The 57,671-nt window shown below is 65.8% G+C and carries 44 protein-coding genes (2 of these 44 cut by a window edge); 17 read left to right on the forward strand and 27 right to left on the reverse strand.

Annotated features, from left to right (window positions below):
- Positions 1–1,186, forward strand: the 3' portion of a protein-coding gene (locus MA09_RS11250; RefSeq protein ID WP_036248280.1) for an MBL fold metallo-hydrolase. Its footprint begins 185 nt before the window's first position; the window shows 1,186 of its 1,371 coding nt (coding positions 186–1,371); its start codon lies off the left edge, out of view; its stop codon occupies positions 1,184–1,186.
- 157 nt (positions 1,187–1,343) lie between these two features.
- Here MA09_RS11250 and MA09_RS11255 read toward each other — a convergent pair whose 3' ends face one another.
- Positions 1,344–2,711: an enolase C-terminal domain-like protein gene (locus MA09_RS11255; protein ID WP_036248283.1), complete on the reverse strand. Its 1,368-nt coding sequence runs from the start codon at positions 2,709–2,711 to the stop codon at positions 1,344–1,346.
- A 105-nt stretch (positions 2,712–2,816) separates the two neighbouring features.
- On the opposite strand from MA09_RS11255, the gene MA09_RS11260 reads away from it, so the two are divergent.
- On the forward strand, positions 2,817–4,067 hold the full coding sequence (locus MA09_RS11260) for an SGNH/GDSL hydrolase family protein (RefSeq protein WP_036248286.1): 1,251 nt from the start codon (positions 2,817–2,819) through the stop codon (positions 4,065–4,067).
- Positions 4,068–4,177: 110 nt separating this feature from the next.
- Here the strand turns inward: MA09_RS11260 and MA09_RS11265 are convergent, their stop codons facing one another.
- Complete coding sequence (locus tag MA09_RS11265; RefSeq protein WP_051933374.1) at positions 4,178–6,400, reverse strand: alpha-glucuronidase family glycosyl hydrolase; 2,223 nt, start codon at positions 6,398–6,400, stop codon at positions 4,178–4,180.
- A gap of 258 nt (positions 6,401–6,658) precedes the next feature.
- Between MA09_RS11265 and MA09_RS11270 the strand changes: the two genes are divergently transcribed.
- On the forward strand, positions 6,659–9,610 hold the full coding sequence (locus MA09_RS11270) for a TonB-dependent receptor (protein WP_051933375.1): 2,952 nt from the start codon (positions 6,659–6,661) through the stop codon (positions 9,608–9,610).
- A 133-nt stretch (positions 9,611–9,743) separates the two neighbouring features.
- On the opposite strand, the gene MA09_RS11275 is transcribed toward MA09_RS11270, so the two are convergent.
- The 14 genes from MA09_RS11275 to MA09_RS11340 form a co-directional block, all read right to left on the reverse strand.
- The gene (locus MA09_RS11275; protein WP_036248290.1) at positions 9,744–10,865 is read right to left on the reverse strand and encodes an SMP-30/gluconolactonase/LRE family protein; all 1,122 of its coding nucleotides are present in this window, start codon (positions 10,863–10,865) and stop codon (positions 9,744–9,746) included.
- A 273-nt stretch (positions 10,866–11,138) separates the two neighbouring features.
- Positions 11,139–12,467 (reverse strand): GntP family permease, encoded by a 1,329-nt coding sequence (locus tag MA09_RS11280; RefSeq protein WP_036248576.1) that lies wholly within the window; start codon positions 12,465–12,467, stop codon positions 11,139–11,141.
- 143 nt (positions 12,468–12,610) lie between these two features.
- Positions 12,611–13,630 carry a glycoside hydrolase family 43 protein gene (locus tag MA09_RS11285; RefSeq protein WP_036248292.1) on the reverse strand — a complete coding sequence of 340 codons (1,020 nt, stop codon included), beginning with the start codon at positions 13,628–13,630 and terminating at the stop codon, positions 12,611–12,613.
- Between the two features lie 34 nt (positions 13,631–13,664).
- On the reverse strand, positions 13,665–15,149 hold the full coding sequence (locus MA09_RS11290; RefSeq protein WP_036248295.1) for an MFS transporter: 1,485 nt from the start codon (positions 15,147–15,149) through the stop codon (positions 13,665–13,667).
- A 203-nt stretch (positions 15,150–15,352) separates the two neighbouring features.
- Positions 15,353–15,631: a monovalent cation/H(+) antiporter subunit G gene (locus MA09_RS11295; RefSeq protein WP_051933376.1), complete on the reverse strand. Its 279-nt coding sequence runs from the start codon at positions 15,629–15,631 to the stop codon at positions 15,353–15,355.
- Positions 15,628–15,894, reverse strand: a complete 267-nt coding sequence (locus tag MA09_RS11300; RefSeq protein WP_036248297.1) for a monovalent cation/H+ antiporter complex subunit F — start codon at positions 15,892–15,894, stop codon at positions 15,628–15,630. The genes MA09_RS11295 and MA09_RS11300 overlap by 4 nt, the downstream gene beginning before the upstream one ends.
- The gene (locus tag MA09_RS23685) at positions 15,891–16,232 is read right to left on the reverse strand and encodes a Na+/H+ antiporter subunit E (RefSeq protein WP_051933377.1); all 342 of its coding nucleotides are present in this window, start codon (positions 16,230–16,232) and stop codon (positions 15,891–15,893) included. Before MA09_RS23685 ends, MA09_RS11300 begins: the two co-directional genes overlap by 4 nt.
- A complete protein-coding gene (locus MA09_RS11310) occupies positions 16,229–17,713 on the reverse strand; it encodes a complex I subunit 5 family protein (RefSeq protein WP_036248300.1) in 1,485 nt (494 codons plus the stop codon). The genes MA09_RS23685 and MA09_RS11310 overlap by 4 nt, the downstream gene beginning before the upstream one ends.
- Positions 17,710–18,096: a sodium:proton antiporter gene (locus tag MA09_RS11315; protein ID WP_051933378.1), complete on the reverse strand. Its 387-nt coding sequence runs from the start codon at positions 18,094–18,096 to the stop codon at positions 17,710–17,712. The genes MA09_RS11310 and MA09_RS11315 overlap by 4 nt, the downstream gene beginning before the upstream one ends.
- Positions 18,093–18,518 carry an MnhB domain-containing protein gene (locus MA09_RS11320; protein ID WP_036248303.1) on the reverse strand — a complete coding sequence of 142 codons (426 nt, stop codon included), beginning with the start codon at positions 18,516–18,518 and terminating at the stop codon, positions 18,093–18,095. The genes MA09_RS11315 and MA09_RS11320 overlap by 4 nt, the downstream gene beginning before the upstream one ends.
- The gene (gene mbhE, locus MA09_RS11325; protein ID WP_051933379.1) at positions 18,515–20,773 is read right to left on the reverse strand and encodes a hydrogen gas-evolving membrane-bound hydrogenase subunit E; all 2,259 of its coding nucleotides are present in this window, start codon (positions 20,771–20,773) and stop codon (positions 18,515–18,517) included. Before mbhE ends, MA09_RS11320 begins: the two co-directional genes overlap by 4 nt.
- Positions 20,774–20,785: 12 nt before the next feature.
- Positions 20,786–21,880 carry a calcium/sodium antiporter gene (locus MA09_RS11330; protein WP_036248306.1) on the reverse strand — a complete coding sequence of 365 codons (1,095 nt, stop codon included), beginning with the start codon at positions 21,878–21,880 and terminating at the stop codon, positions 20,786–20,788.
- Between the two features lie 129 nt (positions 21,881–22,009).
- Entirely contained in the window at positions 22,010–22,993 is a 984-nt protein-coding gene (locus MA09_RS11335) for a TerC family protein (RefSeq protein WP_036248309.1), read from the reverse strand.
- A gap of 35 nt (positions 22,994–23,028) precedes the next feature.
- The gene (locus MA09_RS11340; RefSeq protein ID WP_036248311.1) at positions 23,029–23,457 is read right to left on the reverse strand and encodes a TerB family tellurite resistance protein; all 429 of its coding nucleotides are present in this window, start codon (positions 23,455–23,457) and stop codon (positions 23,029–23,031) included.
- Between the two features lie 105 nt (positions 23,458–23,562).
- Here MA09_RS11340 and MA09_RS11345 point away from each other — a divergent pair, with 105 nt between their 5' ends.
- The 4 genes from MA09_RS11345 (at position 23,563) to MA09_RS24580 (ending at position 28,277) form a co-directional block, all read left to right on the forward strand.
- A complete protein-coding gene (locus MA09_RS11345; RefSeq protein ID WP_036248313.1) occupies positions 23,563–24,459 on the forward strand; it encodes a LysR family transcriptional regulator in 897 nt (298 codons plus the stop codon).
- Positions 24,460–24,624: 165 nt separating this feature from the next.
- Positions 24,625–26,181: a methyl-accepting chemotaxis protein gene (locus tag MA09_RS11350; protein WP_051933380.1), complete on the forward strand. Its 1,557-nt coding sequence runs from the start codon at positions 24,625–24,627 to the stop codon at positions 26,179–26,181.
- Between the two features lie 269 nt (positions 26,182–26,450).
- Positions 26,451–27,908, forward strand: coding sequence for a serine hydrolase (locus tag MA09_RS11355; protein ID WP_051933381.1), 1,458 nt, complete (start codon positions 26,451–26,453; stop codon positions 27,906–27,908).
- 105 nt (positions 27,909–28,013) lie between these two features.
- Entirely contained in the window at positions 28,014–28,277 is a 264-nt protein-coding gene (locus MA09_RS24580; protein WP_152594626.1) for a hypothetical protein, read from the forward strand.
- 77 nt (positions 28,278–28,354) lie between these two features.
- On the opposite strand, the gene MA09_RS11360 is transcribed toward MA09_RS24580, so the two are convergent.
- From MA09_RS11360 to uraH, 5 genes are all read right to left on the reverse strand, one after another.
- Positions 28,355–29,590 (reverse strand): type II secretion system F family protein, encoded by a 1,236-nt coding sequence (locus MA09_RS11360; RefSeq protein ID WP_036248315.1) that lies wholly within the window; start codon positions 29,588–29,590, stop codon positions 28,355–28,357.
- 14 nt (positions 29,591–29,604) lie between these two features.
- Positions 29,605–31,332: a type IV-A pilus assembly ATPase PilB gene (gene pilB, locus MA09_RS11365; protein WP_036248318.1), complete on the reverse strand. Its 1,728-nt coding sequence runs from the start codon at positions 31,330–31,332 to the stop codon at positions 29,605–29,607.
- A gap of 260 nt (positions 31,333–31,592) precedes the next feature.
- Positions 31,593–32,150, reverse strand: coding sequence for an ATP-dependent Clp protease proteolytic subunit (locus MA09_RS11370; RefSeq protein ID WP_036248320.1), 558 nt, complete (start codon positions 32,148–32,150; stop codon positions 31,593–31,595).
- Between the two features lie 36 nt (positions 32,151–32,186).
- Positions 32,187–34,016, reverse strand: a complete 1,830-nt coding sequence (locus tag MA09_RS11375) for a DUF4153 domain-containing protein (RefSeq protein WP_036248322.1) — start codon at positions 34,014–34,016, stop codon at positions 32,187–32,189.
- A 69-nt stretch (positions 34,017–34,085) separates the two neighbouring features.
- Positions 34,086–34,439: a hydroxyisourate hydrolase gene (uraH, locus tag MA09_RS11380; protein WP_036248326.1), complete on the reverse strand. Its 354-nt coding sequence runs from the start codon at positions 34,437–34,439 to the stop codon at positions 34,086–34,088.
- A gap of 105 nt (positions 34,440–34,544) precedes the next feature.
- Between uraH and puuE the strand changes: the two genes are divergently transcribed.
- The 10 genes from puuE to MA09_RS11430 all read left to right on the forward strand — a co-directional run bounded on the left by puuE (position 34,545) and on the right by MA09_RS11430 (position 51,420).
- Positions 34,545–35,486 carry an allantoinase PuuE gene (gene puuE, locus MA09_RS11385; RefSeq protein WP_036248329.1) on the forward strand — a complete coding sequence of 314 codons (942 nt, stop codon included), beginning with the start codon at positions 34,545–34,547 and terminating at the stop codon, positions 35,484–35,486.
- A gap of 132 nt (positions 35,487–35,618) precedes the next feature.
- A complete protein-coding gene (gene xdhA, locus MA09_RS11390; protein ID WP_036248331.1) occupies positions 35,619–37,085 on the forward strand; it encodes a xanthine dehydrogenase small subunit in 1,467 nt (488 codons plus the stop codon).
- Between the two features lie 12 nt (positions 37,086–37,097).
- Complete coding sequence (gene xdhB / locus MA09_RS11395; RefSeq protein ID WP_036248334.1) at positions 37,098–39,428, forward strand: xanthine dehydrogenase molybdopterin binding subunit; 2,331 nt, start codon at positions 37,098–37,100, stop codon at positions 39,426–39,428.
- Positions 39,428–40,552 (forward strand): xanthine dehydrogenase accessory protein XdhC, encoded by a 1,125-nt coding sequence (xdhC, locus tag MA09_RS11400; protein WP_036248337.1) that lies wholly within the window; start codon positions 39,428–39,430, stop codon positions 40,550–40,552. Before xdhB ends, xdhC begins: the two co-directional genes overlap by 1 nt.
- The gene (gene guaD / locus MA09_RS11405) at positions 40,536–41,843 is read left to right on the forward strand and encodes a guanine deaminase (RefSeq protein ID WP_036248339.1); all 1,308 of its coding nucleotides are present in this window, start codon (positions 40,536–40,538) and stop codon (positions 41,841–41,843) included. Before xdhC ends, guaD begins: the two co-directional genes overlap by 17 nt.
- Positions 41,844–42,059: 216 nt before the next feature.
- A complete protein-coding gene (locus tag MA09_RS11410; protein WP_036248341.1) occupies positions 42,060–43,565 on the forward strand; it encodes a hypothetical protein in 1,506 nt (501 codons plus the stop codon).
- A 538-nt stretch (positions 43,566–44,103) separates the two neighbouring features.
- Positions 44,104–47,514: a TonB-dependent receptor gene (locus MA09_RS11415; protein ID WP_036248343.1), complete on the forward strand. Its 3,411-nt coding sequence runs from the start codon at positions 44,104–44,106 to the stop codon at positions 47,512–47,514.
- Between the two features lie 183 nt (positions 47,515–47,697).
- Positions 47,698–49,392, forward strand: a complete 1,695-nt coding sequence (locus MA09_RS11420) for a bifunctional UDP-sugar hydrolase/5'-nucleotidase (RefSeq protein WP_036248346.1) — start codon at positions 47,698–47,700, stop codon at positions 49,390–49,392.
- Positions 49,393–49,418: 26 nt separating this feature from the next.
- Positions 49,419–50,480: a S1/P1 nuclease gene (locus MA09_RS11425; protein WP_036248592.1), complete on the forward strand. Its 1,062-nt coding sequence runs from the start codon at positions 49,419–49,421 to the stop codon at positions 50,478–50,480.
- Between the two features lie 79 nt (positions 50,481–50,559).
- Positions 50,560–51,420 (forward strand): MipA/OmpV family protein, encoded by an 861-nt coding sequence (locus MA09_RS11430; protein ID WP_036248349.1) that lies wholly within the window; start codon positions 50,560–50,562, stop codon positions 51,418–51,420.
- Between the two features lie 86 nt (positions 51,421–51,506).
- Here MA09_RS11430 and MA09_RS11435 read toward each other — a convergent pair whose 3' ends face one another.
- The 6 genes from MA09_RS11435 to MA09_RS11460 form a co-directional block, all read right to left on the reverse strand.
- Positions 51,507–51,830: a hypothetical protein gene (locus tag MA09_RS11435; protein ID WP_036248351.1), complete on the reverse strand. Its 324-nt coding sequence runs from the start codon at positions 51,828–51,830 to the stop codon at positions 51,507–51,509.
- Positions 51,831–52,043: 213 nt separating this feature from the next.
- Positions 52,044–53,009 (reverse strand): ABC transporter permease, encoded by a 966-nt coding sequence (locus MA09_RS11440; protein ID WP_036248353.1) that lies wholly within the window; start codon positions 53,007–53,009, stop codon positions 52,044–52,046.
- Between the two features lie 6 nt (positions 53,010–53,015).
- Entirely contained in the window at positions 53,016–54,110 is a 1,095-nt protein-coding gene (locus tag MA09_RS11445; protein ID WP_036248355.1) for an ABC transporter permease, read from the reverse strand.
- Between the two features lie 13 nt (positions 54,111–54,123).
- Positions 54,124–55,653, reverse strand: a complete 1,530-nt coding sequence (locus MA09_RS11450) for an ABC transporter ATP-binding protein (RefSeq protein WP_036248358.1) — start codon at positions 55,651–55,653, stop codon at positions 54,124–54,126.
- Positions 55,654–55,749: 96 nt separating this feature from the next.
- Complete coding sequence (locus tag MA09_RS11455) at positions 55,750–56,745, reverse strand: BMP family protein (protein ID WP_036248361.1); 996 nt, start codon at positions 56,743–56,745, stop codon at positions 55,750–55,752.
- A 397-nt stretch (positions 56,746–57,142) separates the two neighbouring features.
- Positions 57,143–57,671: the 3' portion of an alpha/beta hydrolase gene (locus MA09_RS11460; protein ID WP_152594627.1), read on the reverse strand. The gene runs 455 nt beyond the window's last position; the window shows 529 of its 984 coding nt (coding positions 456–984); its start codon lies off the right edge, out of view; its stop codon occupies positions 57,143–57,145.

Genomic DNA, 57,671 nt, shown 5'->3' on the forward strand with positions numbered 1-57,671 from the left:
TATATGGTGCTCGCGTGCCCAGCCGGACCGTTTCTCCCTGCCTTTCCTGCGGCGTTTCCAGTCCGAATTCCGCGGCATCGCGACCTTCCTTTACCGTCCCGGGCGCGACATGCGCATCGGGGAGGAATTGCGACGCCAGCGCCTGCCGGTGGCCGAGTGCCCGGACGGCGTCACCGTGACGCTGGCCGGCGACCTGCACCTGACCGCGCTCGCCAACGGCGACGGCGACTCCTCCTGCCTGCTCAGCTGCGGTGGGCGCACCATCCTCAACCTGGGCGACCGCGCACTGGCTACCGAGGCCGCCTGCCACGCCGCCGCGCCGCGCATCGGCCGGGCCGCTTCGCGCATCGACCTGCTGCTCACCGGCTTCGGCAGCATGGGCTGGTGCGGCAATCCGGAACAGTTCGCGGTGCGTGAGCTGGCCGCCAAGGCGGCGGTGGAGCGCCTGGCGCTGCAGGTCGAGCGTTTCCGGCCCCGGCTGGTGGTGCCGATCGCTTCGTTCGCGCGCTTTGCGCGGGCCGACAATGTGTGGCTCAACGGCGGCAGGCTGGCGCCGGCCGAGCTGCTCGAATTGTCGCGGCTGGAGGAGGTGCGGAATGTGATCCGCTTCCTGACGCCGGGGACCACCATCGACCTGCAGCGCGACACCCCTGGCACGCTGGCCTCCGTGCACGAGCGGGCACTGGAGCACTGGTCCGAGTGCTGGCGCAAGCGCCCGCCGCCGCTGCCGCGCCCGCCGCAGGCTTCACTGGGGGAATTGAAAGCGGCGTTTGCGCGCTATCGCGAGCGCGTCACGGCCGGGATGCACGTGCTGCCCCGCCTGCTGGAGACGGTGGGGCCGTTGCGGCCCTTGCTGGTGCACCTGCCCGACCTGCGCCAGACCGTCGAGCTGTCCTACCGGCATGGCTTCCACCTGAAACCGAGGGAGACGGCCGCGCACGTGGCGATGTTTTCGGGAACGGCGCTGCAACTGCTGCGCGCGGAGGACGGTTTCGACACCGTTTATGCCGGCGGCTGCTTCTGGACGCTGCGGCGCAGCGGGCTGTCGACCTTCGGGCGCTTCTTCCTGCCGCAGCGCATGGCGCGGCGCGGCGCCGACCGGCACCGGCCGCTCAGGATGGGCGGCTACCTGTGGCGGGCGCTGCTGGGCAAGATGGCACGGCAGTTGCAGGCGGCGCTGCGCTGAGCGCCGCCATGCTGGCTCGTCGGGCTCGTAGGGTGTTCGGCTGTGCCGAACGCGCGTTCAAGGTAGCGATGCGTTGTGGCAGAGCATGGGGGAATTGAACGCGCGGCCGGGAAACCCGGCCACCCTACATGATTGACCGCATCGGTAACAAAGCGCTTCAGCGCGCGTAGCTCGGGCGCTTCGGATCGTAGGTCCAGTCCGGGAACAGGTAGCGCATCGCCATGGCGTCGTCGCGCGCGCCCGCCGCCACCCGCTTGTACAGGGCATGTGCCTGTTCGATGCGCGCCATGTCCGGTTCGATGCCCAGGCCTGGGCGCTCCGGCACCGCCACCTGGCCGCCGACGATCTGCAAGGGCTCGACCGTGAGCCGCTCTTGGCCTTCCTGCCAGATCCAGTGGGTGTCGATGGCGGTGATGTTGCCCGGCGCGGCCGCGGCGCAGTGCGTGAACATGGCCAGCGACACGTCGAAGTGGTTGTTCGAGTGCGAGCCCCAGGTCAGGCCCCAGTCGTGGCACAGCTGGGCCAGGCGCACCGAACCCTGCATGGTCCAGAAGTGCGGATCGGCCAGCGGGATGTCGACCGCGCCCAGCAGGTGCGAATGGCCCATCTGGCGCCAGTCGGTGGCGATCATGTTGGTGGCGGTCGGGATGCCGGTGGCGCGCTTGAATTCGGCCATGATCTCGCGTCCCGAATAGCCGCCTTCCGGCCCGCACGGGTCTTCGGCATAGGCCAGCACATGCCCCTGGCCGCGGCAGGCGGCGATCGCCTCGCCCAGCGACCAGGCGCCGTTCGGATCCAGCGTCGCGCGTGCGTCCGGGAAGCGGCGCTTGATGGCCGCCACCGCCGCGATCTCTTCTTCCGGACGCATCACGCCGCCCTTGAGCTTGAAGTCGCGGAAGCCGTACCTGTCGACGCTGGCCTCGGCCAGCCTGGCGATGCTCTCCGGCGTGAGCGCTTCCTCGGTGCGCAGGCCGTACCAGTCGTCCGCCCCGTTGCCGGCCAGGTAGGGCAGGTCGGTGCGCCTGCGGTCGCCGATGTAGAACAGGTAGGCCAGCATCGGCACATGGCTGCGCTGCTGGCCGTTGCCCAGCAGTTCGCAGACCGGCACGCCCAGGTGCTGGCCGAGCAGGTCGAGCAGGGCGGCTTCGACCGCGGTGATCACGTTCTCCAGGCGCAGGTTGATCTCGTGCGGCTGTTTCAGCACGGCCGCTTCCGCGTTTGAAGTGACCTGGTGGTTGGGGCCCGCGATGGCGCCGCGCAGCGTCTTCAAGGTCTGGTTGTAGCGGGCGATCGGGGTGCCGGTGACCAGCGGCACGAGGCGCTCCAGCGCCCGCAGGATGCCGCTCGACCCGGGCACTTCACCCATGCCGGTGTTGCCGGCACTGTCCTTCAGCAGCACCAGGATGCGGGTGAAATAGGGCGCGTGGGCGCCGCACAGGTTGAGCAGCATGCTGTCCATGCCGGCCACCGGAATCACCCGCATCTCGGTGACGGTCGGGCTGGCGTGTCGCTGGATCGGATTCATGGGGTCTCCTTGCAAGCAAGGATTGAATTTACTTGTACCATTGCTCGTAACATTATTAATAACCTAAAATGGTTGCGCTAACATAACCAGTGTGAAGGAATTGCGATGTCGCGTCAATCGATTCTGGCAGCCGCGCTGGCTGCCGCGCTGCTGGGCGGATGTGCCGCTCACGGCGGTCCGTCCAAGCCTGGCAGACAATGGGTCGCGTCCTGGGGAACGGCACAGATGGTGCCCGGTGCCGAGCACGAGCTGGCGCCCTCCCAATGGCGCGACGCCACCCTGCGCCAGGTGGTGCGGGTGTCGCTGGGCGGCGAGCGCCTGCGCGTCAGGTTGAGCAATGTCTTCGGCACCGAGCCGCTGGTGCTGGAGGGCGCCAGCGTGGCGCGGTCCAGCGGTCCGGGCCGCTCGTCGATCGACCCGGCCAGCAGCCGGCCCCTGCGTTTCGGCGGCGCCGCGTCGGTCACGATCCCGGCCGGCGCCGAGTACCTGAGCGACCCGGTCGACCTGCCCCACGCGGCCGGGAGCGACCTGGCGGTCTCGATCCACTACCCGGACGCCCCAAGCCGCCAGACCAGCCATCCGGGCGCCCGCGCCACCAGTTTCATCGCGCCGGGACAGCACCTGGCGGCTGCCGAGCTGCCGCGGGCGTCCGGCTTTACGCGCTGGTACCAGCTGGCCGGCATCGAGGTCGAGGCCGCGCCCGGCGTGCATACTGTGGTGGCGATCGGCGATTCGATCACCGACGGCTACGGCGTCGCGCCCGACACCAACCTGCGCTGGACAGATAGCCTGGCGGCCAGGCTGCGCCAGGCCGGCATGACGGGGGTAGGGGTGGTCAATGCGGGGATCGGCGGCGGCCGCCTGCTGCGCGACGGCCTCGGCCCCAACCTGGCGTCGCGCTTCGAGCGCGACGTGCTGGACCGGCCCGGCGTGCGCCATGCGATCGTACTGATCGGGGTGAACGACCTTGGTAACCTGCACCGCAGCGCCGGCGACAGCGCGGCCGCACGCGCGCAGATGCTGGACGACATGAAAGAGGCGTTGCGCCAGTCGGTGGCGCGCGCCCATGCCCGCGGCGTGTGCGTGATCGGCGCCACCATCACTCCTTACGCCGGCAGCGAGTACTACCACCCGAAGGCGCCCAACGAGCAGGACCGCCAGGCCTACAACGACTGGATCCGCCGCTCCGGCGTGTTCGACGGGGTGATCGACTTCGATGCGGCGCTGCGCGATCCGGCGCGGCCGGACCACCTTCTCAAGGCATATGACAACGATGGGCTGCATCCGAACATGGACGGTTACCGGGCCATGGCGGAGGCGGTGCCGCTGGAGTTGCTCAAGGACTGCCGCCGTTGATCGGGTAGGGTGGTAGGCTTTGCCGACCGCGCGTTCAACTCACGGACGCATGTTGGTGACGCATCCGATAGTCGAACGCGCGTACGGCGAAGCCGTACACCCTACAACAACTAGCCGTTACCCGGCGCATATGGGAAGCGCTGCGCGCGGTAGTACTCGAGCGACTGCGCCGGCGCCTTTGCACCGGCCGGCAGCGCCCGTCCCGAGACGTGCATGAAATACGCCAGGCAGGCGTCGCGCCACCATTGTGCCTCGACGCGCTGCTGCGCCAGGCGCTGGGCCGTGTCGTTCCAGCGCTGGGCGTCCACCACCTGGCGCAGGCCGCCCCAAAGTTCCTGCATGCGTCCCACTTCCGCCACGCCGCGGTCGTAGCGCGCCACCAGCTCTTCCCACAGCGTGCGGCCGGACGGCATGCGGTAGTCCCAGGGCAGGTGGTGGAACCACAGCAGCAGTTCGGGCGGCGTGGTGGCGGGGTTGGAGAAGCGGCGCGCCACTTCCGGCGCGTACTGGGCCACGGCATTGCTGCCGCGCGCCGTGCGGTCGAAGCCGATGCCGTCGCGACCGGCGCGGTGGTAGTAAACCGGATTCCAGTCCGGGCGCTCCAGGTCGTCCACCCAGGGGCCCGGGCCGTGGTGGTGGCCGGTGTCCATCAGGTGGTGCAGGCCGAGCGGCGTCATGTAATCGACCACCGCCTCGCGCGAAGCCATCATCATGGCGACGACCGGATCAGCTACCCTCGGGTTGGGCGAGAAGGTCTGGGCCGCCCATTCGCGCGCGACGGCGCCGGCGTCCAGCATCGGGTCCCAGGCCATGCGCCCGAACACGTACCAATTGGCCTGGTCGAAGACCGAGCCGCTCCAGCTGCGGCTGCTGCCGATGTTGGCCACGCCGGCGATGCCGCCAACGCGTCCCTTCTGTGCGCCCTGCAGCACCTGGGTCACGGTGAGGGATCGGTTGCTGGTGGGGGGACCTGCGCGGGTATCGGCGCGCAGGGTTTCCTGGAACATCGGGCCGAGGTAGGCCAGGTGGGTGGCGAAGCCCAGGTACTCCTTGGTGATCTGGAATTCCATCATCATACGGGTGTCCGGCATGGCGCCGAACAGCGGGTGAAAAGGCTCGCGCGGCTGGAAGTCGATGGCGCCGTTCTTCACCTGCACCAGCACATTGGCGTCGAACTTGCCGTCCAGCGGCTGGAACTGCTCGTAGGCGTGGGCGGCGCGGTCGTGCTTCGGATCGTCTCCCAGGCCCTTGCGCTTGCGTGCCTCCGGCGGCTCGTAGACAAAGGCGCGCCACATCACGGTGCCGCCATGCGGCGCCAGTGCGCGTGCCAGCATGTTGGCGCCATCCACGTGGTTGCGGCCGTAGTCCTGCGGACCGGGCTGGCCTTCGGAGTTCGCTTTCACCAGGAAGCCGCCGAAGTCCGGGATAGTACGGTAGATCTCCTCCGTCTTGCGCCGCCACCAGCTTGCTACCGCAGGGTCGAGCGGGTCGGCGCTGGCCGTCTCTTTCAGGTCCAGCGGTGTCGACCAGCGCACCGAGAGGAATACCCGGATGCCGTAGGGGCGCAGGACATTGGCGATGGCAGCGGCCTTGGCGATGAAGGCCGGACCGAGCACCTCGGCCTTGGCATTGACGTTGTTCAGCACCGTGCCGTTGATGCCGAGCGAAGCGTTGGCGCGCGCATAGTCGAGGTAGCGCGGATCGACGATGGCAGGCAATTCCCACCAGTTCCAGATCGATTGTCCCGCGTAACCACGTTCCACGCTGCGGTCCAGGTTGTCCCAGTGGTTCAGCACGCGCAGCGGCAGGGCAGGGTTCGAGGCCAGCGGACTGCGCACCAGGGAGGCGGCGCTGCCGTCCTGCAGGGCGCGCAGCCAGGCGAAGCTGCCGTACAGCAGGCCGATGTCGGACTTCGCCGTGATCAGGGTGAAGTCCTGGCCGTTCAAGCGGGTACGGGCGAGCAGGTAGCCCTCGGGGCCGACGCGCTCCACGGACCTGCCCAGCTCAGCTGGCAGTCCGGCGGGAAGCTTGTCGGTACGCGCCAGCACCACGCTGCCGGCACGGATGGCAGTGGCAGATGGCGGGACCCTTCCCAGCATGCTCCCGAGGGCCCGCTGCAGTTCGGCGCGCGCGGCAAGCACGGTCGGGGTCTCGGGACCCAAGGTGACGATTGCGGCGGCCGGCACTGCGGCTGCCTGGGCGGGGGGCAGGGGGCGGTAGCGCAGCCAGAGCTGGTAGCCGTCTTCGTCGGCGCGGGCAGTGGTTGCGAACATGGCACCCAGCAGCAAGGCTGCCAGGGCGCGAACCAGCACGAATGCAAGGGATCGCTGCAAGATTGTCTCCTTCGTTTTATGGCCGGCCGGACATGCGCCGACAGTGTGCGATGCCGGGATGTTAGCGCAAACTTTATCAAATGCGAAACGATTTCTGCTGTATGCGGCCGCTTTTCATGCGGCTTCGCGCCGAGCAAATATATTAGTTGACAAGTATAAAAGTTGAAGTTTAGACTAAAATGATTGCGATAACATTCGTGTTGTCGGAGTGTTGGAAGCGATACCGCAAAGTGACATAAAAATACACAGGAGATCAGCATGCACCAGCAGCGAGGCAGTACGTTCCTGCGCCCCGGACATTCCGGCGGCCGCATTCTTCAACTGACGGTCCTCGCCGGGCTGGTCTCGGCAGCGTACGCGCAGGAGGCGACGCCACCGGTCGGACAGGGTTCGATCCAGACCGTGCAGGTGACCGGCTACCGTGGCAGCCTGGAAACCTCGGCCCGTGACAAGCGCGAAGCCACCGGCTTCCAGGATTCGATCTTCGCAGAAGACCTCGGCAAATTCCCCGACACGAACATCGCCGAATCGCTGAACCGCATCCCGGGCGTGCAGGTGTCGCGCGAGATCACGGGTGAGGGCGTCAACATCCAGATCCGCGGCCTCGGCACCAGCTTCACCAAGGTCCTGCTGAACGGCGCCCCGATCGCCGTGGCCTCCACCGGCAGCACCGACAGCCAGAACACCAACCGCGAGGTCGACCTTGACCTGCTGCCGACCGACCTGTTCACCAAGCTCACCGTCAGCAAGAGCCCGTCGGCCTCGCTGCTCGAAGGCGGCGCCGCCGGGGTGGTCGATATGCGCAGCGCGCGCCCCTTCGACCGCAAGGGCAGCTATGTCTCCGCCAACCTGGGCGGCACCCGCAACCAGGTCGCCGGCAAGTGGGGCAACCGCGGCTCGGTCCTGGCCAGCAAGACCTTCGACAATACCTGGGGCATCCTGGGCGGCGTCGCCTGGAACAAGTCGAAGGTGCATGCCACCGGCTACGAGACCATCGGCCTGACCAACCCGAACCTGACCGCGGCCCAGAGCAGCAGCCCGACCCGCAACAATACCGGCGGCGGCAACTGGACCATCCCGGCCACCGTCCCGAGCAATGCCGGCAACGGCCTGACCCCGGGCGCCGCCATTGACCAGGCCTTCCTGTTGCAGCGCAATCCGGGCCTGAGCATCCAGCAGATCGACAATGCCCTGATCCCGCGCCTGGGCCGCCAGATGGCGCAGTACGGCGACAAGGACAAGGTCACCGCGATCCTGTCGGGGGAGTTCCGTCCGAGCGCCGGCCTGCACTTCTACATCGATACGATGTACAGCGAGAAGGACAACGACCTGCAGCGCATCGACACCAACTGGATCGGGCGCAACGGCGCCATCATCCCGCTGAACATGAAGGTCGACCGCACCGACTGCGCCAGCGGCTGCGTGGTCGAAAGCGGCACCTTCGCGAATGCCCAGTTCTTCGCCGAATACCGCCCCTACATGGAGAAGGTGCGCCTGAAGGGCATCAACCCGGGCATGGAGTGGGACATCGGCGAGCGCCTCAAGCTCAACGCCCAGCTGAACTATACGAAGTCGGAATTCTCGCGCGAGTCGCCGACCGTACTGCCGGTCACGGCGGTCAACGCCGGTAATACGGTGACCTTCACCAACGGCCCGGTGCCGAGCATCGCCAGCTCGATGGACATCAGCAACCCGGCCAACTACCGGCTCGACACCGCCAACGGCGCACGCGTCAACCTGCAGCAGGAACTGCGCGAGACCAGCACCAGGGGCTTGCGCACCGACCTCACCTGGGGCGACCGCGAGTTCAGCCTGAAGGGCGGCTTCGCCTACGACGACATCCTGCGCCGCATCACCGCGCGCGATAACTCGACCGCGTGGCAGAACCTGATCTGCGGCGGCGTGGCCGGGTGCCAGGGCGCAGGCACGATCGGCTCGCGCGTCGGCGAGTACCTGCGCCGCGGTCCGAACGGCCTGATCGAAGTCGACTGGCAGCGCTTCGCTGGCGACACCAACTACCAGCAGTTGCTGGACCAGGCGCCGATCACCGGCGCGGCCAATACCGGCGCCGCCACCGGCTTCATCCAGGAGAAGACCAAGGGCGTGTTCCTGCAGACCGACGGCATCGCCCAGCTGGCCGGCTTCCAGCTGCGCTACAACGCCGGCGTGCGCTACGTGCGCACCGAGCAGAGCGTCGGCGCCTACAACTCGGTGGCCGATCCGCGCAATGCCAGCTTGCCGGCCGGCGCCACCCCGTTCCCGAACATGAACCAGTGGGTCTACGTCGACAAGGAATACAGCAACACGCTGCCGTCTGCCAGCGCCGCGCTCGACCTGGCGAAGAACGTGGTGCTGCGTGCCTCGGCCTCGCGTTCGATGACCCGCGCCAACCCGGAAGCCCTGCGCCCGGGCGTCAACTTCTCGAACCCGTCGGCCGACATCGGCAGCCTGGGGGCGCCGAACCTCGCCCCGTACATCTCGGATAACCTGGACTTCGGCGTCGAGTGGTACACCGGCCGCGAAGGCTATGTGTCGGCGACGGTGTTCCAGAAAAAGCTGAACGGCTTCACGGTGAACCAGAACAACACCTTGCCCTTCGGCGCCCTGGCGCAGTACGGCGTCACCTACGACAGCCTGACCCCGACCCAGCAGCAGGCGCTCGATGCCCGCGGCGGCCCCGGTAGCGCCAACGTGGTCATGACCTCGCAGCGCAACGCCGGCGGCGAACTGAAGATCAAGGGCCTGGAGCTGGGCTGGGTCCAGCCGCTCGACAAGCTGCTGCCGTGGCGCGGCTTCGGCTTCTCCGAAACCCTGACCCTGATCGACCAGAAGGCGACCGGCGAGGGCACCCAGGGCTTCGTCGCGCTGGGCGTGCCGAAGAAGAGCAACAACTTCCAGGTCTATTACGAGAACCGGGGCTTCATGGCGCGCCTGTCGCACACCTACTCGCAAGGCAGCCAGGTCTCGGGCCTGAACCAGAACGGCATCGCGGCGGCCGCCCTGTACAGCGACGACTTCAAGCAGCTGGACTTCTCGTCCCAGCTCGACCTGGAGAAGGTGCTGGACCGCGACGGCCTGCCGACCGTGACCTTCGACGTGGTGAACGCGACCGATACCGTGCGCCGCACCTACTTCCAGTTCTCGAACGCGACCTTCACCAGCTACAAGCCGGGCCGTACCTTCTCGGTGGGCCTGCGCATGAAGTTCTGATGTGCGCGGCCTCCATCACCCGATGGAGGCCGCAACACCGCCGGCAGCCAATGCAACCCGATCAGCAAGCGATCAGGCAAGGCTGCCGGGCCGCATGGCAGTCTTTGCTTGCGCAACGAGGCGACCTCGTTAGCTAAGGCTTCAAGCCGGCTTCGAAACGCCGGCGTGGCAACCAGTCCAGACGCTTGCCATCGACGTTATGGATGTACAAACGATCGGCTGTTTCGGTAGCGCCGGTGGTGGTCGGTGACTGGCCTGTTGGGTCCTGCAGATCAGCCACCACTGTGCCATCCTCGGTGAACGCAAGGACATGTCCGAATGGTTTAGGCATCGACCACATGAAGCGTGGGATTCGAAGAATCATCCGGCGCAGGAAGGGACGGTCAGCCATCTGGTCCAGTACATTACGCTGTCCGGCCAGACCCAGCCAAATCCGCCCATTCAAGCCACGTGAAAGATTGTCCGGATAGGCCGGAAGATTATCCAGCAGCACACGTGCCGACTCGGACGGCTTGGACAGGTCGAGCCGATCGGCAGACGCCGCGATCTGCCATATCCGATACCGACCACTCTCGCTCACCAGCAACTGCGTCTCGTCACCGCTGAGTACAATGCCGTTCGGGAGGCTCAAGCTGTCCGCGACAACGCGGACGTGCTTTGTCCGCGGATCGTATTCCATCACCCGGCCACTTGCCGACTGCTCGAAAACCTCAAGCATTGCGGCGTCGTTTGTCGAGCCCCAATGCGCGGCGGGAAAGCGCCTGGACGAATCGGTGATATAAATTTTGCCACTCGTGCCCACGGTGACTGAATTCGGAAACGAGATTTCTGCATCGGCGCCGGCGCGGAGCAACATAGTCTGCTTGCCGTCGGGTGCAATGGACAATAATCCTTTGAAGGCATCTGCGACGATCAGGTTTCCTTGCGCGTCCACGGCCAGCCCTAATGGCCTGCCTCCGGTGTTCACGAAGGTTTCCGGAGTGCCGCCAAGCGCTGCAAACCGCAGGATGTTGCCACCAAGGAGGCCCATGTAGAGCTTGCCGTCAGGTGCCAACGTCACACTCTCCGGGCCGACCCCACCGTCCAGATCAATAGTCGCCGGGTTTGCCAATTTGCTGTTCTCGGCATAGGCGCCAGTCAAGCCATCGGATTTAGGTGCCTGCCAGGCCACTGGCTGAATTGGCACCGGCCAAAAGGCAAGATAAGCTGTAAGCGCGAGCACAAGAACCATAGGTATCCAAAAGACCTTTTTCATGAATTGTCATGTTGCGTTTGGGTTGCCCGGTCGTGCTGCCGGTTCGAAGTGATGTGTTCGGCTACTGTCGCATTGCGTGCCACCCTGCGCAGAACACGAGCGATACCACATACGCGGCCGTCAGTGCTGGCACACCCCGCGGAGAGAAACGCTGCCGCTCGCCCGAGCATAGCTGGTTGCCCAGGCCGAAAAATCACCTAATGTCACGACAGGCGGCACTCGACCATGATGAGCGCGTTGACTGGAGCCCAGACCTCGGGCGGCGCCAGGAAGTCAGATGAACACCGACAGAATCATCACGAACAGCAGGCCGAACAGCCCGACCAGGGTCTCCATCAGGGTCCAGGACCTGAAGGTGTCCTTGAGCGACAGGCCCATGTACTCCTTGAACATCCAGAAGCCGGAGTCGTTGACGTGGCTGCACATCAGGCTTCCCGCGCCGACCGCCAGCACCATCAGGCCGGCGTCGGTCCCGGTGGACGCCACCAGCGGCGCGACGATGCCCGCCGCCGTCAGCCCTGCCACGGTGGCCGATCCCAGGCAGATGCGCAGGATCAGCGCAATCAGCCAGCCCAGGACCAGGGGGGGAACGGGCAGCGTCGACAGGCTGCGTCCCAGCTCGGCGCTCACGCCGCTCTCGACCAGCACCTGCTTGAGCGCGCCGGCGCCGGCAATGACCAGCAGGATGGGCGCGACGTCGCGCAGCGCCTCGCCGGCGCCGCCCATCACCGACGACAGCTTGTGGCCGCGGCCTAGGCCCAGGGTCAGCACTGCCAGCGCATAGGCCACCAGCATGATGATCAGCGGATTGGCGAAAAAGTTGACGATGGTGTTGAGGTCCTGGTTCGCGCTCGGGTACAGCAGCAAGACGGTGAAGCCGCCCAGGAGCCAGACCGGCAGCAGCGCGGTGATGAAGCTGTTGAAGGCGCCCGGCAGCTCGCTCTCGGGCTTGAGCTCCGGCTTGAACAGGGCGCCGGGCCGGCTCTTGATGTTCCTGAGCGTGCGGGCGAACAGCGGCCCGGCGATGACCAGGGTCGGGATCGCCACCACCATGCCCAGCAGCAGGGTGCGGCCGATATCGGCGCCGAACTGCCCGGCCAGGGCGGTGGGCGACGGGTGCGGCGGCAGGAAGCCGTGCGCGACCGACAGGCCGCACACCAGCGGGATGGCCAGCGCGACGGCCGGACGGCCGGTCTGGTATACCAGCGAGAACACCAGCGGGATCAACAGCACGAAACCGACGTTGTAGTACAGCGGGATGCCGGCCACGAAACCGGTGATCATCAAGGCGATCGCCATGCGCCGTTCGCCGAACACGCCGATCAGGTAGCCGGCGATGCGTTGCGCGGCCCCGCTTTCGGCGATCAGCTTGCCGAACACGGCGCCGATGCAGATGATGATGGTCAGTGAGCCCAGCAGGTCCCCGATGCCTTTCTCGATGGCCTTCGGGATTGTCGCGATCGGCATCCCGAGCAGGAAGGCTGCCAGCAGCGAAGTGAGGACGAAAGCGATCAGGGGCTGCACCTTGCCCCAGGCGATGATGACGGTCAGGAAGACGACCGAAACGAAAACGGCCAGCATGGCCCATGCGACCGGGGACATGCCGAACAACGCCGACAATGGACTGGCAAGACTCATATTCACCCCTGAAAAGCGATCCCGGAAACGACGCACTGCCGGCAAGACCGCGGCACCGGCCTGCGCCGGTACGACGGTCTGGCGGTTTGAGGGAGAAACGAAGCCGGCTAGCGTTCGCCGTAGGGCGAGATCGTGAGGATATTCCCCTGGTCGTCGTAGTGCAGCTCGGTGACCTTCACGCTGCGCAGGTGGGTCACGCCCTCCGACAGGCTGCTGTCGTGGTAGAACAGGTAGCTGCGGCCCTCGAATTCGCAGATCGAGTGGTGCGTGGTCCAGCCGATCACCGGGGTCATGATTTTCCCGCGGTAGGTAAAGGGACCGTAGGGACTGTCGCCCACCGCATAGCAGAGCAGGTGGGTATCGCCCGTCGAATACGAGAAATAGTATTTGCCGTCGTGCCGGTGCAGCCAGGGCGCCTCGAAGTAACGGCGCTCGTGGTCGCCGGCGAGCAGGGGCTTGCCGTCTTCGTCGAGGATGACGACCGCGCGCGGCGCTTCGGCGAACTGCGTCATGTCGGTGCTCAAGCGTGCGACGCGCGGCGCCAGTGCTTCCTGGTCCGGGGCCGGCTCTTCGTTCCCTGCGTCATACACGTTGTCGCGGTACTTCTGCAGCTGCCCGCCCCAGATGCCGCCGAAAACCATGTAGAAGGCGCCGTCGCTGTCCTCGAACACGGCGGGGTCGATCGAATAGCTGCCTTCGATCGGCTTCGGTTCGGGCACGAAGGGGCCGGCGGGGTGCTCGCCGACCGCCACGCCGATCTGGAAGATGCCGTCCGGGCGCTTGGCCGGGAAATACAGGTAGTACTTGCCGTCCTTGCAGGCGGCATCCGGCGCCCACATCTGGCGCTCCGCCCAGGGTACATCCTTGACGTGGAGGGCGACACCATGGTCGACGGCCTCGGCGCCGGGATGGTCGAGCGAGAGGACGTGGTAGTCCTCCATCGCGAAATGGTCGCCGTTGTCGTTGAAAGGAATGCCGGCTTCGATGTCATGCGAGGGATAGATGTAGATCCTGCCGTCGAAGACATGGGCCGACGGGTCGGCGGTATAGATGTGCGTGACGAGCGGAGCGGAGATGGCGCGCGCCTTCAGTTCCCGTACGCGCTCTGTGTCGATGATTTCGGACATATATGTTGGACCTGGCTTGTCGTTGAAGGATGGATCAATGCTGGGCGGACGTGCGGCGCTCGCCGAGTTCGCGCTCGATCTGCAGCTCGACGTTCTTCCGGATGTCGTACAGCCCGAGGATGGCGACGCCGAGCAGGAAGGGAATCGATGCCCACACGCTGACCGACAGCAGGATCCCGTTCGCCGTCTCGGGCGCCTGGGCCGGCAGCGAAGCGTCATAGCCGTAGTGCGACAGCAGGGCCGCCACCAGGGCGCCGCCGATGCTCAGGCCTGCCTTGAGGCCGAAGATCATCGCCGAGAACAGCAGGGCGGTGGCGCGCCGGTTGTTCTTCCATTCCGAGTAGTCGGCGACGTCGGCGATCATGGCCCACAGCAGGGGAATCGTGATGCCGTAGAAGAAGCCGTGCAGCAGCTGGCTCAGGAAGACCGGGCCGATGGACTCGGGCGGGAAGAAGTACAGGGCCAGCATGAAGATGGTCGAGACCAGCAGCGCGGCGCCGAACACGTCGCGCTTGCCGAAGCGGTCCGCCAGCGGCTTGGAGAAGCCGATCCCGATGATCATCATGATGATGCCGACGGCATTGAAGACGCTGAAGCCCGAGGTGGCGGCGTCCTTCGGCCAGTGGAAGGCCGTCAGGCCGACGCTGGCCAGCACCGCGTTCAGTCCGGCGATGAAGGCATTGAAGCCGATGTTCTCGAGAAAAGCCGCGAGGTGGGCTTCGCTCAGGTAGGAGTTGAAGTAGTAGACATAGGTGCCGCCTTTCAGGGCGAGCGTGATGAACACCAGGATCGTCAGGACCAGCATCACGACCCAGGGCCGGTTGCCCAGCAGGTCGACGATATCCTGGCGGATGCTGGAGCGCTGCGTCGGCGCCGGAACCACCCGCTCGCGGGTGGTGAAGAAGGTGATGAGGAAGAAGACGGTGCCGACGATCGCGAACACGGTCATCACGTTCTGGAAGCCGAGTGCCTTGTCCCCGCCGCCCGCGATCAGCACCAGCGGCAGCAGCAGGACCTGGATGATGAACTGGGCGACCATCACGGCGGTGAAGCGGTAGGCCGACAGGCTGTTGCGCTCCGCCATGCTGCCGGTCAGGACACCGCTCAGGGCCGAGTAGGGCAGGTTGTTGGCCGAGTAGACCAGCATCAGGAGGATATAGGTCAGCAGCGCATAGATGACCTTGCCCTGCTGCCCGAGATCGGGCGTGCTGAATGCCAGCAGCGCGGTGAGCCCGAAGGGAATCGAGGTCCACAGGATCCAGGGACGGAACTTGCCCCAGCGCGTGTGGGTGCGGTCCGCCAGCAGGCCCATGATGGGATTGAAGCAGGCGCCGACGATACCGCCGATGAAGATGATGGAAGCTGCCGTGCTGGGGGGAACCTTGTACACGTCCGTGTAGAAGAAGGCGATGAAGGTCAGCAGGGTCTGGAAGATCAGGTTGGCGGCAAGGTCGCCGAGGCTGTAGCCGAGCTTTTCGATTGCTCCCAGCCGTGAAGGTATCGTTCGCGGATTGCTCATGATGTCTCGGTTATCGTTATAAGTCAGGCGTCTGGCGCGCCGAAACCAGTCGCTACCATTCATATATCACTAAATGATAGCGCTAGCATTCCGGATCGAGTATGGCTGAGGCTTGGAACGGAGTCAACCGGTTAGAACGAGAAGATGGCGCCGGGCGCTTGCCGCACCCGGTTGTGCCCGGATAGGTGAACGTCTTCGCCCGGCTAGGCGTCGGGCCGCGAGGCTGCGGCGCGCGCCAGCGCATGCGAAGCCACCGGGACGGTCAGGACCAACAGCAGCACCAGCAGGCCGATCCTGATCCACCAGGCGAACGAGGGCTGCAGCACGGCGAGTCCGGCCAGCATCACGCCCAGGGCCAGGGTGGCCGCCTTGGTGGCGGCGTGCTGGCGCGACAGCGCGTCGGGGAGCCGCAGCAGGCCGAGCGCCGCCACCGCGAGCAGCGCCGCGCCGAGGATGACCAGCGCCCATCCGAGCACGGTCATGGCGTGTCCTTTCCTGGCACGCCTTCCCGCAAGGCCTGGGCCCAGCAGACGGTCGCGAGGAAGGCGATCAGGGCAAAGCCGAGCGCCACGTCGAGGAAGGCCGTGTGGCCGGTGCGCGCGGCGGCGAGGAGGCAGCCGGCCACGCCGCAGGCACTGAGCAGGTCCACCGCCACCAGCCGGCTCGCCGCCCCGGGAAGGCGCCGGAAGGCTTCCAGCACCAGTAGCAGCGCCGCCCCGAGAAATAGTTCGGCCAAGATCGTCATGCTGCTTCCTCCTTGTTGAACAGGACCCGCAACGGGTCTTCGAAATGGGCACGGATTTCCCGCAGGGCGTTGTCGCCTGCGTCGCCGTCGAGCAGGTGCAGGCGTATGCATCCGCCTGCAGCGTCGACATCGACCGCCGTGGTTCCGGGCGTCAGGCTGATCAGGCAGGCAAGCACGGTGGTCGCCCCTGATCCCATCGGGGCGAAGCGGTACTCGGCGAAGCCAGGCGCGAAGGCGCGTGGCCGGTGCAGGGTGCGCCACGAGATGTGCAGGCCTGCGTGCACGACGCCGACGATCAGGCGCCACAGCAGCAGGACGGCGGCGGCGAAGCGCTTCATGGCGCCTTCCCGGCGGCCGGCGCCGCCATCGCGGCAGCGGCCGTGTCCAGGAATCCGATCAGCGGACCGGGCATCAGGCCCATGGCGAGGGCCAACAGGGCCAGCGCGCCGCAGGCGACCCAGGCTCCTGCTGGATGCGGCCCCGGGATCGCGGCGTCCGGCGTCATGGCAGCCGACACCGGGGCCGGTTTCCAGAATGCTTCGATCCAGATCTTGGCCATCGACAGCAGGGTCAGGCCGCTCGTGAACAGCGCCAGCGCCATCCACAGGTAGCGCTCCTGGCCGAAGCCTTCGCGCAGGACGAGCAGCTTGGCCCAGAAGCCGGACAGCGGAGGAAAACCCACCAGCGCAGCCGCGCTCAGCCCGAACAGGATCGCGAGCGCCGGATCGCGGCGCGCCAGTCCGCCGATACGGCGCAGGTCGAAGTGGCCGGCGCGGCGCGCGATCAGGCCTGCGACCAGGTACAGGTTGGCCTTCACCAGGATATGGTGGATGCTGAAGAACAGGGCCGCCGCGATGCCGGCCGCCCCGCCCAGCGCTGCCGCCAGCAGGATGTAGCCCATCTGGCTGACGCTGTGGAAAGCCAGGATGCGGCGCATGTCGTAGTGATACACGGCACCCATCACGCCGGCTAACATCGTGGCGGCAGCGATCCAGCCCAGTCCTGTTGCATAGGCCGGCGTGGCGTCCGGCAGTATTTCGTGCAGCACCCGCAGCAGCGCGTACGCCCCGACCTTGGTGCTCAGTGCGGTGAACAGCGCCTGGACCGGCGGCGACAGCACCGGATAGGCGGCCGGCAGCCAGAACATGAAGGGGAAGGCGCCGGTCTTGATCAGGAGCGCGACCAGCAGCAGCGCGCCCAGCAGCAAGGCGAGCGGGTCGTCGCCGCGGCCGGCCAGCGCGCTTCCCAGCGCCGCATAGTTCAGCTGCCCGGTCAGGCCGTACAGGCCGGCGACCGCGGCCAGCAGCAGGACCGTGCCGAACAGGTTGAGCACCAGGTACTTCAGGCCCGCGTCCAGCTGCGCCGGCCGGCGTCCGGCCACGACCAGGCCGAGCGCGGCGATCAGCATCACTTCGAACCACACATACAGGTTGAACAGGTCGGCGGTGGCGTAGGCGCCGCCGGCCCCGGCAAGCAGGCCGTGCGCCAGCGGAAGCCCGAGCGGCGTGCCGAGGGCGCCGCCGCGGCCCGGATAGGCCAGCGCGGCCAGGGCCAGCACGGCATTGACGGTCAGCATCAGGGCGGCGGCGCGGTCGATGCGGAAGGCGATCGCGAACGGCGCCAGCCAGCCGCCGAAGCGCGTCTCCAGCACCACGCCGCTGACGGCGCCCTGCAGCAACAGGGCGCAGCACAGCAGGAGCAGCAGCGCCCCGGCCATGCTGGCCGCCCGCTGGCGCCGCGGCCGCCGCGCCAGTGCTAGCGTCAGCGCCGCCGTGAGCAGCGGCACCAGCACCGGCGCGCTGGCCAGGGCGCCGTTCACGGCAGTTCTCCCGGGGCGCCGTCGGCGCGCGGCGCGGGTTCGGCGTGTCCGAGCGCGTCGGCATCGGTCTCGCCGTCGCGCGCACCCAGCGCCAGCGCCAGGGCGACGCCAAAGCAGGCAAGGGCGAAACCGATCACGACTGCCGTCAGCACCAGGGCTTGCGGTACCGGATTGGCCAGCGCCGCGGCCGGCCCGGTCGCACCGGCGGCGATCAGCGGCGGCGCGGCCGTCCCCAGGCGACCGGCCGCGAACACGAACAGGTTGACCGCCGAACCGAGCAGCATGATGCCCACCGCGATCGACACCAGATCGCGCGAGCAGGCCAGGTACAGGCCCGACGCTGCCACCACCGTCACGCATGCCGCGATTGCCCACTCGATCATCGCATCGCCTCCAGCAGGCGCACGCAGAAGCCGCCCAGCGCGCCCCACACGCACAGCGCCACCCCGATGTCGAACAGCAGCACGGTGGAAAGCTCGAGCGCCAGCGGCCCGGCTGCCAGCTCGCCCCACCAATGGGTGAGGAAGGCTTGTTCCTGGAAGAGCGCCGGCAGGCCGCTGGCAGCCGCCAGCGCCAGTCCCAGCGCGCTCAGGCCCAGCGGCCCGAGCGGCATCCGGGCGCGCGCTGCGGCCGTGCCGTACACCAGCGCCCGGGCGGCGGTCGCAGCCACCGCCACCAGGGCCGCGATGAAGCCGCCTCCCGGCGCGTTGTGGCCGCGCAGCAGCAGCAACAGGGCCGCTCCCAGCATGACCCAGTAGAGGAGCGATACGGCGTTTTCCAGGACGATGGAGCGCTCGGTGTTCATGGTTGTTCCTTTCTGGTGCGCAGGCGACGCGCCAGCGGCCAGGCCGCCAGCGCCGCCAGCATGACCACCGCGATCTCACCGAGCGTGTCGAGCGCACGAAAGTCGACGAGGATGACATTGACCACGTTGTGTCCGTGGGCTTGCGGCACGCTGTGTGCCAGGAAGTAGTCGGACATCGCGCTGTCGAAAGGCCGGCCGGACAGCGCCAGCAGCGCGGCGCCGAGCAGCAGGCCGAATGCGAGGGCGGTGCCGGCCCGCCAGGCCCTGGCCGGTCGCCTGCCCGCGCTGCCAAGGCGCTGGCGGTGGCGGCGCAGCGCGACCGCGGCGACCACCACGAACACGCTTTCCACGGCCAGCTGGGTCAGGGCCAGGTCGGGCGCGCCGCGGAACAGGAACACCATGGCGCTGCCGGCGCCGACCCCACCGGCGCCGAGCAGGCACTGGAGCGTATCGCGTGCGCGCGCCGCCAGCAGTGCGCCGAGGGCTGCGGTGAGGCATCCCAGCAGGACGCCGGCGCCGTCCGGCGCGAGCGGCGCCGGCGCCGGGAGGCGCAATGCGAATACCCAGGGTGCGCAGAGCGCGATCGTGGCCGCCGCCGTGATGCCCAGGTAGCGGCTCAGGCGGCCGGTCTGGAGCCTGCGCCCCAGCACGCCGGCGACCTGCCTGATGCCGTGCAGGGAAGCGACGAAGGCGGCCTCGGGGCCGGCGCGGTCGAGGAAGCGCATGCGCTCGAGCAGGCGGTGCAGGCGGTTCCATCCCGCATACACGACAAGCCCGATTCCCCAGACGACGGCGAAGCTTTCGAGGCGCAGCAGCCATTGCGGTTCGAGGGCCGCGTCGGCGCGCTCCAGGGCCGGGGAGATCATGCGTGCGGCATCCGCCACCAGCGGTTCGGCCAGCGAAGGAAACAGCCCCAGCACGATGCCGAGTCCGGCCAGCGCCAGCGGCGGCAGCGTGAGGCGCCAGGTGCCCTCGTGCGGCACATGTCCCTCGGGATGCTGCACGCGGCCGAAGAAGATGCGCAGCACCGCCACGCTGGCGACAGCCATGCCGACCGTGCTCACCAGCAGGCTGACGCCTTCGACTACCCAGATGACGTCGCTCAGCTCGCTGGCGGCCTTGATGCTGTCCTTGGCGACGAAGCCGATGGTGGCCGGCAGCCCCGCCATCGAGATGCCGGCCAGCAGGGCCGCCAGGGCGGTGACGGGCATGGCGCGGCGCAGCCCGCCCAACTGGTCGATCTGGCGGGTGCCGGTGGCGTGGTCGATGTTGCCGGCCACGAAAAACAGTGGCGCCTTGTACAGCGCATGGGCCAGCAGGAAGGCGGTGAAGGCCAGCGCACTCAGTTCGTTCGGCAGGCCGATCAGCACGGTGAGCGTGCCCAGCGCCGAAACGGTGGACCAGGCCAGGATGCGCTTCAGGTCGCGCTCGCGCGGGGCCTGCACGGCGCCCCACAGCGCAGTGAGCGTGCCGATCGAGAGCAGCGCCCCTTCCCACCACGGCACCGCGCCCATCGCTTCGTCGAAGCGGGCCATGACGTAGACGCCGAGGTTGACCATGGTGGCCGAGTGCAGGAAAGCCGAGACCGGCGTCGGCGCCGCCATCGCGCCGGGCAGCCAGAAATGGAAGGGGAACTGGGCAGACTTGGTCATGGCGCCGGCCAGCACCAGCATTGCGCCCGCCTGGAAGCGCGGGTCGGCGAGCACGGCGGGATCGAGCCGGGCCAGGTCCGACAGGCGCAGGCCGGGGGCGGCAATCAGTATCAGGACGAAGCCGGCCAGCAGCGCGAGGCCGCCGGCGCCGGTCACCAGCAGCGCCTGGCGCGCGCTGTCGCGGCTGTCCTGGCTGTCGTGCCCGAAGCCCACCAGCAGGAAGGACAGCACGCTGGTAGCTTCCCAGAACAGCAGGAGCAGGAACAGGTCGTCGGCCAGGATCGCCCCGGCCATGGCCAGCATGAAGGCGACCAGCAAGCCCATCAGCTGGCCGAGCCGGGCGTGGCCGTGCAGGTAGCCGGGCGTATAGGCCAGCACCGCCGTACCGACCACGCACACCAGCAGCAGGAACAGGCGTGCCAGGCCGTCGGCGGCGAAGCCCAGGCGCACGTCCAGCGCATCCACCCAGGACCAGGACCAGCTCGTGGGTTCACCGGGAAGGCTGGCCACGGCCGGCAGCAGTGCAAGCGGCAGCAGCCAGATCCAGCGGATCCATGCTGCCTCCGATGCTGCCTGCGCTGCCTGAGTTGTGGCCTGGACCATGTCGCGCCTCCGTCAATGCCGATGGTCGATCGCCGCGCCATGCCTGCGCAAGCGCCATTCGCGCCAGGCGACGACCGCCAGCGTCAGGGCGACCAGGGGCAGCGCCGCGACCATGACGGCGGTATAGGAGCGCAGTGCGTCGTGCTGCTGGGCCGCCAGCAGGACGTAGCCCATGTAGGCCGCATACAGCCCCAGGAACAGCGCCCCCTCCCAGCGGGCGATCAGGTTTCCCGTAAAGAAGATCGGCACGCAGGCAAACGCCACCGCGAGCATCAAGGGCAGGTCGAAGGCGAGCATGGAAGGCGCGACCGTGATTCCCGTCGCACTCGCCGCCGAGGATGCGCCAAGGACCCCGAGGATGTTGAAAACATTGCTTCCGATAGCGTTGCCGACTGCGATATCGCGCTGTCCGCGCAGCGCCGCGATGATCGACGTGGCGGCCTCGGGGAAGGACGTGCCGACCGCGACAATGGTCAGGCCGATGACCAGTTCGCTGACGCCAAGATACTGCGCGAAGCTCACCGCCGCATCCACCAGCCAGGTCGCGCCCAGTACCAGCAGGCCGAGACCGGCGCCGATGAGCAAGAGTTGCACCGCGGGGTGGCGGTCCCAGCCGCTGGAGGCGGCGCCGTCGCCGGGCAGGCCCGTGTCGCCGCCGCCGTGCTGGCGCCGCGACTGGCGGATCAGGAACACGGTGTAGGCAAGCAGCAGGCCCAGCAGCAGCAAGCCCTCGGCGCGGCCCACGTTGCCGTCGGCCGCCAGCGCGAACATCAGCACCGTGGCCCCGATCATCACCGGCACTTCCTGGCGTACCACCTGGCGCGCCACCACCAGCGGCGCGATCAGGGCGGAGGCGCCGAGGATGAGCAGGATATTGCAGATGTTGCTGCCTACGACATTGCCCAGTGCTAGGTCGGCGCGGCCGGAGACGGCCGACTGCAGGCTGACCGCGAGTTCCGGCGCACTGGTGCCGAAGGCGACTACGGTAAGCCCGACCACGAGGGGCGAAATGCCGATCGAGAGTGCGAGCCGCGAGGCACCGCGCACCATGAGCTCGGCGCCGGCGACGAGCAGGACCAGTCCGAGCAGAAACATGAATACTGTCATGCTTGCGCCTCCTTCGTACTTGCGTAAGACGAGCGAAACATCCGGCCCCCGGACGAGTCGGCGGCGCTGAGGGCGCCGCCGAGGCGTGCCCGCGGCCGGATTATATGTCGGCAGAGTTTCGGCAGGCGCTCAGATCGGCGCCTGCGCATTGCCGCGGGTGCGCCACAGCGAGTAGGCCACACCGGACAGGATCAGCAGCGCCGTCACCGACAGCGACAGTCCGGCGGGAACCTTGCCGTCGAAGACGAAGTCGCCCAGGAAGATCTTGGAACCGATGAACACCAGCACGACCGCCAGCGAGTACTTCAGGTAGGTAAAGCGCGCCATCATGGCGGCCAGCGCGAAATACAGCGCACGCAGGCCCAGCACCGCGAAAATGTTCGAGGTGTAGACGACGAAGGGATCGCTGGTGATGGCGAAGATCGCCGGCACGCTGTCGACCGCGAACACCACGTCGGTCAGTTCGACCATGCACAGCGCCAGGAACAGCGGCGTGGCGAACAGCAGCGTCTTGCCGGGGCGTGCCGGATCGGGCCGGCGCACCAGGAAGGCGTTGCCGTGGCAGCTCTCGGTGACGCGCATGCGGCGCTTGAGCCAGGCGAGCAGGGCGCTGTCGCGGATGTCCTCGCCGCTCGTCGACACGAACAGCATGCGGATGCCGGTGATCACCAGGATGGCGCCGAAGATGTACAGCGTCCAGTAGTAGTTGCTCACCAGCGCCGAGCCGGCGCCGATCATGATCCCGCGCGTGACGATGACGCCGAGGATGCCCCAGAACAGTACCCGGTGCTGGTAGGCCGGCGGAATCGCCAGTGTCGCGAAGATCAGCGAAATGACGAAGATGTTGTCCAGCGACAGGCTCTTCTCGATCAGGAAGCCGGTATAGAAGTGCAATCCCTTCTCGCTGCCGAGTTCGAACCAGACCCACAGTCCGAAGGCCAGGCCGGCGGTCAGGTACAGCGCCGACAGCTTCAGGCTTTCCTTGACCCCGATGACGTGGTCCTTCTTGTTCAGCACGCCGAGGTCGAAGGCCAGCAGGGCGACCACGATCGTGAGGAATACCAGCCAGGTCCAGGCCGGCGTGCCGAGCCACATTGCAGTGAGCATGTCCATGACGTCCTCCGCTTAACGGTAAATGGCGCCTGGCCTCAGGTGGCCAGGGCCGCCGTGGTGAAGGAATCCTCGGCTTCCGCCCGGCCGAACCAGGCCCGGGCCGCACGCCGCACCAGGGTCGCTTCGCGGCCGTCGAGATGGCCGTCTGCGTGGACGATGTCGACCATGGTCCGCCACACGCGGATCTGCAGCAGCGGATCGCGGATCTCCACCAGCAGGGCGTCCATCAGCCGTGGATCGATCTCGACCATGCCGGCGTGGCGGTTGGCCGCGGCATCGAGCAAGTCTTCGCACAGGTCGCGCAGCGTGCGGTCGAAGGTGTCGTCGTCGATGTCGACCTGCTCCAGGTAGGTGGAATGGTGCATGGCCTGGACCTCGGACGGGCTCAGATGGCCGTCGACGATCATGGTCAGGGCCAGGATGCGGCTGACTGCTTCGGGACTATTGGCGGTGTATGTGTGCATGGCGACCTCGTTGAATGAAAGTGAGATCACTATAGGAGCGCGCAAAACTAAAGTAAAATCGATTAATCTTTCGTAAAGAGTAAGTTTTATTGAGGTTTCGCCGCCATGATCAACTACAAGCACCTACATTACTTCCATGCGGTCGCCACGCACGGCACGGTGGCGCGTGCGGCCGCGCAGCTGCACGTGACGGCCCAGGCGATCAGCATGCAGCTGCAGGTGCTGGAGGAGCAGCTGGGCGAAGCACTGTTCCAGAAGAAGGGGCGGGTACTGGAACTCACCGAGGCGGGCAAGACCGTGCTGCGCTATACCGAGCAGATTTTCAATCTCGGCAACGAGCTGGAACAGGCGGTGCGGCGCGGCGTCTTCACGGGCGAGGAAACCCTGCGGGTCGGCATCTGCGACGTGATCGCCAAGACCATGGCCTTCCGCCTGCTGCAGCCGGCACGCGAGGCCGGCCTGGCGATGCGCCTGATCTGCAGGGAAGGGCGCTTCGACGACCTGGTGCTCGACCTGACCGCGCACAAGCTCGACCTCGTCATCTCCGACCAGGGTTTGCCGACCGGGGGCGCGGTGCGCGGCTACACGCGCCTGCTGGGATCGAGCACGCTGACGGTGGTGGGGCATCCTGACCTGTGCCGCGCCTGGCCCGGCGAATTCCCGCAGCGCTTGAAGAATGCCCCCTTCCTGCTGCCGGGGCAGGACGCTGCCATCCATAGCCAGCTGAAGAGCTGGTTCGAAACCAACGACCTGCGCCCGATCACGGTGGGCGAATTCGACGATGGCGCGCTGCTGAAGTCCTTTGCCCGCGCCGGCACCGGCTTCATCGTCGTGCCGACGGTGCTGAGCGAGATCGTGCGGGCCGAGAACGGGCTCGAAGCGATCGGCACCATCGACAGCATCGTCGAGCACTTCTATGCGGTGTCGGTGGAGCGGCGGGAACGGCATCCGGCGGTGCGGCGCATCCTGGATGGGGCAGGGGCGGTGTTCGGCGCAATATGACGCCGATACGAGCCGTCATGCGACTCTCCCGAACACAGGATTGCGCATTCGATATGGCAGCCAATTCACTGTCCCATATAAGGCACACTTCGCTCAAAATGAATGGTTGGCGTAAGCCTTTTGCTGTACGGTAACCCCTAGTAATAAAAAACAATAGGGGAGACGATGAACGTTCTGAGGACAATGACAGGGCGGCGCCTGGCAGCGGGCGGCGCCGGAGTGGGTCTGTCCACGGCACTGGTCTGGCTGGTGGAAACCGTGATGCCAGGCCTGCTGGGGCCAGTCAGCGGCGCGCTGTTCACGGGCAGCGTGACGCTGGGGGCTGTCGTGAGCGCCGGTGGCGCAAAAGCCGACCGAAACGGCTTTGCCGACGTGGTCAGTCAATCGATCGACGACATCATGATCGGCGCGGCGGAGACATCTTACTTCGTCGATTCGGTGAAGAAGAAAATCGAGAAAGACGTCGAGACCGCCAGCAGGGTGGTTCAGGATGCGCAGCGTGTCGCGCATGGCACGATCGAGATCGCCGACCACGCCGAACGTGCGCTGGCGATCGCCGCCGGGATGCGCAGCGAGAGCGTGGCTGGCCGCGCCCAGGTCGACGAGGGCCTGGTGCGCATCAGCAGCGCCCGTCATGAGGCGCAGCAGGCGGCCGGCCTGATGAATGAGCTGCAGGGAAAATCCAGGGCGATTGCCGGCTTTACCCAGGTGATTACTGAAATTTCTGCGCGCACCAATCTGTTGGCGCTGAACGCCGCCATCGAAGCGGCGCGGGCAGGCGAACATGGACGCGGCTTCGCCGTGGTGGCAGGGGAAGTGCGCCAGTTGGCCTTGCGCACCAAGGACGCCACCGACGAAATCAGTACGATGGTCAAGTCCATCAACGAGCAGGCCGAAAAAGCCGCCGACGGCATGGGTTCGCTGGCCTCCGTGGTGCACGAGGCCACTGCCAACGTCGAGCGGGTCCATGCTCAGCTCAGCCATATCGAGCAGTCGTCGATCGAATCGGAACGGCAGATCGAGCTGATCGCCAGGGAAGCGAGGATGCATGTCCAGACCACTGGCGACATCAGTCAGGCGCTACTTGAGATCCGCGACAGCATGCTGTCTACCGACAAGGAACTGCCGCGTGCAACGGAATCGGCCATGGCCCTGGCGGGCAAGGCGGAAGACATCGCCGGAGCATTGTCGGAATCGAGTGCTAAAACGCCGCACGATGCGATCCGCGTGGCCGCCCAGGAAACCGCGGCGCAGATCGGACAGCTGTTCAGCGATGCCATCAAGACGGGCAAGATCAGCCGCGCAGACCTGTTCGACCGCAGCTATACACCGATCCCGGATACCAACCCGCCCAAGTACACCACCAGGTTCGATGCCTTCACCGACCGCGTCTTGCCGCCCATCCAGGAGGCGCTGCTCGAGCGCCTGCCCCAGCTTGCCTTTGCCGGCGCGGTGGACAATAACGGCTATTTCCCGACCCACAACAAGAAGTTTTCCAAGCCGCTGACGGGCAATTACGACGTCGATATCGTCAACAACCGTACCAAGCGAATCTTCAATGACCGCACGGGGGCGCGTTGTGGCGCGAACACCAAGCCTTTTGTGCTGCAGACTTACAAGCGCGATACCGGCGAGGTGATGCATGACATGTCGGCGCCCATCTATGTCGATGGGAAGCACTGGGGTGGGTTCCGGATTGGCTATCGTTCCAGCGTGGCGTAGGAGTGGGGGCAGCGCCGGCGTCCGTGCCGGTGAAACAGGCAAGGTCGCGCAGTAGCTTGCAGGCTAGGCAAACTACTGCGCCACTGGCAGGTGTAGCCGGAGGTAGTCGACGTCCAGGCTGGAACCGAGGCCTGGCTTTCCAAGGGGCGGTGTTCGGGCGCGCCCTGAATCCGGGATCTCGTATGCATGGTAAATAAATAACAGACAGTCATTCTCCGGGCATTGCAACATGCTAGAGTGCAACAGCTTAAACTCTCAATGCCCAGCCCATGTCCCCTTTCAGCACCCGCCTCGCTGCCGTTGCCGCACTCTTCGCTTCATTCACCCCTGCATGGGCTCACGACACCCTCGACGAACGCATCGCGCGGGTCGAGAACGGACTCAGGCTGCGGTTCGCCATCCAGGGCCGCCCCGTGTCGACAGCCAGCATCGCCCAGCGCATGGCGGCCTTGAACGTGCCAGGGGTGAGCGTAGCGGTCATCAATCACGGCAAGATCGAGTGGGCGCGCGGATACGGCGTCGTCGAAGCGGGCGGCAGTCGCGCGGTCGGCACCGAGACGCTGTTCCAGGCCGCATCCATCAGCAAACCTGTTGCCGCGCTTGGGGCGCTCCACCTAGTGGAACAGGGGAAGCTGTCGCTGGACGAGGACGTCAATCACAAGCTGATCGGGTGGAAGTTGCCTGCCGGGGCGCAGACTGCCGAGTCCCCCGTTACCATGCGCAAGCTGCTCAACCACAGCGCCGGAGCCACGGTGCATGGCTTCCGCGGCTACGCGGCAGGCGAGGCCGTGCCGACCCTGCCGCAGCTGCTGGACGGCGCCAAGCCGGCCAACTCCGCCCCGGTGCGTGTCGATCTCCCACCCGGCAGCCAATCGCGCTACTCCGGCGGCGGCTTCAGCGTCGCCCAGCTGCTCATGACCAGCGTCTCCGGCAAGGACTTCGCCCCGCTCATGACGGACATCGTGCTCGCGCCGCTGGGCATGAAACACAGCACCTATGCGCAACCCCTGCCACTTGCCCTGCACGGTGCGGCGGCCACTGGCCACGACGGCAACGGCAAGCCGGTCAATGGCAAGTGGCATACCCATCCGGAACAAGCGGCTGCCGGCCTGTGGACGACACCCTCCGATCTTGCCCGCTTTGCGATCGAACTGCAGCAGGCCAATGCCGGGAAGTCGAACAAGCTGATTTCACAGGAAATGGCCACCCAGATGCTGACCCGTTTGAAGGGCAACTTTGGTCTTGGCATCGAGGTCCGCGAGGTCGCCGGGGAGCGCTTGTTCATGCATGGCGGTGCCAACCGGGGTTACCGGGCGATGCTGCACGCCCTCACCGATGCGGGCCAGGGCGCCGTCGTGATGACCAACAGCGACGGCGGCGGCGCCCTTGCGCTGGAAATCCTGCGCAGCATTGCTGCCGAATACGGCTGGAAGGACTTGCGTGTGATCGAGAAGCCAGTCGCGCCGGTGAGCACCGCGACGCTGGCCCGCTACGCCGGCAACTATCAGATTGGTCCGATGAAGATTGCCGTAACCAGCAGCGGAGATCGCCTGATCGTCACCGCCCCGCCGTTCGGCGCGCAAACGCGCGAATTTTTCCCGGCCAGCGAGACTGCCTTTTTCAACCTGAACGATGGGGCCGAATTTGCTTTCGAAGCAAACAAGGATGGCAAGTTCGACATGATCATCAATGCCGGCCAGGCGCAAAGGGCGACTCCCGTCCCGTGAGCTGATCAGGAGCGAGTCTACGGATACTGCACAAGAGGATGGTCCCATGATGCTCGCCCCGTTCGGTCGCACCACACTCGCCTTTGCGCTATGTGCAGCAGTTCCGTGCACGGACAGCAGTCCGAGCCGGGCAGTGTCGTAGCGACGCCCCATGCGGCGGGCAAGCCGCAGGGCGCGCCGCGCAGCAAGGGTGCCTGCGGTCCCTGCTGCGGAAGGAATCGCGCGGCAGAGGCACGTGCGACGCAAGGCATCTCGGCCGCCAACCCGGCCAATCCCTATGTCGGCAAGGATCGCTACGACAATGTGGCGGTCCGGGAGGGGACGCTGTTCTACTCGCTCACGCCGCGCTCGTCGCCCGGATGGCCGTGAGCTATCCCACGCTGTCTCCTGCCGATGCCGCCAGGCTCAGCCCGGAAAGGATCAGGCCGATCCGAGCGTCGGAAGGATCAAACCACCGAGCCCAATTTGAAGATCGGCATGTACATCGCAATCACCAGGCCGCCGATCAAGACGCCCAGGATCACCATGATCAGCGGCTCCATCAGCGAGGACAGCGCGGCCACGGCTTCATCCACTTCCTCTTCGAAGAAGTCGGCCACCTTGCCCAGCATGGCGTCGAGCGAGCCGGATTCCTCGCCGATCTGCACCATCTGGATGACCATGTTGGGGAACACGTTCGCGTTCTGCATCGAGATCGTCAGGCTGGTGCCGGTGCTGACTTCGGTCTGGATCTTCTTGGTCGCTTCCAGGTAGACGTCGTTGCCGGAGGCGCCGCCGACCGAATCGAGCGCCTCGACCAGCGGCACGCCGGCCGCGAACATGGTCGACAGGGTGCGGGTCCAGCGCGCGATGGTGGCCTTGCGAATCACGGCGCCGAAGATCGGCAGGCGCAGCAGGATGCGGTCCATCGCCTGCTGCACCTTGCGCGAGCGCTTCCAGGCCTGGAAGAAGAAGTACAGGCCGGCGAACATCGAGCCGAAGATCAGCCACCACCAGGCAACGACGAAGTCCGAGATGCCCATCACGATCAGGGTCGGGGCGGGCAGGTCGGCGCCGAAGGTCGAGAACACTTCCTTGAAGGCGGGGACCACCCAGATCATGATGACCGCCGTGACGACGAAGGCGATCGCGATGATCGAGATCGGGTACATCAGGGCCGACTTGATCTTGCTCTTGATCGCCAGCGTCTTCTCCTTGTAGATCGCCAGGCGCGTCAGCAAGTCTTCCAGGATGCCGGCCTGTTCGCCGGCGCCCACCAGGTTGCAGAACAGCGGGTCGAAGTAGACCGGGTACTTGCGGAAGGCGTTGTTCAGGCTGGTGCCGGTCTCGACGTCGTTGCGCAGGTCCATGATCAGCTTCGACATGGACGGGTTGGCGTGGCCCTTGCCGACGATGTCGAAGGACTGCAGCAGCGGTACGCCGGCCTTCATCATGGTGGCCAACTGGCGCGTGAAGAGGGTCAGGTCCTTGTCGGTGATCTTGCGCCCGCTGCGGTAGGCCTTCTTCTTGACCTTGGTGACCAGGATGCCCTGGCGGCGCAGCGTGACGTTGACGATCGCCTCGCCGCCGGCGCGCAGTTCGCCGCGCACGGTCTTGCCGGTCTTGTCCTTGCCTTCCCAGGCGTAGACCGCTTCCTTGACCTGCGCTGTCGCGCGGTTCCGGGTTTGTAGGGAGGTTGCCATAGTGTTCCAATCGCCTATTCGTTGGTGCAGCCGAGCACTTCTTCGAGACTGGTGAGTCCTTGTTTTACCTTCATCAGGCCGGAGCGGCGCAGCGAGTTCACGCCTTCCTTCTCGGCCTGCTCGGCGATCTGCATCGAATTGCCGTGGGCGAGGATCAGGGCCTCGATGCTTGGGGTGATCGGCATGATCTGGTAGATGCCGACGCGGCCCTTGTAGCCGGAGCCGAGGCAGCGGTCGCAGCCCACCGGGCCGTAGGGCTTCCAGCCGCCTTCCAGGTCGCTTTCGCGGTAGCCGGCCGCCAGCAGCACCTCGCGCGAGGTCTCGAGCGGCTGCTTGCAGGTGCACAGGCGGCGCGCCAGGCGCTGCGCCGTGATCAGGATGACCGAAGAAGCGATGTTGAAGGGCGCCACGCCCATGTTCATCAGGCGCGTCAGGGTCGAGGGCGCGTCGTTGGTGTGCAGGGTCGAGAACACCATGTGGCCGGTCTGGGCGGCCTTGATCGCGATGTCGGCGGTTTCCAGGTCGCGGATCTCGCCGACCATGATGATGTCGGGGTCCTGGCGCAGGAACGACTTCAGCGCCACCGGGAAGGTGAGGCCGGCCTTGTCATTGACGTTGACCTGGTTCACGCCGGGCAGGTTGATTTCGGCCGGGTCTTCGGCCGTGGAGATGTTGATGCCCGGCTTGTTCAGCAAATTCAGGCAGGTGTACAGCGAGACGGTCTTGCCCGAACCGGTCGGGCCGGTGACCAGCACCATGCCATAGGGGCGCGTGATCGCGTCCAGCAGCAGCGCCTTCTGCTCGGGATCGTAGCCGAGCGCGTCGATGCCCATCTGCGCCTGGGTGGCGTCGAGGATACGCATGACCGTCTTTTCGCCGAACAGCGTGGGCAGGGTGGAGACGCGCAGGTCGATGGTGCGGGTCGGGCCGACGATCAGGCGCATGCGGCCGTCCTGCGGCACGCGCTTTTCCGAGATGTCGAGCTTGGCCAGCACCTTGATGCGCGAGACCAGCTTGTCGCGGATCGACAGCGGCGGGTTGGCGTGGTCGCGCAGCACCCCGTCCACGCGCATGCGGATGCGGTAGTACTTCTCGTAGGGCTCGAAATGGATGTCCGAGGCGCCCAGTTGCACCGCGTCCATCAGGATCTTGTTCAGGAAGCGCACGATCGGCGCATCCTCGACGTCGTTGCTGGCGTCGGGCGGCGCCACCGGCTGCGTTTCCTCTTCGGCGAATTCGATGTCGGCGTCGTCGCCTACCAGCTCGTTCAGGCTCGCTTCGGCGCTCTTGGCCAGCTTGTCGAGCAGCTTGAGCAGGACGTCGTGGGCGACGATCACCGGCTCCACCGACGCCTCGCTCTGGAACTTGATCTGGTCCAGGGCCTGGATATTGGTCGGGTCGGACAGCGCCACCGACATCTTGTTGCCGCGCTTGGCCAGGGCGATGACGCGTTGCGCCTGCATCAGCTTGGCGTCGATGGCGGCGCTGGGGATGGCGTCGGGCGCGAAGCACGACAGGTCGAGCAGCGGGTAGCCGAAGGTTTCGGCGCAGAAGCTGGCCAGGGCGCCAGGCTCGATGATGCCGCTCTCGAGCAGGGCATCGATGAAAGGGGTCTTGTCGGCGACGGCCTTTTTTTGCAGCGCGTCCGCCTGTCCGGGACTCAGCCGGCCGGCCTGCACGAGCGCCCGCGCGAGGCCCGACAGGGGCGCACCGGTGATCGTGTTGGGGAGGACTGCTGCCATAGGGACTGGGCTGAAAGGACGAAGTTTTACCCGGGGGGGATTCTCTGATGATGCCTACAGGCATCAAATTTGTAAAGGTTCCTGTGTCCTGGAAGATGCGTGCGCGCCACGCAGACAGGCTGTCACGCGGGGCTTTATGGTGCGGCCGATAACGCTTGTGGTTGCCACGACAAGCATTATGGTTGAGCTGACAAGGGATGACTTGATGCAGTTCGGGCAGGAGCTGCCAGGGCCATGGTGTCGCGGAAGCCGTGCTACATTCAGTTCCACCAGTGGCAAGTCGCGCCTGCCGGCGGTAGCTTTGCCTGCACGGCCCCGTGGACGATACCGGCCTTGACCGCTTCTTCGGCGTCGAAGATGCGGGCGTTGCCCGTCAGGTTGCTGCGGATGTCGGTGGCGCAGCCGGCAGCCGTGGTGGCGTCGAGGAAGATGCGGGCGTAGCGTTCGGCGTCGAAATCGAGGCAGTCGCGCCACTCGGACACGCGCGAATGGTCGGCCGCGACCAGGCTGCCGAAGCCCCAGTGCAGCGGGTGGATCAGGAAGCGCGTGCCGGGGCAGGCGTAGCGCGTCGAGCCGGCCAGGAAGATGACCACGGCTACCGATTCCACGCTGCCGATGTTGTGGGTGGTGAGCGGCACCGGGAGCGACTTCAGGAAGAAATACAGCGCGAAGCCAGCGGTCATGTTGCCGCCCTCGCTGGACATGTGCAATTCGATCTCGGTCGCACCGTTCTGCAGCGCCTGCAAGCAGTTATTGCGGATGCCGCTCGCGGAATTATGGTTGATCGGTCCGATGAAATGAACGATGTGCGATGCCATGGGCTCTCCTTGCAGGGAGCCCAAGCATAGCAAGATTCACTTTTGCGGCGCGTCCGCCTGGCCGGAATTGGCGGGCGGGCAGCCGCCGTCCTGCATCGGCCGCGGGGTGACTGGGATGCGCTGTCCAGCCAGTTCCAGGTCATTCCAGGCGGGCGCCACTATGCGCACCTGGCCTTCGCGCAAGGCTTGCTTCCAGGCGGGACAGGGCGAGATGGAGAGCGAGCCTGCAATACGCCATTGGCCGCCGGCCACTTCGGTGATGAGCACCGACTCCCAGGGCCTGTCGCTGATCAAGAGGACTTCCGGCCGCGCATCACCCCCCAGGTCGAGGAGCAGCGCGTCGCAGGCTTCCGTGCGGCGCAGCAGGCATGCCGGCACGGAGGCCGTACCGGCCTGGCCCGGCCATTCCATCCGCATGAAGCTGTCCGGCAGCCGCGCACCCGCAGGCCAGACGCGCAGGTTCTCGGCAAGCCTTGGCCGCTCGTTCACGTGCAGCCGCTCGTGCGGGAAGCGCAGCTGGCGCACTGCCGCGATCCGGCTGCGCAGCAGGTCAGCCTCCTTGCGCGCCGTCTCTACCTCGATCCGCGCCAACGCCGCGCGGCCGTAGCGGGCGCCTTCGAAGTGCAGGTACCCGACATCGAACTGTTCCGCGGAGATGCGGCCGGCGTCCAGGCGCGCCACCTGGTCGTTCGTCGCCAGGCGGGCCGGGTCGGCCAGCGGCGTGAACAAGGCCAGCAGCACGCCCGGCACCACGAAGGCGACCGCGATGTTGACGCCGGCGAGGGTCGGCAGCCAGCCCTTGCGCAGGGCCGCCGCCGCATAGCCGCCTGCATAACAGGCGGCCACCAGCATGCAGGCCGCAGCAATCACGCGGTCGTCGGTCCAGCCGTGGTCGCCGACCCGCAGGGCCAGGGCGTGGCTCGCGAGCGCTGTTACCGGCACCAGCAGCAGCGCGGCGATGCGTGCCGCCAGCGCAACCGGGCGGACGACCTGCGCTGCACCGTTCTGCCAGGCGGCGTTGATCAAGACAACGAAGGCCGCGGCGGCGCCCAGCAGCATCGCGGCAGCGCTGCGGGTGGCCCACAGCGGGGCCAGGCCGGTGAAGGGCAGGCTGGCCAGGAAACCGCCGACCAGCAGCGCCAGCACCGGCAGGACCCAGGACAGCAGCACCAGCAGCAGGTTGCGGATGCCGCGTACGATACTTGGGCGCACGTCGGTCAGGTGCATGGCCGTCGCGAAGGCGAAGGTGGTCACGGGAATGGCGAACCAGGATGCGCGGATGGCCTGCCTGAGAAAGTCCAGCTTGATCAGCAGGAACAGATTGGCGCCGAGATGCAGCACCAACCAAGTGACGCCGACGAACAGGACGCTGAAGGCCAGCTGCACACCCAGTTTCCAGGCGATCTCGAAGTAGCTCGTGTAGCTGGCGATGCGGCGCCGCTCATGCGTACCGGCAAGTATGAGCGCATGGGCAATGAAGAGTCCGGCCACGAGGGCAAGGCACAGCTGCGGCGACGGTGCCGGTCCGCGCGGTTCGGGGCCCTGCGGCGGCCGGTAGGCGCCTTCCATGCGCCAGACGTCGTACCAGGCGAGGGCGGCGATGAAGACGGCCGCCGTCGCCGTCCACAACAGCAAGCGGCATCCGGCCATGTGGCCGAGCGCGTTGATGGCGATCACCGGCGCCAGCAGGCTCACCGTCAGCAGGGGGACGAACAGGCGCGGCGCAGTCGCCGGCCAATGCAGTTCGGTTCCTGCACGGTACAGCAGGTAGAGCACCAGTCCCTGCAGCAGCCCGATACCGATCCGCGCGGCGGCAATGCCTGGCCGGGCCTGCAGGTCGGGTGTATCGTGGACTGCTGCGTGCATGGTGCGCTCCCAGGTTGTCGTTCAGTAAACATTACTGTGCTTCAACCGGGTGCGCCACCTGCAAGACTGCTAGCTGCCCCGGTAGGTCGAGTAGGACCAGGGCGTCATCACCAGCGGGACGTGATAGTTCTGTCCGGCGTCAGGGACGCCGAAGGCGATCGTGATGCGGTCGAGAAAGCGCGGCGAAGGCAGCTCCACGCCCTGGGCGACGAAGTAGTCGCCGGCGTGGAACACCAGCTCGTACTGCCCCGGGCACAGCAGGGCGCCTTCCAGCAGCGGCGCACTGCAGCGGCCGTCCGCGTTGGTGACGTCGGTCTTGATCAGGGTGCGGCCGCGGGAATCAATGCCGTATAACTCGACCTTCACGCCGGCGCCGGGGCGGCCGTGGGCGGTATCGAGGACGTGGGTGGAGAGTTTGCCCATATCAGCAGGATGAGTGGAAGTATGCGGGCAATCATATACCGTTGTGCTTCCTGCAATATATGATCGCCGATATACCCGTATTTCTCTGCCTCCCATGCTCCGCCGATGAACACTTACTCGAATTATCCGCGCGACCTCATCGGCTACGGCCGCAAGCCACCCCATCCGCAATGGCCAGGCGGGGCGCGCGTGGCCCTGCAGTTCGTCCTGAACTACGAGGAAGGCGGCGAGAACTGCGTGCTCCACGGCGACCCGGCTTCCGAGACCTTCCTGTCCGAAATCATCGGCGCGCAAGCCTTCCCGATGCGCCACATGAGCATGGAATCGCTCTACGAATACGGTTCTCGCGCCGGCCTGTGGCGGGTGCTGCGCCTGTTCGAGGAGCGCGCGCTGCCGCTGACGGTCTTCGGGGTGGCGATGGCGCTCAAGCGCAATCCCGAGGCAGTGGCCGCCTTCCGCGAGCTGGGCCACGAGATCGCCTGCCATGGGCTGCGCTGGATCTCGTACCAGAACATCGACGAGGCCCTTGAACGCGCCCACATGATCGAGGCGGTGCAGATCATCCGCGAGCTGACCGGGACAGCGCCGCTCGGCTGGTACACCGGGCGCGACTCGCCCAACACGCGCCGGCTGGTGGTCGAGCACGGCGGCTTCGCCTACGACGCCGACCATTACGGCGACGACCTGCCGTTCTGGCAGCAGGTGGCAACCAGCGATGGCCGGCAGATCCCGCACCTGGTGGTGCCGTACACGCTGGATACCAACGACATGCGCTTTGCCGCCATGCAGGGTTTCAATTCGGGTACCCAGTTCTTCGACTACCTCAAGGATGCCTTCGAGGTGCTGTACCGCGAAGGCGACCCGAACGGCCTGAACCAGCCGAAGATGCTGTCGATCGGCCTGCATTGCCGGCTGGTCGGGCGACCGGCGCGGATCGCAGCGCTGGCCCGCTTCCTCGACCATGTCCAGGGTCATGAGGGAGTCTGGATCACGCGCCGCATCGACATCGCGAACCACTGGAAAACGGTGCATCCTTTCCTAAAATGAAAGGGCAGGAGCTACCATGGGATATGCTTCTAAATATATAAGTAATATATAGATAATCTTATAGTTGAGATGCTGGCGGGTGGTAGCCTTCCGCCCCTGCTTGAAAGTGACACCAGAGAGAGTGAGACAGGAATGCCAGAGCCGATCCGATTCCATTACCGCGGCGCCGTCCAGGAAGTGCGTGACGTGCAGCCGACGCAAACCATCCTGCAGCACCTGCGGGAGGACCTGCACTGCACCGGCACCAAGGAAGGTTGCGCCGAGGGCGATTGCGGCGCCTGCACCGTGGTGATCGGCTCGCTGGAGGACGGCCAGCTGCAGCTCAAGGCCGTCAACTCCTGCATCCAGTTCACGCCCACGCTCGACGGCAAGGCCCTGTTCACCGTGGAAGACCTGCAGCAGCCCGACGGCCGCCTGCACCCGGTCCAGCAGGCCCTGGTCGAGTGCCACGGTTCGCAATGCGGCTTCTGCACTCCGGGCTTCGCGATGTCGCTGTGGGGCATGTACCTGAAACAGGAAGGCCGCCAGCCTTCGCGCTGCCAGATCGACGATGCGCTCTCGGGCAACCTGTGCCGCTGCACCGGCTACCGCCCGATCATCGACGCGGCGCGCCGCATGGTCGAGCTGCCGCCCGCCGCTTTCGACCGCGCCGCGCTGGCCGAGCGCCTGCGGCACCTGGAGCGTACCCACGGCTTCACCTATGAAGCACACGGCGCGCGCTTCCACATCCCGCGTACCCTCGAGGAGCTGGTGCGCTTGCGCGGCGAGTTCCCGCAAGCGCTGATGCTGGCCGGCTCGACCGACGTCGGACTCTGGGTCACCAAGCACATGCGCGAGCTGAACGACATCATCTACCTGGGGCAGGTGGACGAGCTGAAGACCGTCGCCGAATCCGACGACACCCTGGAGATCGGCGCCGGCGTGACGCTGAACGATGCCTACGCGGCCATCTGCCGCCACTATCCGGAGGAGCTGACGGCGATGTGGCAGCGCTTCGCCTCGCTCCCGATCCGCAATGCGGGCACGCTGGGCGGCAACGTCGCCAACGGCTCGCCGATCGGCGATTCGATGCCCTGGCTGATCGCACTGGGCGCGCAGGTGCTGCTGCGCGGCGCTGCAGGCCAACGCGTGCTGGGGCTGGAAGATTTCTATCTCGGCTACCAGCAGAAAGACCTGCAGCCCGGGGAGTTCGTCCAAAGCGTGCGCATCCCGCTGCCGCGCGCAGGCTTGCGTTTCCGCACCTATAAACTGGCCAAGCGCTTCGACCAGGACATCTCGGCCGTGTGCGCGGCCTTCGCCATTATCCTCGACGGCGACACGGTCACCGAGGCACGCATCGCCTTCGGCGGGATGGCCGCCACGCCCAAGCGTGCAACCCATGCCGAAGCGCTTCTCGTCGGCCAGCCATGGAACGAAGCGTCGATGCGCGCCGCCATGGATGCGCTGGCACGGGATTACGCGCCGCTGAGCGACATGCGCGCGTCCAGCGCCTACCGCATGCGGACGGCGCAGAACCTGCTGCGCCGCTTCTGGCTCGAAACCCGCCTTGATAATCCGCTGCCCGTGGGGGCGGTGAACGCCTTCGCCGTGGGCGCCTGAGAGGAGAAGGACATGAACGACGCAGGCACCCCCATCCTCGACGCCGCCCAGTGGACGGAAGCGGGCCGCGCGCGCCCGCACGAATCCGCCGTGCTGCACGTGCTCGGCCAGGCCACCTATACCGACGACATCCGCGAAACCGCCGGCACCCTGCACGCGGCGCTCGGCCTGTCCGGCCGCGCCCATGCGCGCATCCTCGCGATCGACCTGGAACCGGTACGCGCCAGCCGCGGCGTGGTGGCGGTCCTGGGCGCACAGGACATCCCGGGCCTGAACGACTGCGGCCCGATCATTCATGACGACCCGATCCTGGCCGATGGGCTGGTCCAGTACCTTGGACAGCCGGTGTTCATCGTCGTCGCCGACAGCCACGAGAACGCACGCCGGGCCGCGAAGCTGGCGAAGATCGACTACGAAGACCTGCCCGCCATCCTGACGCCGCAGGAAGCGCGCGCCGCGCAATCCTATGTCTTGCCACCGATGCACCTGGCCCGCGGCGACGCCGAAGCGGCCTTCGCAGGGTCTCCCTGCCGCGTGAAAGGCGAGCTGTACGTCGGCGGCCAGGAACAGTTCTACCTGGAAGGCCAGATCGCCTATGCGATTCCCGGCGAAGACCGCGGCATGCACGTCTACTGCTCGACCCAGCACCCGAGCGAGATGCAGCACGTGGTGGCGCACGCGCTCGGCCTGCATTCGCACCACGTGACGGTCGAGTGCCGCCGCATGGGCGGCGGCTTCGGCGGCAAGGAATCGCAATCGGCCCTGTGGGCCGCGGCCGCAGCGATCGCTGCCGCACGCACGCGCCGCCCGGTCAAGCTGCGCGCCGACCGCGACGACGACATGCTGGTGACCGGCAAGCGCCACTGCTTTCACTACGAGTACGAAGTCGGCTACGACCGCGAAGGGCGCATCCTCGCCGCCAAGGTCGACATGGTCACGCGCGCCGGCTTCTCGGCCGACCTGTCCGGCCCGGTGGCGACGCGCGCCGTCTGCCACTTCGACAACACCTATTACCTGTCCGACGTCGAGATCCGCGCGGCCTGCGGCAAGACCAACACCCAGTCGAATACCGCCTTCCGCGGCTTCGGCGGGCCGCAGGGCGCCATCGCCATCGAATACGTGATCGACGAGATCGCGCGCAACCTGGGGCGCGACCCGCTCGACATCCGCCGCCTGAACTTCTACGGTAGAACCGAGCGCAACGTCACGCCCTACGGCCAGGCCATCGTCGACAACGTCATCCACGAGCTGGTGGCCGAGCTGGAGCAGACCAGCGATTACCGCGCGCGCCGCGCCGCGATCAAGGAATTCAACCGCACCAGCCCGGTACTGAAGAAGGGCCTGGCGCTCACCCCGGTGAAGTTCGGCATTGCCTTCAACGTTACTCACCTGAACCAGGCGGGCGCGCTGGTGCATGTCTACGTGGACGGCTCGATCCTGGTGAACCACGGCGGCACCGAGATGGGGCAGGGCATCAACACCAAGGTAATGCAGGTGGTGGCGCACGAGCTGGGCGTGGACCTGGCGCGCGTGCGCGCCACCGCCACCAACACCAGCAAGGTCGCGAACACCTCGGCCACCGCCGCCTCGACCGGCGCCGACCTGAACGGCAAGGCCGCGCAGGATGCCGCCCGCAAGATCCGCGATCGCCTGGCTGTCTTCGTGGCTTCGCAGTTCGGCGGCGACGCGTCGGAAGTGCGCTTTGCCGACGACACCGTGTTCGTGGCGGGCCAGGCACTGCGCTTCGGCGAGGTGGTGGCCAAGGCCTACCTGGCGCGAGTGCAGCTGTGGTCGGACGGCTTCTATGCCACCCCCGGCCTGCACTGGGACCCGAAGACCATGAGCGGCCATCCGTTCTCCTACTACGCCTATGGCGCGGCGGTGTCGGAAGTGGTGGTGGACACCCTCACCGGCGAATGGAAGCTGCTGCGCGCGGACGCGCTCTACGACGCCGGCAACTCGCTCAACCCGGCCATCGACATCGGACAGGTCGAGGGCGCCTTCATCCAGGGCATGGGCTGGCTCACGACGGAAGAACTGTGGTGGAACCCGGCGGGCAAGTTGATGACGCATGCGCCCTCGACCTACAAGATCCCCGGCATCTCCGACTGCCCGGAAGACTTCCGCGTGCGTCTCTTCAGGAACCACAACGTCGAAGACAGCATCCACCGCTCCAAGGCCGTGGGCGAGCCGCCGCTGCTGCTGCCGTTCTCGGTGTTCTTCGCGATCCGCGATGCGATCTCAAGCGTAGGCGGGCACAAGCTGAATCCGCCGTTGAATGCGCCAGCCACCTGCGAAGAGATCCTCAGGGCGGTGGCTGCGGTTGAGGCTGCGAGCGCCTGATGAGCGATTGGTTGCCAAGCGAGGAGCTGCATGGACCGGCAGTGCTGGTGACGGTTGCCCGCGTCGAGGGTTCCGTCCCGCGCGAGCCGGGCGCGCGCATGCTGGTGGATGCGCAGGGCTTTCGCGGCACCGTCGGTGGCGGGCACCTGGAGCACCGGGCACTGGAGATTTCTCGCGCGATGCTGGAGCAGGGCGGCGGGGCGGCGCATATCGAGCGTTTTCCGCTGGGACCCAAGCTGGGGCAGTGCTGCGGCGGCATCGCCTGGCTGGCCTTCGAAATGGCGGATGCGGAGCAGCTGGCGCTGCTGCGTACGCGCCGCAATGAAGATACGTGGCGCGTGGTTTTCGTAGGGGGGAACTGGTCCGGTGGACCAGTTCACGGTCTCCCGCCCACGCGTTCAACTGACGGAAGCTCAGCCGGGAATTCATCATTAGCTGACCGCGTGGGCGGGAGGCCCGCCCACCCTACGACTGCGCTGTTCGACAGCAGCGGGCGCCACCTCGCTGGCGGCGACGTTCCCGCATTCGACCGCACCCAGGGCACCCACATCTTCCAGGACGCCACCGGCCGCCTCTGGCTGCTTGATGCCGTCCTCGCCCCGCGCGCCCACCTGATGCTGTTCGGCGCCGGCCACGTCGGCGCCGCCATCGTGCGGGCCGTGTCCGAACTGCCCTGCCGCGTCACCTGGGTCGACGAGCGCGACGACCTGTTCCCGCCGGCCGCCCCCGCCAACGTGACCGTGGAAGCCACCGATACGCCCGAGGCGCTGGTTGAAAACGCACCACAGGGCACCACTTTCCTGGTCATGACCCACAGCCACGCACTTGACCTGCAGCTGTCGCACGCGATACTGTCGCGCCCCGGCATGTCGCAAGGCCATGATTGGTTCGGCCTGATCGGCTCCGATACCAAGCGCCGCCAGTTCGAGCACCGCCTGCGCGAACGCGGCATCATTGAAGCGCGACTCGACGCGATGGTCTGCCCCGTCGGCCTGCCCGGCATCGAGGGCAAGGCCCCGGCCGTGATCGCGGCCTCCGTGGCGGCCCAGCTGCTCCTGGTATGGGAAGCTCGTGCCCGCCAGCCTGAATCTTCAACGGAATCCAAAGATGTCCACCGCATTTAAGAATATGCAAGCCTACCGTGCGAGCTTGCTGCATTTCCACGCCGACCCGGCCTTCGACGGCGCCGCCCATGCCTGGCATGAAGACGGCCTGCTGGTGGTCGAGGACGGTCGCGTGAAGGCCGCCGGCGACTATGCCGCCTTGGCCGACACGCTGCCGGCCGGCGTGACGCCGCACGACTATCGGGGCCAGCTCATCACCCCCGGCTTCATCGACACCCACCTGCATTATCCGCAGACCGACATGATTGCCTCTCCGGCCCCGGGTCTGCTGCCCTGGCTGGAAACCTACACCTTCCCGACCGAGCGCCGCTTCGAGGATCCGGCGCATGCGCGCGCGACCGCCGAGTTCTTCCTCGACGAGCTGCTGCGCTGCGGGACCACGACCGCCGTCGTGTACTGCACCGTGCATCCGCAGTCGGTGGATGCGTTTTTTGAGGCCAGCGAGGCGCGCAACCTGCGCATGGTGGCCGGCAAGGTGCTGATGGACCGCCACTGCCCGGACTTCCTGCGCGATGGCGAAGGCGGCGTCGGGACCAGCGCGGACCTGATCGAGAAGTGGCACAAGCGCGGCCGCCAGCTGTACGCGATCACCCCGCGCTTCGCCCCCACCTCGACCGACGCCCAGCTACGCGCCACCGCCGAACTGGCGAAGGCCTATCCGGACACCTTCATCCAGACCCACGTCTCGGAAAACAAGGACGAGTGCAAGTGGGTGGGCGAGCTGCATCCGCAGGCGCGCAGCTACCTGGACGTCTACGAGCGCTTCGGCCTGATGCGCCCGCGCGCCCTGTTCGGCCACTGCATCTGGCTCGACGACGAGGACTTCGCCCGCATGGCCGCCACCGGCTCGGCGGCCGCGGTGTGCCCGACCTCCAACCTGTTCCTGGGCAGCGGCCTGTTCGACTTCGAACGGGCCGACGGCGCCCGCACGCTGCTGTCGCTCGGCACCGACGTCGGCGCCGGCACCTCGTTCTCGATGCTGCAGACCATGAACGAGGCCTACAAGGTGGCGCGCCTGAAGGGCAGCTACCTGCCGGCGCTGCGCATGTTCTACCTGGCCACGCTGGGCGCCGCCCGCGCCATGGGCCTCGAAGGCACGGTCGGCAGCTTCGCGCCGGGTACGGAGGCAGACTTCATCGTGCTCGACCCGAAGGCCACGCCGCTGCTGGCGCGCCGCACGGCGCAGCGGGAGTCGCTGGAAGAGCTGCTGTTCGCGCTGGCGCTGCTGGGGGATGACCGGGTGATCAAGGCGACCTATGCGGCCGGTACGCTCGTTCATAGCCGCACATGATTTTGTAGGGTGGGCGGGTCTCCCGCCCACGCGGCGATACTTGGTCCATAGACAGATGAGCGGGCAGATCTAGCCGGATTTGACCGCGTGGGCGGCAAAGCCGCCCACGCTACGAAACCCTACTTGGCCATATTGCCAACGCTAACTCAACCGTATAGAGTTGCGCGGTCACCGCGGGCGCAGGCTCGCCATCAACCGCACGAGAAAGTCACACCCATGTACAAACAACTGACCGGCAGCGTCCTGCCGGCCTTGACCCTGGCCCTGGCCATCGCCGGCGCCCCCCAGGCCCTGGCCAAGGGCCCGGCCTCGAAGACCAACGAAGTCGCCACAGCCCGCCACTACGCCAGCCTGATCGCCGGCGAGCCGAAGACCGCCGAGCTGACCCTGTTCTTCACCCAGATGCCGAAGGGCGGCGACCTGCACCACCATTATTCGGGTTCGGTCTACGCCGAGCAGTATGTCGACTTCCTCGACAAGCAGGGCTATTGCGTCGACAAGCGTACCTACCGCATCGAGACGAAGAAGGAAGTCGTCGCCGCCGAGCGCGCCAAGCCGGCCGAGGAACGCAACTGCCTGTCGACCGCCGAGGTCTATGCCGACGACTACACCTTCCGCGAGCTGCTGCAGCGCTGGTCGAACAAGGACTTCGGCAACCATGGCGCCATCCAGCCGCCGCCGGACCGCCTGTTCTTCCAGACCTTCGGTTTCTTCGGACCGGTCTCGAACGCGAACTTCCGCGAAGGCCTGCAGGAGCTGAAAAAACGCGCCATCGCGGAAAACGTGAGCTATATCGAGACCATGTTCAAGATGTCGCCTTTTGTCGTGAACAAGGACTTCGACGCCCAGGCCTGGAAAAATGCCGATGACGACAAGGCCCTCGACGCCCAGATGGGCGCCTGGCTGGCAGTGCTGGAACAGGATGCCGGCTTCAAGAAGCAGCTTGAAGACTTCGTGGCCAAGATCCACGAGTCGGCCGAGGGCATCGACGACGAGCGCTTCACCATGCGCTACCAGACCTATGTGCTGCGCCTGCTGAACCCCTCGCAGGTGTTCTCCTCGATGGTCTCAGGCTTCAAGGCCGCCGCCATGAGCGACAAGATCGTGGGTGTCAACATCGTCGGCCAGGAGAGCACGATGGTCTCGATGCGCGACTACACGCTGCACATGAAGATGTTCCGCTTCCTGAAGTCGCGCTATCCGGAAGTGAAGGTGGCCATGCACGCCGGTGAGCTGGCGATGGGCGACGTGCCGCCGGAAGGCCTGAAGTTCCACATCGACCAGGCCCTGGTCGTGGCCAACGCCAACCGCATCGGACACGGCCTCGACCTGGCGCACGAAAGCAATGCCCCGGCCATCATGGCCAGGATGCGCAAGGACGACATCCCGGTCGAGATCAACCTGACCTCGAACGCCTTCATCAACGGTGTCGAAGGCGCGAACCACCCGATCACGCTATACCGTAAATACGGCGTGCCCTACGTGATCTCGACCGACGACGCGGGCGTGACCCGCCATACGCTGTCGAACGAGTACGTGTTGTTCGCCAGCCGCTACAAGCCGGACTATGCGGAGATGAAGCGGACCTCGTACAACAGCATCCGCTACGCCTTCCTGCCAGTGGCAGAAAAGCAACGTCTGACCCGCCAACTGGACGAGCGTTTCGCTGCTTTCGAGGCAAAGATCGCTGCGCTGGCCAAAGCACAGGCAGTGGCGAAGTAATCCCTGGACAAGACGCTCCGCACGCTGCGCGGAGCGTCTTCAAGTCATCGACCACTGAATGACTTTTTAACTATCCCTTAGTAATAATTTATCTTTTGTGGCCTTCCTGCTACAAAAAATCCTCTTCCATCCTCGGTTTGGCGAAATTCTTCTCAAAAAAATTTCGTCCAGGAATGCCGCCCTTATAATCCCGCCTTGTCATTTTGCTGGGAATAAAGCAGGTCTGTAGCGTAATAACAACGTGCCGGAGCGTATTTATACGACAAACGTATGAATATCGAAGCCAAAACGAATTTGTCGGCTTATTAACGGTCATGCATATTGGAGTTTGATTTCCAAAAGGCATTCCTCGTTTGACGGGCACCCGCGTGAAGCGCATCGCGGTGTAACTTCGTTGAAATACTTGCACGTTAGACTTGCCGCCGCCAGCCGGCAGGACCGCCGGCACACCACGCAGCACACAAAGATTGCAGTACTTGTAAGAGAGGGCAACCGTCGGCTGCCCGTTATAACTATTAAGTTCTTTTTGGGGTTATCAATGATCACTCAACAACAGATCCGGCTCACCAAACTGGCGCTGGCTTTGTCGGTTGCATTGGCTGCTACGCCGGCCTTCGCGCAGAACACCACCTCGGCCATCGGTGGCCGTATCTCGGCCGCTGACGGCAAGCCGGCCGCCGGCGCCCAGGTGCAGATTGTTCACACCGAGTCCGGTTCTGTCAGCAATGTCACCACCGACGCGGAAGGCCGTTACGTTGCACGCGGCCTGCGTGTAGGCGGTCCATACACGATCATCATCACCAAGGACGGCGTCACCGAGCGTCGCGAAGGCGTGTTCGTTGCGCTGGCCGAAACCGCCGCCGTCGACGCGACCCTGGGCCAGGCCATGCAGACCGTCACCGTGACCGGTTCGGCAGCACGCTCGGAAATCTTCTCGAACCAGTCGATGGGTTCGGTCACCGCAATCAGCCGTGCCGACCTGGAAACCCAGGCCTCGATCAACCGCAACCTGCAGGACTTCGCCCGCCTGGATCCGCGCGTGTCGCAGACCGACAAGGAACGCGGCGAGATGTCGGTGGCCGGCCAGAACTCGCGCTACAACTCGATGACCATCGACGGCGTGGCCGTGAACGATACCTTCGGCCTGGAAGCCAACGGCAGCCCGACCGCCCGCCAGCCGATCTCGATGGAAGCCATCGCTTCGGTGCAGGTCAACGTCGCCAACTACGACGTGACCCAGCGCGGCTACACCGGCGCCAACGTCAACGCCGTCACCAAGTCGGGTACCAACGTGTACCACGGCGGTGCCTACTACGTGACCCGCGACGACCGCCTGGTCGGCAAGCGCTACAACCGCTCCACCGACGCCTACACCGACGCCCCGGAATTCAAGGACAACACCAAGGGCCTGTGGGTCAGCGGCCCGCTGGTCAAGGACAAGCTGTTCTTCTTCGCCCTGGCCGAAAACTATGAAAGCAGCCGCAGCGGTCCGGAATTCGGCGCCATCGGCACCGGTACCGGCACCACCATCGGCATCAGCCCGAACCAGATCAATCGTGTTCGCGAGATCGCACAGAGCCGCTACGGCTTCGACATCGGCAACACCCAGATCCCGGCCGGCACCAAGATGAAGGTCGAGGAGCGCATGCTCAAGCTCGACTGGAACATCAACGACGACCACCGCGCCAACCTGCGCTACTCGAAGACCTCGCAGAACGAGCCGATCTTCCCGGGCTTCTCGAACAGCGGCGTCTCGCTGAGCTCCTACTTCTACAACCAGGACAAGACCATCGAAACCCTGGTGGGCCAGGTGTTCTCCGACTGGACCGAGAACCTGTCGACCGAATTCAAGATCTCGCAGCGCGACTATGACTCGGTGCCGATCACCGCGTCCAAGCTGCCGACCATGTCGTTCCAGTTCAGCGGCCCGCTGCCGTCCGACGCGCCCGCGGGCACCCGCACCGGCAACCGTTTCCTGAACACCGGTACCGAGAACAGCCGCCACAACAACGTGCTGGGCACCAAGACCCTGGACGTCTACGCCGGCGCCAACTATCTGTGGGGCGACCATGAAATCAAGGTCGGCGCCGACTACACCCAGAACAAGGTGTATAACGCTTTCCTGCAGAACGTGTTCGGCAACTACACCTTCGCTTGCGATAACAACTTCACCTACACCTTTGGTTCGATCAACTGCGCCACTGCCACCGCGGCCCAGATCGACGCCGCGATCTTCGAGAACTTCTCGCGCGGCCGTCCGTCGTCGTATTCCGTGCAGCTGCCGGTGCCGGGTGGTTCGCTGAGCAACGCGATCGCCCAGTTCACCATGAAGAACACCGGCCTGTTCCTGCAGGATAACTGGTCGGTCAACAAGAACCTGACCGTCAGCGCCGGCATCCGCGTCGACGTGACCGGTGTGGACAATACTCCGCTGCGCAACGCCGGCGTGGCCGCGCCGACCGTCGCCGGCAACGCCGCCACCTTCGCCCGCCAGACCGGCGGCTTCGGTGTCGACAACACCCAGACCTTCGACGGCAACAAGCTGTGGCAGCCGCGTGTCGGCTTCAACTACAAGATCGACGCGGCGCGTCCGACCCAGCTGCGCGGCGGCGTCGGCCTGTTCCAGGGCGCGGCAGCCACCGTGTGGATGTCGAACCCGTTCTCGAACCCGGGCATCGCCACCCGTACCATCACCTGCTCGGGCTCCGGCGCCACCCGCTGCCCGACCACCGATGGCCTGTTCACGCCGGACGTGAACGCCCAGCGTACCGTGACCGGCGCAACCCCGGCCGCGAACGTTGACGTCCTGTCGCCGGACCTGAAGCAGCCGTCGATCTGGAAAGCCAACCTGGCCTTCGAGCATGAGCTGCCGTTCGGCGGGCTGGTGTTCGGCGCTGAACTGCTGGCGACCCAGAACAAGAACGCGATCTTCTACCAGAACCTGAACCTGGGCGCACCGACCCGTATCGGCAAGGATGGCCGCGAGCTGTACTACAACGCCAACGGCCTGGATGCCGGCTGCTATTCGTTCACCAACAACGCGGTGACTGTGGCGACCCGCTGCCAGACCACGACTCGCGCGCTGTCGAACCTGAGCTACGGTAACGTGCTGCTGGCCAAGGGCACCGACAAGGGCGACGCCCAGGTCGTGACCGTCTCGCTGACGAGCCCGACCCGCAAGGGCTTCGGCTGGTCGGTGGCGTACTCGCACACCAACGCGACCGAAGTCTCGCCGCTGACCTCGTCGACCTCGAACTCGAACTGGACCGGTCGCTCGGTCTTCAACCCGAACGAGGAAGTCGCTGCAAACTCGTCGTATCTGGTGAAAGAGCGTATCAACGCCCGCCTGTCGTGGGAGAAGCGCTTCTTCGGCGACTACCGCACCCGCCTGGGCGTCTTCTATGAAGGCCGCGAAGGCAAGCCGTACAGCTGGACCGTCAACAACGACCTGAACGGTGACGGCCTGGCCGGCAACGACCTGATGTACATCCCGTCGAAGGAAGGTTCGGGCGAAGTCGTGTTCTACGGTGACACCGCGACCAACAAGAGCAACGAGGCACGCTTCTGGGCCGTCGTCAACGCCAACGAAGTCCTGCGCAATGCCAAGGGCGGCGTGGTTGGCCGCAACAGCGATTTCTCGCCGTGGACCAACAGCTTCGACGTGAAGATCACCCAGGAACTGCCGGGCTTCGTCAAGAAGCACAAGGCCAGCTTCGCACTCGACATCCTGAACTTCGGCAACCTGCTGAACAAGAAGTGGGGCCGTATCGAGGAAGTGGGCTTCCAGGCGCAAGGCGCGCAGGCGCGCAGCTTCGTCGACTACGTTGGTCTGGATGCACAGGGCCGCTACGTGTACGCAGTGCGTAACAACGTGGAAGACCTGAACGTGCGCCAGGCCAAGGGCGAGTCGCAGTGGGCCGTCCAGGCAACCTTCAAGTACGAGTTCTAATCCGATACTTGATCCGATGCCTGTAAGGTAAAGGCGGCCGGTGGCGACACCGGCCGTTTTTTTCATGGGTGAAGGCTCCGCGTTCTACTCCATCTTCGGCCCCGTAAAGATGGCGGACGACCGGGACCCCATGTGATAATGCGGAGGGCTTCCACAGCCTCCCTTCCTGATCGAGAAAACTCCATGACCGTTTCCCTGCGTGCCACGGCACCTCTCTCGCGCGCCGCGTTCGCCGTCGCCATTTCCCTGACCCTGGCCGGTTGCGCCAGCATCGCCAGCCGCGAACCGGTGACCATCAACCTGGTCGCCATGAACGACTTCCACGGCAACCTGGAGCCGAGCCGCTTTGTCCCGACCAATCCGGACGGCAGCAAGGCCCCCGCCATCCGCGCCGGCGGCGCCGAGGCCGTGGCGGCCGCGCTGCAGGCCTGGCGCAAGGAAGACAAGGACCTGCTGTTCGTATCGGCGGGCGACCTGGTCGGCGCCAGCCCGGCGATGTCTTCGCTGTGGGCGGACGAGCCGACCATCGAGGCCATGAACATGCTGGACCTGCGCGTGAGCGCGGTGGGCAACCACGAATTCGACGCCGGCCGCAAGGAGCTGCTGCGCCAGCAGCACGGCGGCTGCGATTCGCCGCGTCCGGCCAAGGCCTGCCAGATGGCCAAGGACTACCGTGGTGCGAAGTTCACCTACCTGGCCGGCAACGTGGTCGACAAGGCCACCGGCAAGCCTTTCATCCCGGCCTTCAAGATCGAAGAGGTCAAGGGCATCAAGGTCGGCCTGGTCGGGGTGGTGCTGCAGGACACCCGTTCGGTGGTGATGGCGTCGGGCATCGCCGGCCTGGAATTCGGCGACGAAGCCGCGGCGATCAACCGCGCCATTCCCGACATGCGGCGCCAGGGCGCGGACGTGATCGTCGCGCTGGTGCACGAGGGCGGCAACACCAAGGATCATCCGACCCAGCCCGGCTGCACCAACCTGACCGGCCCGATCGTGGGCATCGTCCAGAAGCTCGATCCAAGCATCCGCCTGGTAATCACCGGCCATACCCACCAGAGCTACCTGTGCAAGGTCGATGGCCGCACCGTGACCCAGGCTTCGTCCTACGGCCACATGCTGACCCGCATCCGCATGAGCGTGCAGAAGGGCGCAGGCAGCGTGGGCGACATCCAGGTCGAGAACGTCTTGATGAAGGGCGGCGACTACCCTGCCGACGAGAAGATGGCGGCCTTCATCGCCAAGGTCAAGGAGAGCAGCCGCGCAGCACTGACCCGCCCGGTGGCGCGCCTGGCGTCGGCGCCGGTGCTGCGCAAGCAGAACGAGGCCGGCGAAGCGCCGCTCGGCAACCTGATCGCGGACGCCGTGCTGGCCGCCACCCGCAATCTCGGCGCCCAGATCGGCTTCATGAACGAAGGCGGCATCCGCAAGGACCTGGAAGCCGGCGAGGACAACGTGGCTGCCTTCGGCCAGGTCCAGGCCGTGCTCCCGTTCGGGAACACCCTGGTGGTGATGGACCTGACCGGCGCCCAGATCCGCGCGCTGCTCGAACGCCAGTGGAACAAGGACGGGTCGATGGGCTCGATGCTGCAGGTGTCCAATGGTTTCAGCTATACCTGGGACGAGAAGCGCCCGGTGGGCAGCCGTGTGACCGCCATCACCCTGAACGGCAAGCCGCTGGACGACGCCAAGGCATACCGCATCGTCGCCAACAACTTCCTGGCCGAGGGCGGCGACAATTACCCCGAGTTCGGCAAGGGCACCAGGCGCCTCGAGACGGGCCTGCTGGACCTCGACGCCTTCACCGAATACCTGCGCAGCATCGAAGGGCAGGGCGCCTCGCTTGCGCCTGCCGCGCCACGCATCGTCAAGGCCCAATGAGGCCATCGATTCAACCAAGGATGACCATGAAAAAACTAGCCTGCGTACTCGCGCTGACCAGCGCCTTCGCATCGTTCGACGCCGCGGCCTGGGGCCGTGACGGCCACAAGGCCATCGGCGCGATTGCCGACAAGCTGCTCAAGGGCACCAGGGCGCAGAAGGAAATCGCCCTGCTGCTGAAGCCGGGTGAGTCGCTCGAACTGGTTGCCAACTGGGCCGACTGCGTCAAGGGCAGCTTCTGCGGCGAGCAGACCCCGGAAATGATCGAGTACGTCAACGCCAACCCGCAGCACGACAAGTACCACTACACCAACGTGCCCTTCCAGCACGACCATTACGACGACCATGGCGTCGGCAGGACGGGCGTCGACATCGTGCAGACACTGCGTTACTGCATCGCCGTCTTGCAAGGCAAAACCGATCCGGAACTGAACCCGCACAAGTTCACGAAGCGCCAGGCGCTGATCCTGCTGGCCCACTTCGCGGGCGACATCCACCAGCCGCTGCACGTGGGCGCCGCCTATGTCGGCAAGGATGGCAGGTTCGTCGCGCCGAGAACCCAGGAAGAGGTCAACGAAATCGCGATTTTCGACACGCGCGGCAGCAACAACCTGCTGCTGGACGATGTGCGCCTGGCCGAACTGGCGGCGCGCGCGATTCCGGCAGGCGAGCAGGCAGGAGTGAAGGAAGGCGTGCCGAAGTCTTTGACCAGGCCTTTCCACTCGTATTGGGACAGCACCACGGTCGACTACGCGTTCCGCCGCCTCCAGACCAAAACCCCTGAGCAGTTCGCCGACAAGGTCATCAGCGGCAAGGCGCAGCTTCCGCTGATCGAAGGCGATCCGATTACCGTGCCCTATGCGTGGGCCAACCACTCGCTGTTCGTGGCCAAGGAAGCCTTCAAGGATGTCATTCCGGGCAAGCTGACCCCGCAGACCAGCAAGAAGGGCGAGACTTACTACACCTTTGCACTGGAAGTGCCGGCCAACTACCCGGTGCCGAGCTCGGAGATCGCCAAGCAGCAGTTGATCAGGGGTGGTTATAACCTGGCGGCGCTGCTACAGGCAATTTATCCGGAAAAGGGCTGATACGCCGCTGCCGGCACCATTGCTCGTCGCAGTCCGGTCTTGGCATAGAATCCGTTCTCCCGGACCTGATTAAAAAGCCATGACCACTCTCATCAAGGGCGCCTGCGCCGCTTGCCTTATCCTTCCACTGGCTGCCCATGCCCAGACCGATCCCGAGCGCAATCTGCCTCTCTGGGAGATCGGCCTTGGCGGCGGCGCCCTGTCCACGCCTTCCTACCCGGGATCCGACCAGCGCGAAACGCGGGTGCTGGTCTTCCCGAACATCATCTACCGCGGCCAGGTCCTGCGCGCCGACCGTTCCGGCATCAATGCGCGCCTGTTCAGCTCCGACCGGGCCGAGCTCGACGTCGGCTTCGCCGGCGCCCTTCCTTCGGATTCGGACGATGTGGACGAACGCGCGGGCATGCCCGACCTCGGCCCGCTGCTCGAATTCGGTCCGCGCCTGAAAGTGCGGCTGGCGGACCTGGAGGGCAACCGCCGCCTGCGCCTCGAGTTGCCGCTGCGCGCGGTGATCGAGGCGCGCGGTGGGCTGCACGGCCGCGGCTATACCTTCGAGCCGCGCCTGGCCTACGAGATGGCCGGCGAGCGCAGGGTCTGGACCTTGGAGACGAACCTGTCGGTGGTGCTGGGCGACCGCAGGATCAACCGCCACTTCTACGAGGTGGCGCCGCAGTATGCGACCGCCGCGCGGCCGGCCTATGTGGCGGACTCCGGCCTGCTCCTGACGCGTCTCGGCCTGTTCGGCTCGCGCCGTCTCAACGAGGATGTACGGGTGTTCGGCTACCTGCGCTTCGAGAGCTACAAGGGGTCGGCGAACCGTGAGAGCCCGCTGCATGTGAAGGACAGCGGCGTGTCGGGCGGGGTAGGGGTGATGTGGACCTTCAAGCGTTCCGCAGCGCGGGCGCGCGGGGCGGGAACGGTCGATCCGAGCCTGCAATAATGGTAAACAAGCGGAAAATGCCGTGCGGGGCCGCACGGCATCGCTGAACCCCGGGCGGCGCAAGGCCGGCCCGGGCGATCGTCGGATTACTTCGACGCGTCCTTGCTGTCCTTGGACTTCTTGTCCTTCTTGGCCTGCTTGGCGTCAGCGTGATCGGTCTTGTCGGCTGCAGATGCCGGGGTCGCCGGAGTCGCCGGCGAAGCTGCGGTTGCCGCGGTCGAGCCGGTGCCGCCGGTGGTGGCCGAGGCATCGGTGGTTGCCGAAGTTTCGGTTGCCGGCGTGGTCGGCGAAGCCGGGGTGGCGGCGGTTGCCGGAGTTGCCGGGGTAGCGGGCGTTGCCGGGGTGGTGGTCTGAGCGTAGGCCGAGGTAGCGGACAGAGCGACGATCAGGGTAGCAATGGCTTTCTTCATTGGTTGAATCCTTTCTGGTTCGGGTTCTGGCGTACGGAAGTGTCACTGAGTCGTGTCACCTAGACATCTAACGGGGCGCGGATGAGCGCTGTTGACCGGGCTTACAAAGCCTTACGCCAGTCACATTTGCTAACAAGCCGTGCAACTAAACGTGGCGAGGAGCAAAAAAAATGGCCTGCGAGGAAGCAGGCCATTGTTATTGCCCGAATGGGGTCAGCGTGATTTGACGAAAGGCTTGCCCAGCGCCTTCGGCGCCACCGACTTGGCCATCAGGCCAGCCAGCACCACGACGGTCAGCACATACGGAATCATCTGGATCAGCGAACCCGGGATGCGGCCCACCACCGGCAGGTCCACGCCCTCGATCTGGATCTGGACCGCGCCGAAGAAGCCGAACATCAGGCAGCCCAGCACCGTGTGCAGCGGACGCCAGTTACCGAACACCATCGCGGTCAGCGCCAGGTAGCCTGCGCCGGCGGACATGTCGCGCAGGAAGAAGCCGCTCTGGACGATCGACAGGTAGGCGCCCGAGAAGGAGCACAGCACGCCGGCGATCAGCATGGCGGTATAACGGGTCTTCTGTACCGAGACGCCGGCGGCGTCGGCCGCGTGCGGGTTTTCGCCGCAGGCGCGCAGGCGCAGGCCGAAGCGGCTGTGGTACAGGGTCCAGTGCACCACCGGCAGCAGCAGGAAGGCAAAGTAGACCAGGGCCGAATGGCCGCCGATCACGCTGCCGACCAGCCAGCCGAGGAAGGGGATGTCGGCCAGGGCCGTGGTGCCCGGCAGGATCACCTCGCCGAGGCGTGCTTCGCCCAGGTCCGGCGTGCGGCCGCCCTGCTGGAAGAAGTACTGGGCCACCACGAAGGTCAGGCCGCTCATGGCGATGTTGATGGCCATGCCCGCGACCAGCTGGTTGCCCTTCTGGGTGATCGACACGAAGGCCTGCACCATGGCGAGGGCGCATGATGCCAGGATGCCGGCGGCGATGCCGATCCACGGGTCCTGGTAGGCGTAGGCGACGCCGGCCGATACGAAGGCCGAGGCGAGGATCTTGCCCTCGAGGCCGAGGTCGATCACGCCGCTGCGCTCGGCGAACAGGCCGGCCATGGCCGCGAAAATCAGGACCGGCGCATTGCGGATCGTCGAGACGACGATGCTGGCGAGTTGGAAGTCTTCCATGGCTAATTAACCCTTATTTGCCCTATTTTGGGCATTGATCAGTTTGAGGATAGCGGGCGCATACAGGTTCTCCATGGCGCCGCAGAACAGGATGATCAGTCCCTGGATGAAAATGAAGGTCTCCTGCGGGATGTTCGGCTTTTCCAGCGACAGGTCGAAACCGCCCTGGATCAGCGCGCCGAACAGGATCGACGACAGGAAGATGCCCACCGGGTGCTGGCGGCCCATCAGGGCGATGGCGATGCCCACGAAGCCGGCGCCGGCCGGGAAGTTCAGGCTCAGGTAGTGCGTCGAGCCCAGGATCGAGTTCACGGCCGCCAGGCCGGCCAGGGCGCCCGAGATCAGCATCGCAACGATGATCATGCGGCTGATGCGCACGCCGGCGTAGTGGGCGGCGTGCTGGTTCAGGCCCGTGGCCTGCAGCTTGTAGCCCCACGAGGAGCGCGACATCACGACGCCGTAGACCGCCAGCGCGACGATGGCGAAGATGAAGGAGATGTTCAGCGGGGTGTCGCCCAGGGCCGGGAACCAGTTGTACAGGGCCGGCATCCAGGCGGCTTCGCTGAAGACGCGGCTGGCCGGGTTCTGGTCGCCCTCGGGGATGAGGTACTTCACGATGATGAAGTTCATCAGGCTGGCGGCGATGAAGTTGAACATGATGGTCGTGACCACCACGTGGCTGCCGCGCTTGGCCTGCAGGTAGCCGGGCAGGAAGGCCCAGCCGGCGCCGAACACGGCGCTGGCAACCATCGCCAGCGGAATCAGCAACCATGGCGACAGCGAGGCATCAAAAGCGAGCATCGCCAGGGTCAGGCCCAGGCCGCCCAGGTACATCTGGCCTTCGGCGCCGATGTTGAACAGGCCGGCCTTCATCGCCACCGAGACCGCCAGGCCGGTGAAGACGAAGGTGGAGGCGTAGAACAGGGTGTAGCTCAGGCCTTCGGGGTTGATGACGGCGCTGTTGATGAGGATCTGCAGCGATTCCACCGGGCTTTCGCCCAGCAGGTGGATGACGAGTGCCGCCACCAGCAGTGCCGACAGCAGGTTCAGGACTGGCAGGACGAAGCCCGATGCCCAGCGTGGGAGTTCAGTCGTTTTCATTGGCTTTGTAAGCTTAATGCTTGTGCATCCCGCCCATCAGCAGGCCGATGCGGGTCGTATCGAATTCGTCGATGTTCAGTTCACCGGTAACACGGCCGCTCGAGACGACCACGATGCGGTCGGCCAGCGCGCGCACCTCTTCCAGCTCGGTCGACACCAGCAGGATCGCCACGCCTTCGTCACGCAGGCGCAGCAGCTGGGTGTGGATGCTTTCGATGGTGCCGATGTCGACGCCGCGGGTCGGCTGGCCGACCAGCATCAGCTTCGGTGCAGCCGACACTTCGCGTGCGATCACGACCTTCTGCTGGTTACCGCCGGAAAGCAAACCGATGCGCAGGTCCGGGTTTTTCGGACGCACGTCGAAGGCTTCCAGCAGGTGCGCGCAGCGCTTGGCGATGGCGTCGAAATCGAACAGCCCCATCTTGTTCTTGACGCGGTCCTGGTAGCCGAACACGGTGTTCTGCATCACCGAGAAATCCTTGATGACGCCGTCGCGCAGGCGGTCTTCCGGCACGTGGCCGATGCCCAGCTCGCGGAAGGTGGCCGGCAGGCCGTCGGCGTTGGAGCGGCCGGCGTAGGGCAGTTCCTTGCCGAGGAATTCGACGCGGCCGGACGTCGGCAGGCGCATGCCCGACAGGATTTCCATCAGCTCGCTCTGGCCGTTGCCCGACACGCCGGCAATCGCCACGATCTCGCCGGCACGCACCGTGAGGTCGATGTCGGACAGCAGCTTGACCTTGTTCTTGTCTTCCAGCTGCAGGCCGCTGACTTGCAGCACCGGCGCGCCCGGATTGAAGGGCTTGCGCGGCAGGTTGCCTTCGATCGGGCGGCCGACCATCATGTTGGCCAGCTGCTCTTTCGACGTGTCCTTCGTGGCGACGGCGCCGGCTACGCGGCCGGCGCGCATCACCGTCACCTGGTCGGTGATCTCCATGATCTCGCCCAGCTTGTGGGTGATCAGGATGATGGTCTTGCCCTGTTCCTTGAACAGGCGCAGGATTTCGAACAGCGAGGCCGTTTCCTGGGCGGTGAGGACGGCGGTCGGCTCGTCCAGGATCAGGATCTCGGCGCTGCGGTAGATCTGCTTGAGGATCTCGACACGCTGCTGTGCGCCCACCGACAGGTCGTGGATGGTGGCGAGCGGGTCGACGTCGAGGCGGTAGCGGGCGCAGATTTCGCGCAGCTTGCTTTCCGTTTCCTTGCGCTTGGCAGCCAGCTTGAAACCGCCCTCGGTACCCAGCATGACGTTGTCGAGCACAGTCATGTTCTCGACCAGCATGAAGTGCTGGTGGACCATGCCGATGCCCAGGTCGATCGCCTCGAGGGACGAGCGGATCTGGCGCTCCTGGCCGTTGATCACGAGCTGGCCGCTGTCGGCATGGTAGTAGCCGTACAGGATGCTCATGAGGGTGGACTTGCCCGCGCCATTCTCGCCGATCACGCCGTGGATCGAGCCTTTGGCGATCGAGAAGCTGACGTCAGCGTTCGCCTGCACGGCCCCGAAGGCCTTGCTAATGTTGCGAAATTCTACGGCTGGCTGCATTGCGATCTGTAATAAGTAAGAGTGTGCTTCATTCATTCAAAAGCGCGCCGGACCGGGATCACCGGCGCGGCGCGCTTTTTCATGGGGATGGGTGAATCAGACCGGGCAGCTGCCCGCAGCACGGTAGTCGATGACCTTGATCTTGCCGTTGATGATGTCGGTGCGCACGGCGTTCACGCGCTTTTCCATCTCCGGCGAGACGACCTTGCGGTTGTCCTTGTCCAGGACCCAGTCCACACCGCCTTCCTTCAGGCCCTTGTGGGTGACGCCGGCTTTCCAGGTGCCGTTCTTCTGCGCCATGAAGGAGTCGTAGACGGCGACGTCCACGCGCTTGACCATCGAGGTCAGCATGGTGCCCGGGTGCAGGTAGTTCTGGTTCGAGTCGACGCCGATCGCCAGCTTGCCCTTGGTCTTGGCCATCTGCAGGGCGCCCATGCCGCTGCCGCCGGCCACCGCGAACACCACGTCGGCGCCGCGGTCGAACTGCGCGCGCGCCAGTTCGCCGCCCTTGGCCGGATCGTTCCAGGCTGCGGCGGTGGTGCCGACCATGTTCTGCATGATCTCGACTTTCGGGAACTGCGCTTTCGCGCCCTGGGTGTAGCCGCAGGCAAAGGCGCGGATCAGCGGGATGTCCATGCCGCCGACGAAGCCCAGCTTCTTCGACTTGGAGGCCATGGCGGCAGCGACGCCGACCAGGTAGGAGCCTTCCTCTTCCTTGAACATCACCGAGTTGATGTTGTTACCCTGCGCGATGCTGTCGACCAGCACGAAGCGCACGTTCGGGAATTCCTTGGCGACCTTCTGGACCGCCTGGGTCTGCGAGAAGCCGATCGCCGCGATCAGGTCGACCTTCTTGCGCGCGAGGCCGCGCATCACCTGCTCGGCCTGGGTATCGCTGTTGGCCTGCACTTCGAGGACCTTGATGCCGGTCTCCTTCGAGAAGCGCTGCAGGCCTTCGAAGGCCGACTGGTTGAACGATTTGTCGAACTTGCCGCCCGCATCGTAGACCATGCCGAGCTTCGGTTCAGCCGCGGCCGCGCTGCCGGCGACGCACAGCGCCGCAATGGTCATGGTGAGTTGCTTGAGTTTCATGAATGAGGCTCCTGGGAATTTCGATATTGTACCCGGCCCAACAGTGAGGGAGGAACGGGCTGCGCAAGCTGCATCGCCAACGGCGCCATGGGCAGACAATGCGCAAGGCATTGTGTCAGCCGCACGACGTCCGTGTGGTTACGATTTGTATCGCGGTGAATGTTTCTCTCGACAGTGCTTGAAGAATTAAAGAGGGATGTAGCTCATCTGCAACAGAAGAGGACATCCCAGCGACAAGCCCGGAGCCGAAACCGCCCGCAATGCCGCGCAAATAAGGGAAACCTGGATGTACGCAGCTCAGCCTGTCAAATATGCATCAAGCGACATATTGATGACAAATACGATTTTACTTGGCAATTTATTCCAAGGAAATATAACTGCTGACAATTTTCATCAATTATTTTGCTATGGCGCTCATTGTGTCGGCTGCCGGCACCGCCGAGGGCGCCTTGTCGTCGATCTGGGGACCGACTTCCTTGCCGACTTCGACTTGTGCCGCCGCGGTCTCGGTAGGTGACTGGCCGGCAGGCAGCTGGGGGGTGGCGGCCGGTTTGGCGAACTGGCGCGTGAGGAAGCTGGCGATCAGGGCCTGGGTCGCTTCCAGGTAGGGGATGTTCATGTGGTCCGAGCCGGGCACGGTCTCGTCGGCCACCAGGGTAGCCAGCTTCTGCACCAGTTGGTCGGTGTGCGAGTGCGGCACCACGTCGTCGTCGAAGGCGCGCAGGATGTAGGTAGGGGCCTTGAGCGAGGGCGCGTACTTGATCGACTCGAAGCGGTGGCGCAGCATGTACTCGATCGGCATGACGCGGAAGCGCCGCTTGGCGATGGCGAGGATCGAGTCGTAGGGCGTGATCAGGACCACCGAGTGCACCGGGCGTTCCTTCGCCACCTGCACTGCGACACCCGAACCGAGGCTGCGGCCGACG

This window comes from Massilia sp. BSC265 (genome assembly GCF_000740675.1).
In the GTDB taxonomy this organism is placed as follows: domain Bacteria; phylum Pseudomonadota; class Gammaproteobacteria; order Burkholderiales; family Burkholderiaceae_D; genus Telluria.

Excerpts from the sequence above, each read along its gene's own strand:
- MA09_RS11445 (WP_036248355.1), bottom strand. The coding sequence starts at position 54,110 with ATGAAAACGACTGAACTCCCACGCTGGGCATCGGGCTTCGTCCTGCCA.
- MA09_RS11375 (WP_036248322.1), bottom strand. The coding sequence starts at position 34,016 with ATGCACGCAGCAGTCCACGATACACCCGACCTGCAGGCCCGGCCAGGC.
- MA09_RS11410 (WP_036248341.1), top strand. The coding sequence starts at position 42,060 with ATGTACAAACAACTGACCGGCAGCGTCCTGCCGGCCTTGACCCTGGCC.
- guaD (WP_036248339.1), top strand. The coding sequence starts at position 40,536 with ATGTCCACCGCATTTAAGAATATGCAAGCCTACCGTGCGAGCTTGCTG.
- uraH (WP_036248326.1), bottom strand. The coding sequence starts at position 34,439 with ATGGGCAAACTCTCCACCCACGTCCTCGATACCGCCCACGGCCGCCCC.
- MA09_RS11285 (WP_036248292.1), bottom strand. The coding sequence starts at position 13,630 with ATGTCCGAAATCATCGACACAGAGCGCGTACGGGAACTGAAGGCGCGC.
- MA09_RS11435 (WP_036248351.1), bottom strand. The coding sequence starts at position 51,830 with ATGAAGAAAGCCATTGCTACCCTGATCGTCGCTCTGTCCGCTACCTCG.
- MA09_RS11275 (WP_036248290.1), bottom strand. The coding sequence starts at position 10,865 with ATGAAAAAGGTCTTTTGGATACCTATGGTTCTTGTGCTCGCGCTTACA.
- MA09_RS11370 (WP_036248320.1), bottom strand. The coding sequence starts at position 32,150 with ATGGCATCGCACATCGTTCATTTCATCGGACCGATCAACCATAATTCC.
- MA09_RS11320 (WP_036248303.1), bottom strand. The coding sequence starts at position 18,518 with ATGAACACCGAGCGCTCCATCGTCCTGGAAAACGCCGTATCGCTCCTC.
- MA09_RS11430 (WP_036248349.1), top strand. The coding sequence starts at position 50,560 with ATGACCACTCTCATCAAGGGCGCCTGCGCCGCTTGCCTTATCCTTCCA.
- MA09_RS11355 (WP_051933381.1), top strand. The coding sequence starts at position 26,451 with ATGTCCCCTTTCAGCACCCGCCTCGCTGCCGTTGCCGCACTCTTCGCT.
- MA09_RS11420 (WP_036248346.1), top strand. The coding sequence starts at position 47,698 with ATGACCGTTTCCCTGCGTGCCACGGCACCTCTCTCGCGCGCCGCGTTC.
- MA09_RS23685 (WP_051933377.1), bottom strand. The coding sequence starts at position 16,232 with ATGAAGCGCTTCGCCGCCGCCGTCCTGCTGCTGTGGCGCCTGATCGTC.
- xdhC (WP_036248337.1), top strand. The coding sequence starts at position 39,428 with ATGAGCGATTGGTTGCCAAGCGAGGAGCTGCATGGACCGGCAGTGCTG.
- MA09_RS11295 (WP_051933376.1), bottom strand. The coding sequence starts at position 15,631 with ATGACCGTGCTCGGATGGGCGCTGGTCATCCTCGGCGCGGCGCTGCTC.
- MA09_RS11350 (WP_051933380.1), top strand. The coding sequence starts at position 24,625 with ATGAACGTTCTGAGGACAATGACAGGGCGGCGCCTGGCAGCGGGCGGC.
- MA09_RS11330 (WP_036248306.1), bottom strand. The coding sequence starts at position 21,880 with ATGACAGTATTCATGTTTCTGCTCGGACTGGTCCTGCTCGTCGCCGGC.
- MA09_RS11255 (WP_036248283.1), bottom strand. The coding sequence starts at position 2,711 with ATGAATCCGATCCAGCGACACGCCAGCCCGACCGTCACCGAGATGCGG.
- MA09_RS11270 (WP_051933375.1), top strand. The coding sequence starts at position 6,659 with ATGCACCAGCAGCGAGGCAGTACGTTCCTGCGCCCCGGACATTCCGGC.
- MA09_RS11455 (WP_036248361.1), bottom strand. The coding sequence starts at position 56,745 with ATGAAACTCAAGCAACTCACCATGACCATTGCGGCGCTGTGCGTCGCC.
- xdhB (WP_036248334.1), top strand. The coding sequence starts at position 37,098 with ATGAACGACGCAGGCACCCCCATCCTCGACGCCGCCCAGTGGACGGAA.
- MA09_RS11345 (WP_036248313.1), top strand. The coding sequence starts at position 23,563 with ATGATCAACTACAAGCACCTACATTACTTCCATGCGGTCGCCACGCAC.
- pilB (WP_036248318.1), bottom strand. The coding sequence starts at position 31,332 with ATGGCAGCAGTCCTCCCCAACACGATCACCGGTGCGCCCCTGTCGGGC.
- MA09_RS11300 (WP_036248297.1), bottom strand. The coding sequence starts at position 15,894 with ATGACGATCTTGGCCGAACTATTTCTCGGGGCGGCGCTGCTACTGGTG.
- MA09_RS11335 (WP_036248309.1), bottom strand. The coding sequence starts at position 22,993 with ATGGACATGCTCACTGCAATGTGGCTCGGCACGCCGGCCTGGACCTGG.
- MA09_RS11260 (WP_036248286.1), top strand. The coding sequence starts at position 2,817 with ATGTCGCGTCAATCGATTCTGGCAGCCGCGCTGGCTGCCGCGCTGCTG.
- MA09_RS11340 (WP_036248311.1), bottom strand. The coding sequence starts at position 23,457 with ATGCACACATACACCGCCAATAGTCCCGAAGCAGTCAGCCGCATCCTG.
- MA09_RS11360 (WP_036248315.1), bottom strand. The coding sequence starts at position 29,590 with ATGGCAACCTCCCTACAAACCCGGAACCGCGCGACAGCGCAGGTCAAG.
- MA09_RS11440 (WP_036248353.1), bottom strand. The coding sequence starts at position 53,009 with ATGGAAGACTTCCAACTCGCCAGCATCGTCGTCTCGACGATCCGCAAT.
- MA09_RS11450 (WP_036248358.1), bottom strand. The coding sequence starts at position 55,653 with ATGCAGCCAGCCGTAGAATTTCGCAACATTAGCAAGGCCTTCGGGGCC.
- MA09_RS11315 (WP_051933378.1), bottom strand. The coding sequence starts at position 18,096 with ATGATCGAGTGGGCAATCGCGGCATGCGTGACGGTGGTGGCAGCGTCG.
- xdhA (WP_036248331.1), top strand. The coding sequence starts at position 35,619 with ATGCCAGAGCCGATCCGATTCCATTACCGCGGCGCCGTCCAGGAAGTG.
- MA09_RS11425 (WP_036248592.1), top strand. The coding sequence starts at position 49,419 with ATGAAAAAACTAGCCTGCGTACTCGCGCTGACCAGCGCCTTCGCATCG.
- MA09_RS11290 (WP_036248295.1), bottom strand. The coding sequence starts at position 15,149 with ATGAGCAATCCGCGAACGATACCTTCACGGCTGGGAGCAATCGAAAAG.
- MA09_RS11415 (WP_036248343.1), top strand. The coding sequence starts at position 44,104 with ATGATCACTCAACAACAGATCCGGCTCACCAAACTGGCGCTGGCTTTG.
- puuE (WP_036248329.1), top strand. The coding sequence starts at position 34,545 with ATGAACACTTACTCGAATTATCCGCGCGACCTCATCGGCTACGGCCGC.
- MA09_RS11280 (WP_036248576.1), bottom strand. The coding sequence starts at position 12,467 with ATGTCCCCGGTCGCATGGGCCATGCTGGCCGTTTTCGTTTCGGTCGTC.
- mbhE (WP_051933379.1), bottom strand. The coding sequence starts at position 20,773 with ATGGTCCAGGCCACAACTCAGGCAGCGCAGGCAGCATCGGAGGCAGCA.